The sequence below is a fragment of the Kineococcus rhizosphaerae genome (genome assembly GCF_003002055.1).
GTDB classification, from domain to species: Bacteria; Actinomycetota; Actinomycetes; order Actinomycetales; family Kineococcaceae; genus Kineococcus; species Kineococcus rhizosphaerae.
On sequence record NZ_PVZF01000002.1, the window covers coordinates 517,056 to 574,726 of the forward strand.

A 57,671-nucleotide genomic window follows, 5' to 3' on the forward strand; every position below is an offset into this window, starting at 1 on the left:
CGGTGAGCACCCCCGCGGGGACGCCCGCGCGCTCGGCGAGCTCGGCCAGCCGCAGCGCCGAGGCGGGGGTGGCGTCGGCGGGTTTCAGCAGCAGGCTGTTGCCCGCCGCCAGGGCCGGCCCGACCTTCCACGCCGTCATCGCCAGGGGGTAGTTCCAGGGCAGGACGGCCGCACCGACGCCGACGGGTTCCAGCAGGGTCAGCGACAACGCGTGCGAGGTCCCGCCCGCGGGTCCGCCCGTGACGGCCGAGGTCAGCTTGTCCGCCGCGTCGGCGAACCAGCGCAACGACTCCACCGCCGCCGGCAGGTCGTTGCCGCGCACTTCGGTGATCGCCCGGCCCGACTGCCGCGAGTCCAGCGCGGCGAGCTCGTCGGCGGCGTCCTCGACGAGGTCGGCGAGCCGGCGCAGGACGGCGGCGCGCTCGCGCACGGGCCGGTGCGACCAGGTGCCCGCGGTGAACGCCGCGCGTGCCCGGGCCACCGCGGCGTCCACCGCGGCGCCGTCGTGGATCGGGCTGCGCCCCACCACCTCGCCCGTCGCCGGGTCGAGCAGGGGCAGGGTGCCGGCGCTCACGGGGCCAGCTCCAGGCGCCCGTCGACGCGCACGACGTGGCCCCGTTCGAGCAGGTCGTCGAGGTACTCCCGCTGCCCGCGCTCACCCTTGCCCTGGAAGAACACCATGAGGGCGGGCAGCAGGTTCGGGAACACCGTGGCCGCCCGCACGAGACGGGCCTCGCGGGGTTTGGGGTAGGCCTCGAGGCGGGGCCGGTCGAGCAGGCTGAACACGGCGTCGACGACGTCGGCCGGGGTCTGCGGCGGGGTCTGGAACTGCAGGGCGTTGCCGCCGTCGATGGCCTCCTGCCGCAGCATGCGGGTGTCGGTGGCCGAGGGCAGGACCGAGGACACCGCGATGCCGGGGGCCAGGTCGAGCGCGATCGACATCATCGCCCCGCGCAGTCCGAACTTCGAGGCGCAGTAGACGGGGGTCTCGGCCTGCGGCATGAGGGCCGCGAGCGAGACCGTCGTGATGATCCGCGGGTCCGGTGCCCGCCGCAGCAGCGGGATCACGGCCCGCGTCACGAACAGCGGGGAGGTGAGGTTCACCGTCAGCTCCTCCTCGATCGAGGCCATGGACCGGGTGGCGAACCGTTCGGCGCTCGTCATCGCCGCGTTGTTCACCAGGACGTCCACGACCTCGTAGGTGCTGCCGACGTCGTCGGCGACCTCGCTGACCTGCGCGGGGTCGGTGAGGTCGGCGACGAACGCGTGGTGCCGGGCCCCGGCGCGCACGGGCAGCCCCGCCACCACGGCGCGGGCGCGTGGGGCGTCGCGGTCGACGACGGCGATGCTGGCCCCGGCCCGCGCGAGCCGGTCGGCGAGGGCGCTGCCGATGCCGCCGGCGCCCCCGGTGACGACGACGACCTTGCCCGCGGGGTCGAACCCGCGCCCGTGCATCAGGTCCCGCAGGGCCCGGACGAACTGCCCCCTCACGAGCCGGCTCCGGTGAGGGCGTGCGCGGTGGGGACCGCGCGCCGGGTGCCCGTCTGCAGGCGCCAGCCGAACCGGCGGCCGACCTCGGCGCGGTACGCCGTCAGCGCGTCGGCGTCCACGTACCCGCGGTGGCGGGGGGAGGCGTCGAACCGGATGCCGCCGGACAGGTCGGGGCGGTCGGTGCGCAGGAACCGCACGAACTGCGCGTACCGCTCCGGGTTCGACCGCCTGTCCTGCAGGTGGCTGGCGATCATCTGCGCGAACGCGTCGAAGTGCTTGAACGCCCCCGAGTTCGTCTCGGTGAACCCGATGCCGAACAGGCCCTCGTGCTCGCGGGAGAACGCGGTCAGGTAGAGGTCGGGGTGCTGCTCGTCGCCGAAGTAGCGCTGCGCGTAGGGGACGCGGTGGCGGTACCCGGTCGCGGCGATGATCGTGTCGACCTCCGCCGTCCGCCCGTCGGTGAACGTGACCGTGCGGCCGTCGACGGCCGCGATGCCCGGCCGGGGGTCGATGTCCCCGTGCTGCAGGGCGAGGAACAGGTTGCTGTTGAGGACGGGGTGGGTCTCGAACAGCCTGTGGTCGGGGTCCTGCAGACCCCAGCGGCTCGGCTTGCCGTGCAGCAGGGTCAGGGCGCGGCTGAACAGGAACTGCTGCACCCGTACCGGCAGGTGGGGTCCACCCGAGGCGAACACGTCCGAGGGACGGCCCAGGACGTGCTTGGGGATGAACCAGTACCCGCGGCGCATGCTGAGCACGACCCGCTCGGCGGTGCGGGCCGCGTCGACGGCGATGTCGCAGGCGCTGTTGCCGCCCCCGATGACGAGGACGCGCCGGCCGCGCAGGTCGTCGGCGTTGCGGTAGGTGCTGCTGTGCACGAACGTCCCCGTGAATTCCCCGGGCAGGTCCGGCACCGCCGGGAACCACTGCGCACCGGTGCAGCACACGACGGCGCCGTAGCGGCGGCGCCGGCCGCCCGCCGTGGTCACGAGCCAGCGGCCGTCGGGTTCCTGCGTCACGTCGGTGACGGTGACCCCGGTCTCGACGCGGTCGGTGAGGTCGTGGGCGTCGGCGAAGTCGCGCAGGAACGACAGCACCTGGCGGTGGTTCGGGTAGTCGGGGAACTCCTCGGGCATGGGGAAACCCTCGAACCCGGACAGGGTCTTGCTGGAGATGAAGTGGGCCGCCTCGTACATCGGCGAACCGGGCGCGTCGATGTCCCAGATGCCGCCGATGCCGTGGCGTTCGACGTGGTCGTACGGCAGGTCGCGGGCGCGCAGGGCGCGGGCGGCGGCCAGGCCGGCGGGTCCGGCCCCGATGACGAGCGTGGCCTGCCCGCGGTCCTCGGCCGGTTCCTCGGCGGGGCGTTCGTCGCGCGGTCCGCCGGGCGGGGTGGGGGGTGCGGCGTTCACAGGCACGGTGACCTCCAGGGGTGGTCGGGGACGGTTCCCGAGGAGGTTCACGATGAGTCCGCCCGTGCTTCTGGTCAAGCGTCTTGGACGAATGACCAGAAGATGTCCCCGGGGTCACCACCGTGTGCGACGATCGCGCCATGGCCCCGCCCCGACCCCGACGGACCCCCGGCGCGAAGCGGGACGAGCTCATCGCCGCCGCCGCCCGCGTCATGAGCCGCGAGGGCGTGGCCGCCACGACGACCCGGCGCATCGCCGAGGAGGCCGACGTGCCCCTCGGGACCGTCCACTACTGGTTCGCCACCAAGGACGAGCTCGTCCGGGAGGTCGCCGCCGCGCACCTCGAGCAGGTCCGCGGCGCCGGCCGCGACGTCGAGGTCGACGTCGCGGCCGCGGTCGACGGCGGTGGTAGCGGCGGGCCGGCCGCCGAGGAGGCGCTCACCCGGCTGCGCGCCGCCCTGGCCGCCGAGGAGTCCCTGGACACCGGCCGGCGGCTGTCCCTCTACGAGCTCACGACGTGGTCCCTGCGGACCGAGGGGCAGGCCGGCACGGCGCGCGAGCAGTACCGCGCGATGCGCGCCGCCGCGCGGTCGCTGTGCGAACCGTGGTTGCGGGCGCACCGGCCGCAGGCCCCCGGCGACGCCGTCCTGGACGAGGCGCAGCTCGACGCCCTGTCCGCGCTCGTCGTCGCGTTCTTCGACGGGCTCGCCCTCAGCGAGCTCGCCGACCCCGACGGGACGCCCAGCGAGACGGTGCTCGAGCTCTTCAGCGCCATGGTCGGGGCCTGGGTGGCGGCGTTGCCGCAGCCGTGAGCCCGCCCCGGCACCGCAGGGCCCGGGGCTCGGGTGCCGTGGCCGGTGCCCTAGTCGGCCCCGCCCACGAGGTCGGTGACGATCCGGGCCGACAACCCCACGAGCGGCAGCCCGCCGCCGGGGTGCGAGCTGCCGCCGACGAGGAACAACCCCGGGACCGGCGAGCGGTTGGCCGGCCGCAGGAAGGCCGAGCGGGCCCCGTTGCTGGCCGTGCCGTAGATCGCACCGCCGTCGCTGCCCGTCAGGTGCTCCAGGTCGGCCGGGGTGCGCACCTCGCTCCAGCGCACCCGGTCCCGCACGTCCAGCCCTCGGCGGGCCATGGTCTCCAGAACGGTCGCGGCGTACCGCTCGACGAGCCCGGCGTCGCGCCAGTCCGTGCCGCCCGCCGGGTCGTGCACGGGCGCGTTGACCAGCACGAACCACGCCTCGGAGTGCTCGTCGGGGCGCAGCGCCGGGTCGTCGGGCGCGCTGACGTACACGGTCGGGTCCGCGACGGGCCGCCCCGCGGCGAGGTCGGCGAACTCGGCGTCGTAGTCGGGGGGGAACAGCACCGTGTGGTGCCGCAGGCCGGGGGTCCGCCCGTCCAGGGCCAGCAGCAGGACGAACCCCGAGGAGGACCGCAGCCGCCGCTTGGGCTGCAGCCGCGGGCGGGGCAGCAGGTCCCGGTACAGCCGGGCCGCGTCGACGGCCGAGACGACCACGTCGGCCGCGACCTCGGTGCCGTCCTGCAGGCGGAGCCCGCTCGCCCGGCCCCCGGCCTCCAGGACCCGGGCCACCGGGGTGCCGGTGCGGATCCGCGCGCCGTTCTCGACGGCGCGGTCGGCGACGGCCTGCGCCAGCCGGTGCAGGCCCCCCCGCACGTACCAGGCGCCGAAGGCCTGCTCCACGAACGGGACGGTGGCCAGGGCGGCGGGCGCCTTGGCCGGGTCCGAGCCGGAGTACGTGGCGTAGCGGTCCAGCAGCGTCCGCAGCCGCGGGTCCTGCAGGTACGTCCGGCCCAGCCCGCGCAGCGACGCCCACGGGGCGACCGTGCGCACGTCGGAGGTGCTGCGCGCCAGCCGCACGAGGGTGCGTGGCCCCTCGAGCGCCGACTCCAGGAACGGTTCGCGGGCCACGTCCCAGATCCGCGCCGCCCGGCGCTGGAACGCCGTCCACTGCGCACCCGTGCCCGCGCCGAGGGCGTCGTCGAGCGCCGCGGCCACCGCCGGCAGACCCCCGCCGGGCAGGTCGAGCTCGGTGCCGTCGCCGAACCGGTAGTGGGCGACCGGGTCCAGGGGGACGACGTCGAGGACCTCCTCGATCGGGGCCCCCGTCTTGAGGAACAGGTCCCGCTGCACCGCGGGCAGCGTCAGCAGCGACGGGCCGGTGTCGAAGGAGAACCCGTCCCGGCTGAACCAGCCCAGCTTGCCCCCCACCTCGGGGCCCTGCTCGAACACCTCGACGCGGTGACCGCGGGCCGCCAGTCGCGCCGCGACCGACAACCCCCCGAAACCCGCCCCGACGACGACGACCCGGCTCAGAGCGTCCGTCCCTTCCACCGCAGTTCGCCCCTGCCCTTGCGGCGCCAGGAGTCGGCGAGCAGCCCGAGCAGGACGGCGATCGAGGCCGGGTGCGCGAACGCGTCCGGCACCGACCGGCCGCCCGTGCGCTCCGCCGCCGCGTACCGCCCGACGACCCCGGCGAGGTACCCGAGCGCGCCCACGGGCGAGCCGCCCAGCGCCGCGACCGGCGGCACCAGGTAGGTCAGGGCCAGACCGGCCCCCACCGCGACCGCGGCCGGCCGCGACCCGAAGGCCGACCACAGCGACTTCGCGTACCCGGCGCGGACCTCGTCCCACCCCTCGTACATGCGGCACGTCGCCAGCGCCGTGCCGTCCGCGACACCGCCGCGACCGCCGACGGCCTTCACCGCGCGCAGCAGGGCGAGGTCGTCGAGCACCTCGCCCCTGATCGCGGCGTGCCCCCCGGCCCGCCGGTACGTCGCGGCGTCGACGACGAGGAACTGCCCGTTCGCCGCCGCCAGCGACGGCCGCGAGGACACCTCCGCGCGGCGCAGCGGCAGCGTCGTCAGCCACGACCACTGCAGCAGCGGCTGGACCAGCCGCTCGCCCCACGTCAGCGCCAGCTGCCGCGGGTAGGGGCAGACGAGGTCGAACCCGGTGCCGCGCAGCAGGTCCACCGCCGCGGACACCGCGTGCGGCGCGAGCACGACGTCGGCGTCGACGAAGACGAGGACCTCACCCGTGGCGTGCTCGGCCAGCACGTGGCACGCGTGCGTCTTGCCCAGCCAGCCCGCCGGCGGGCCGTCGCTGCGGACCAGCCGGACGCGCTCGTCGGCCGCCGCGACGGCCTCGACCACGTCCGCCGTCCGGTCGCCGGAGGCGTCGTCGACGACGACGACCTCGTAGTCGGGCAGCTCGACCTGGTCCAGCAGCGAGGTCAGGCACTCCTGGACGGTGTCCTCCTCGTCCCGGACCGGCACCAGCACGCTGACCCGGCCCGCGACCGGCGGGGGGTCCAGCCGCGGCACCCGCAGCGCCCGCGCGTTCAGCAGCGAGTGCGCCGTCAACGCGACCGCACCCGCCGACCCCGCCCACGTCAGGGCGCGCCACGGCCTCACCGGCCACGCGCCAGCGACCGCAGGTACGGGAAGACGGTCAGCCCCATCGCGACCCCGCCGTAGGCGGCGACCACCGGGCGCCGGAAGAAGACGGCGTTGCCGAGGGCCGACCCCAGCCACGTCCAGCCCAGCAGCGCGGCGGGAACGGTCTGGGGCTCGTCGCGGTCCGGGGGCAGCGCGGCGTGCAGCCCGGCGCAGATCACCCCCGCCGTCAGCAGCCAGCCCGCGTAGTTGCTCAGCGGGATCCCCGGCACCCCGGGCAGGTGCGGGCGGGGGTGCTCGAAGGACCAGTGCCCCGCGGCCGTCATCTGCGGGTCGAGGAACAGGTCCCACGCGGCGAGCGTCCAGGCCGCCGTCGCGACCGTCGCCACCCCCCGCGTCCGGCGCGGCAGGCCCGCGGCCAGGTGCCGGCCCAGCCGGACGCTGGGGTGCGCCAGCATCGTCCACGCCAGCGGGACCACCACCGGCACGTCCAGGACCTGCGGCCCCAGCGTCCCGGCGTACCGGTACCGGCCGAAGGGACGTCCCGTGCGGGTGCCGACCGCCTCGGCGACCAGCCCCAGGCCCCCGGCGACCGTCAGCGTCGTCAGCGCCGACCGGGTGCCGCCGCGCCGGGCCGCGTCGACGACCGAGGCGGCCGAGAACGCGAGGACCGAGCCGATGGTCGTGCGCCGCAGACGTTCCCCCCGCAGCAGCGGGTGGGCGACCTGGGACAGCACCGCGCCCCCGGCGAGGGCACCGGCGACGGTCGTGAGCAGGGGGGGACGCACGTCGAGCACTCTAGGGACGAGGTGCGACACGAGCCCGGCGGGGCTCAGCGGCCGGGCGCGGACCCCGGGCCGGACAGCCCGGTGACCGGCTCGGGACGGACGGTGGGGACCCGCCCGTGTCACGGGGTCCGGCCGTCCAGGGTGCCCCGCACGTCCACGACGCCGAACCGGGCGAACAGCTCCTCGGCGTACCAGCCCTCCCGGGGCGTGCGGACCATCACGTCGCGGTGCGCGGCCCCCCGGTGCGCGAACTCCCGCAGCGCCTCCGTCGACTCCCACAGCGAGAAGGTCCCCTGGTAGCCCAGCGGCGCCTCCCCGATCCCGAACGCGGTCCGCAGGCCGGGGACGGTGCGCAGCTCCTCGGCCACCGGCGGCACGGAGCGCCAGAACGACGCGGCCTTCGCCGGGCGCAGCCGGGCGCGGGTGATGGAGGCCACCGGACCGCCGCCGTCGGGTCCGGAGCCGAAGGGCTCGGCCCCCGACCATCGGCCGCGGCTGCTGCGCGGGGCGAGGCGGAACTGCACGCGCTCGCGGGCGATCCCCGCCCACGCCCGCGCGGTCCTCGAGGTCTCGAACGCGTCGGCGTCGGCGGTCGCGTCCCACGCCACGAGCGCCGCCCAGCGCAGGGGGTCGGCGTCGCGGACGGTGAAGGTGCGCCCGTTCCCCGTCCCCAGGAGCTTGGCGAACCGCACCCCGGGCAGGGCTCGCAGGGCGGGCCGGTCGGCGGCCATCCGCCACACCGCACGGGGGACGTCGCGCGGGGACACCGTCCAGACGTCGAGGGTCACGAGGTCCGGGCCGGGCACCCGGTGAGGCTACCCGGGGAGGGCGGGGTCGACCCGTCCACGCACCTGGTCACGCACCTGCTCGCGCACCACGCGGGCGCAGTCGGCGGGCCGGTCCCAGGCCGGGACGTGCCCGCAGTCCGCCCACTCGATCCAGCGCGTCTGCGCGGGGGCGGCCGAGCGCCTGCAGAAGTCCGGCGGCAGCACCCGGTCCCGACCCCCGGCGACGACCGTGACCGGTACCCGCACGTCCCCGGCGCGGGTGAAGGCTCCCGCCGCGATGCCCGCGTCCGCGGCGACGTACCCGGGTGCTGCGGCGATGGCGCTCAGCGCGTCCCGCACCAGGTCGGCCGGCAGCGCCCGGGGGGCCGTGCTCGTCGCGGCCAGCGCGAGCGTCACCCCGAGGCGCGTCGTCACGACCCGGCCGGGCAGCCGGCCGGCGAGCCGGGCGAACTGCTGCCCGGTCGGCAGCAGCGGCGGTCTCCTGCGCGGGGTGGTCCACAGACCGGCCGGGGTGAACGCCGTGACGCCGGCGACGGCCCCGTCCCGTTCCCCGGCGGCCGCTTCCAGCGCGATCCAGCCGCCCAGGGAGTGCCCCACGAGGTGCACCGGCTCGCCCTGGGCCGCCGCGAGGCGCTGCAGCCGCCCACCGAGAGCGGCGGGGGTCATGCCCGACGCCGGGACGGGCGGGGCGTGCCCGTGCCCGGGCAGGTCCAGCACGAGGAGGCGGTGGTCGGCGGCCAGGTGCGGCACCACCAGCGACCACGCCGACGCGGCGCCCCCCAGGCCGTGCACGAGGACGAGGAGCGGGTGCGCCGGGTCGGTCGATCCCGCGCGGTGGACGGCGAACCCCTCGAGCAGCTCGGTCATCCGAGCTCGACGGGGTGCCCCCCCGTGAGACGCAGCAGCTCGTCGTAGCGCGTGCGGAACACCGCGTGCGGGTGGCCGGCCGGCACCCAGATGTCCTGGTGCGGGGCCAGGGCCACGTCGACGTACGTCGGCAGCGGTTCGGACAGCGACAGGGGAGAGGCCGAGCCGAGGACGGATCCCGTGCGGCGCAGCACGTCCGCCGCCTCGTCGCGGAACAGCTCCGGTTCGCACAGCACCGCGGCCAGCGACGGGAGGAACAGCGGGTGGGCCGCCGAGGAGATGACGAACAGGTGCCGGTCCTCGCGGGTGCGCAGGACGGCGGTGGCCGCGATCGCGGCCACCGCGACCTGCAGGTGCCGCGCGAGCCCGCCGACGTCCCGCACGGTGGCCGGGACCTGCACGACCGTGCCCACCGCGTCGAGGTCGACGAGGGCTTCCGCGGTGCACTCGACCGGCGGCAGCTGGAGCACGGAGGTGGAGTGACCTCCAGGGGCGGCCGTGGAGGAGCCACCGCCTTCGACGGGTTCCTGGCGCAGCGTCCACCTCATGCACCATCAGCGTAGAACCGTTCTCGTCTCCCGTCGCGCCGAACGGCCCGGTGCGGTGCGCCCACCCCGCCCCCGTGGTGGGGTGGTGCTGGGCCGCAGCGCATCAGCGGGTCGGCGCCACCAGGACGTTGTCGCCGGACAGGACGTGCACGCCCACCGCCGGGGACGTGGTCGTCGCCGTCCCCTCGATGGGCCGGTACGGCAGCCCCGCGATCGTGTACTCCCCGGTCCACGTCGTCGTCAGCGTGATCGCGTGGTCGCCGGGGGTCGTGTACGTGTGCGTCAGCGTCTGGTGCGGGTACGCCCGCCCCGGGTCCGCCGTGGGCCCCACCGTCGACCCGTCCCCGAGCGTCCACGTCCAGCTCGTCGGCGTGGCCCGGATCGTGACCGGGAACCCGAGGACCGTCGTGCCGCGCGTGACCGTCTCGTTCGTCGTGGTGAGGATGAGCGGGACGTTCAGGAGCGCCTCGCCGGTGCCCGGCTGGAGGTTCACCGGGCTCGGCGGGAGGCCGACGCGCTGGAGGTCGGAGGCGGTGACGGTGACGGTGGGGAGGGTGATGGCTCCACTGCTCGCGCCATCAGTGCTGCAGGCGCTGCCTTGCGCGGACCAAGGTGTATTACCGGTCCTTGTCCATGTGGTCATAAAAGTCTGGCCGGGCGGGCAGACGCTGTCCGAGGCCCGACAGTTGAACTCTCCAATCGAGATGTTTGGGTTGCTGGCGCCGCAAGCCGTCGTCTTCATTGATTGAACTGGCGGGGTGGACGACTCTTTTGGTGATGTAGGTTTTCGGGGAGGTATTCGTGTAGGAGTATGAGACCTTGCTCCGACCTCCACGTGGGCACCGTTGGCTCGACCCCAAGAGTCACCTTCTGCATGTGCCGGCGAGCAATAGAGGAGGAAAAGAATAGTCAATGCAAATTTTGCGGTGAGGGCACGGATTTTCAATTTGCTTCCCAGATGACCCAATGGTTGTCAATCCACTTCAACCACAGGAAAAACTCGGCCTCGTCCAGACCGGGCACCTCCTCGAGGACTCGATCGTCTTGGTCGACTACGTTATGCGGGGTGCGGCTGACGAGGACATCCATCTGAAGTTCTCCAAGATCAGGCTCCCAGGATCGAAATGAAACACCGTGGAATTTAGTTTCTAACCCCACATTGATATAGCCGTGTTTTAAGAATCCCGCCACTTCGCTAATGTCATACGCGCAGCCAGCACACCCCTCGTCTGAAATTGATTGAAGCAAGCTTGTATCGCCTGAGTTGCGTGAATAGTTCAAAACTTGAACATAATAACTTGCAAAAGCGCCGCCGCCTTGCTCTGAGAATTCCATGGCGAGTTCTGACGGTTTCGGCACTGCGAGCTCCCGCGTCGCCATCGAGGCGGGTGTCGTGCTGGCACTGGGGGTGCTGGCCGCTACTGGTGCGCTGGTTGCCGGCGCGCTCGTCGCTGCAACCGCCGGAATCTCCGGGTCGGCGTTCGAACACCCGGCGAGCAGGGCCGCTGCGGCGAGGGTCGCGGCGAGGGGGCGGAGACGGATCACCGGGGCACGCTCCCATGCCCCGACCCGCCTCTGGCGCCGCTTTCCCGTTGCTGTGGACAGGTTCTCGGCCGTTCGGGTGACGGGGCGAGACCTCTGCGCGACGCGTGACGCTGAGTCCTGCAGGGCGACTCTGCGTCCTGTGGACAACCTGCTCCGGCGTTGACGTGCCCTGAGGGCGGTGGTGTAGCTTCGAGATGCGTTCGAACCGGTGTTCGAACGCGATGTGGCCGCTCGAGACGCGGTCCGGGGGGAGGGGAAGCTCCGCGGGCCGCGTCTCGAGCGTGTCCTCGCGGGCCGCTTCCCCCGGCTCGCCCGCGCCGCGCGGTCCGCCGCGGCGCCGGCTCGAGTGGGGAAGGTGAACGACGGTGAGGCTGTTCTCCGACGAGGTGCACGTCCGGTCCGCGCGGACGGGAGGCGACGATCCCGTGCAGTTCGTCTGGCGCGGAAGGCTCTACGTGGTCCACGAAGTGCTCTCGCGCTGGCGCGAACGCAGCGCCTGGTGGGAGCACGCGGCCGTGGCGGCGGTCCACGGCGAGGCCACCGAGGCCGGTGATCCAGGCGGCCGTGCCCGCCCGGTCCTCGAGATCGGCGACCTCGAGCGCGAGGTCTTCCGCGTCGAGGCCAGTGTGGGCCACTCCGGCGGGGCCGGAGTGTACGACCTCGCCCGCCCCGTGAGGCCGGGAACGGCGGCCGTGTCGGAGGTCGGTGGTACTTCTTCGTCCGAAGCGTCGGAGGACTGGCAGCTGCTGCGCGTCAGCGACTGAGGGCCCGTCGACGGCAGACCCGACCGCACGACCGGAGGAGAACGCGATGCCCACCTTCGACGCTCCCACAGGCGTCCCGCGTCCGCTGACGACGGCCGCCCTCGACCTGCTCGCCCGGTGCGAGGACGAACTGCTCACCGCCTTGCGCAGCGACGACGTGGCCGAACGCTACGTCCACGCCCACCTCGCAGCCCTGCGGGCCGGCGCGGCGCTCGTCGCGGTGCACGGCCGTCCCGCCCAGGGCCGGCGCAGCGGGGGGCCGCGCAGCGTCTGGGAGATGCTGCCCGCCATCGACCCCGCGCTGCAGGGGTGGGCCGACCGTTTCGCGGCGACCGCCTCGGTGCGCTCGGCCGTCGAGGCCGGTCGGGTCGGCGCGGTCGACGAGGCGGCGGCCGAGGACCTGCTCGCGGACGCCGAGCGGTTCCACCGGCTCGTGGAGTCGATGCTCGGGCTCAGTGCCGTGCCGCTCGCCGGCTGAGGACCACCGCACCACCCAGAGACCACCAGAAACACCCGGTCTTCCCCACGGGCACGTTCCGAAGGACGTCCCATGACCACCCGCACCACCCCCGTGGCCCCGTTCCCGCACCTGCACGTCGCCTCCGGGTACTCCCTCCGCCACGGGACCTCCACCCCCGCCGCGCTCGTCGCCCGCGCCGTCGACCTCGGCCTGTCGACGCTCGCCCTCACCGACCGCGACGGCCTGTACGGGGCGGTGAAGTTCGTCCGCGCGTGCGAGGCAGCGGGTCTGGCTCCCGTCCTCGGTGTCGACCTGGCCACCACCCCGACCGGCCTGGCCAGCGGTCTCCCGGCGTGGTCCGACCCCTCGGTGGCGGTGCGCCGCACCGCCTCCCGGAGTCCGGTCCGGGGCGGAGCCGTCGTCGACCCGAGGTTCCCCCGCGTCACCGTCCTCGCCCTGGGGACCGACGACGCCGGCACCGGGAACGGCTGGGCCGCGTTGTGCCGGCTGGTCAGCGCCACGCACCTGGGAGGGGAACGCGGGAACCCCGTCAGCAGCCTCGAACTCGTCACCACCCACGCGCACCGGCCCGACGGCCGCACCGCGCTGGCCGTCCTCCTGGGGCCGGGCTCCGAACTCGGGCGGGCGGTGCTGGCCCGCCGCGACGACCTGGCCGGTGCCGTCCTGCGTCGCTGGCGCGCGCTGTCCCCTCCGGGGTCCCTGCACGTGGAGATCGTCTGCCACCACGGCGCCCCGGGGACGGCGGGCAGCGTCGAGCACGCCGCGCGGATGCTCGCCTTCGCCCGGGCCGCGGGGGTTCCCGCGGTGCTGACCGCGGCCGTCCGCTCGGCCGGGCCCGAGGGGGCGCTGACGGCCGACCTCCTCGACGCCGTCCGCCGGCTGGTGCCCCTGGCCACCCGGCACACCGACCGGGTCAGCGGCCAGGGGCACCTGCTGCCGTCGGCCGACATGGCCCGCACCGCCGCCGACGTCGCCCACGCCGTCGGCGACCCGGCGGTGGCGGCCGAACTCCTGGCCGCCACCCACCTCCTCGCCGACCGTGCGGTCCAGGACCCGGGGACCGACCTCGGCATCGGCGCGCACCACCTGCCCGACCCCGCGGCGCTCGGGCTCGCAGAGGCCGTGGACCAGGACGCCGTCCTGAGACGCCGGTGCGAGGCCGGCGTCTCCCGGCGCTACCCGGGGGCCGACCGCGAGCAGGAGGACCGGGTCCGGCAGCGCCTCGACGACGAGCTCGCCATCGTCCGCGACGTCGGTTTCGCGAGCTACTTCCTCACCGTCGCCGACGTCTGCGAGCTGACGAGGGCGATGGACGTGCGCATCGCCGCCCGCGGTTCGGGCGCGGGCAGCCTCGTGAACCACCTCCTGGGGATCTCCGACGTCGACCCGATCGAGCACCGCCTGCTCATGGAGCGGTTCCTCAACCCCCGTCGCGGGCAGCTGCCCGACATCGACCTCGACGTCGAGTCCGCCCGCCGCGAGGAGGTCTACGCGGCGGTCCTCGGCCGGTTCGGCGCCGAGCGCGTCACGTGCGTCTCGATGATGGACAGCTTCCGGGTCCGCCACGCCGTCCGCGACGTCGGCGCGGCCCTCGGCCTGCCGCCGGTCGAGGTCGACGCCATCGCCACCGCGTTCCCGCACCTGCGGGCCCGCGACGCCCGCACGGCGATCGCCGAACTGCCCGAACTGCGGCGCAGCGGGCTGGGCCAGGAACGCCTAGAGGTGTTCTTCGACCTCGTCGAACGCCTCGACGGCCTGCCCCGGCACGTCGCCCTGCACCCCTGCGGGATCGTCCTGTCCAACCCGCGGCTCCTGGACCGGACCCCGGTGGAGGCCAGCTGGAAGGGCTTCCCGATGAGCCAGTTCGACAAGGACGACGTCGAGGACCTGGGGCTGCTCAAGCTCGACGTCCTCGGGATCCGGATGCAGTCGGCCATGGCGTACGCCGTGCAGGAGATCGCCCGCGTCGAGGAGGTGCGGGTGGACCTCGACGACCGCGGCCAGGTCCCGCTCGACGACCCGGCGACCTACAAGCTCATCCGGTCCACCCGCACCCTCGGCTGCTTCCAGATCGAGTCCCCGGGCCAGCGCGAACTCGTCGGCAAGTTCGGGCCCCGGACCTTCGACGACATCATCGTCGACATCTCGTTGTTCCGCCCCGGCCCCGTGAAGTCGGACATGGTGACCCCGTTCCTGCAGGTCCGGCAGGGCTGGACCGAACCCGAGCACCTCGACGACCGGCTCGAGCACGTCCTCGGACCGACCGGGGGCGTCGTCGTCTTCCACGAGCAGGTCATCGAGATCATCCGGGCCACCACGGGCCACGACCTCGCCGTGTCCGACGAGTACCGCCGCCACCTCGGGACCCGCGCCGGGCAGGCCGAGATGGAGCCGGAGTTCCGCCGGGGGGCCCTGGAGCACGGCTACCCGGAGGCGGTCGTCGACCGGATCTGGGAGGTCCTCACGGCGTTCGCGTCGTTCGGCTTCTGCAAGGCGCACGCCGCGGCGTTCGCCCTGCCCACCTACCAGTCGGCGTGGCTCAAGGCCCACCACCCGGCCGCGTTCCTCGCCGGCGTCCTCACCCACGACCCCGGCATGTACCCCAAGCGGCTGATCCTCGACGACGCCCGCAACCTCGGTATCGCCGTCCTCGGGCTCGACGTCAACGCCTCCGGCGCCACCTACCGCGTGGAGCGGGTCGACCCGCCCGAGCACCCGCCCGAGCACCTGCCCGGAGGCGGCCTCGACCCCTGGCTCGGCGGACACGGCGTCCGCAACCCCGAGGGTCTGGGAGCGGGGATCGCCGACGGCACGGGTTTCGGGATCCGGTTGTCCCTGACCGACGTGAAGGGGATCTCGGCCGCCGAGGTGGCCCGGATCATCGCCGGCCGGCCGTACCGGTCCCTGGCCGACCTCTGGCACCGCGCGCGGCCCTCGCGCCCGGTCGCCGAACGGCTCGTGCTGGCCGGGGCGCTGGACTCCCTGCACGGCGTGCGCCCGGTCGGCAGGGCCGGCGACGCCGCGCCGCGGCGCGGGAGGGCCACCCACCGGGACCTGCTGCTGCAGGTCGCCGAGCTCGAACGCTGGAACCGTTCGACGTCCGCCCCGGTGGCGTCCCGCACGCTCTCCCGGGACCCGCTGCGGACCCTCGACGTCCGGGTCGCCGCGGCGGCCCAGTCGCGGGCGTCCCGTCCCGTCGACGTGCCCGACCGCGCGGTGCAGCTCGCCCTCGACCTCGGGGACGCTCCCGAAGGGGTCGCGGTCAGCGGGCTGCCCGAGATGACCGGCTCCGAACGGGTCCGCGCCGAGCTCGACGTCCTCGGGCTCGACGCCAGCGCGCACGTCGTCGACGCCTACGCCCCGCTGCTGCGGGCGTTGCGGGTCACCCCGTCCCGGGACCTGCGCTCGCAGCGCAACGCGGCCGAACTCCTCGTCGCGGGGGTGAAGGTCGCCACCCAGACCCCGCCCGTCAGGTCGGGACGACGGGTCGTGTTCCTCACCCTCGACGACACCACCGGCCCGGTCGACGCGACGTTCTTCGAGGACGCCCAGGGTCCGTACGCGGCGACGGTCTTCCACTCCTGGCTACTCGTGATCCGCGGGGTGCTGCGCCGCACCGGCCCACGCGGGGTGTCGCTGCGGGCGACGGGGGCCTGGGAGCTGCCCGTCCTCTGGGACGCCTGGACCGGCGACGGGATCGACGCCGTCCGCGAGCTCCTCGCCGCGGCGCCGAACCCCGAGTACTCCCGCGCCGCGACCGCAGGAGCCGCCGCCAGCCGCTCGAGCCGGCCGGTGGTGGCGACCCCGCCCACCCACCCCGAGGACCACGGGTCCACCGCGGGCGGCCCGGGCACGCGCCGGGTCCTGGTGCACGCCAGCGGGTTCGAGCAGTCGCCCTACGCCGACCTCAGACCCGCCGGGGAGGACACCCGCAACTCCCGCTCCATCGGGCGCACCGCGGGACCGGGGGACCCGCCCGGCCGCAAGCTGTGGCACTCCAGCTCCGGCAGCGCGGGCCGGTGACCACCACGGCGATCGAAACGGTGGCCGGAACGGTGGCCGGAACGGTGATCGGGACGGCGGACGAGCGCGCGCGAACGGTGTGTCTAGGGTGGGCACACCCGGTACCGGCCGGGCGAGCACCCGCACGAGGCTGGAGGAACGAGTGGCGAAGGAACGGGGCCGCCCCCGCACCTCGACGGTCCTGTGGGACGGGGTCCAGCGTCTGCTCGCCGACGCGGCCGCCGACAGCGGCGCCTCCGAGCTCACCGTCGTCGACCTCGGCGGGGGGACCGGCGGTCTCGCCGTCCGGGTCGCCGCGCTCGGGCACCGCGTCGTCGTCGTCGACCCGTCCCCGGACGCGCTCGCCGCGCTGGAACGCCGCACGGTCGAGGCCGGACTGTCCGGACGGGTCCGTTCCGTCCAGGGCGACGCGGCCGAACTGTCGGGTCTGCTCGCTGCCGGCAGCGTCGACGTCCTGCTGTGCCACGGCGTCCTGGAGGTCGTCGACGACCCGGCTGCGGCCCTGCGCGCCGCGCACGACGTCCTGCGCCCCGGCGGCCGGCTCAGCCTGCTCGTCGCCCAGTGGCCGGCGAGCGTGCTGTCCCGCGTCCTGGCCGGCCACCTCGGGCAGGCCCTGCACGTGCTGTCCGGCGACGAGCACCGGTGGAGCCCGAACGACCCGTTGCGCCGCCGCTACGACCGGGCGCGTGCGACGGCCCTGGCCGAGCAGGCCGGGTTCACCGTCACCGCGGTGGAGGGGGCCCGCACCTTCAGCGACGTCGTGCCGTCGGCCAGCGCCGAGTCCGACGACGACCTCGCGCTGCTGCACGAGCTGGAGCTCCTCGCCGCCGCCTCGCCCGAGCTGCAGGTCCTGGCCGGTCAGCTGCACCTGCACGCCACCCGCTGACCGCGAGGTCGACCCCGAGGTCGACCAGGGCGCGACGGACCTGGGGAGCACCCGGTGAGCCGTCGTCAGCTGCACCGCCCTGAGGCGCCCGGCGGCTGGGGCCTGGACGACGACGACACCGGGTGCACGGTGCTGCACGTGGACATGGACGCGTTCTACGCCTCCGTCGAACTGCTGCGCCGGCCCGACCTGGTCGGCACGCCCGTCGTCGTCGGCGGCGGTGACCGCGGGGTCGTCCTGTCGGCGACCTACGAGGCCCGCCGGTTCGGCGTGCACGCGGCCATGCCCATGGCCCGCGCGCGCCGGTTGTGCCCGACCGCGACGGTCCTCGTCCCGCACCACGAGGACTACGCGCGGATCTCGGCCGGGGTCATGGAGGTGTTCCGCTCGGTCACCCCCGTCGTGGAGCCGCTCAGCCTCGACGAGGCGTTCCTCGACGTCTCCGGGACGGTGCGCCGGCTCGGCAGTCCCGCCCGGATCGGGCAGCTGCTGCGCGACCGGGTCGCCGACGAGCAGGGGATCACGTGCTCGGTCGGGGTGGCCTCGACGAAGTTCGTGGCCAAGCTCGCCTCCGGCGGGGCCAAACCCGACGGGCTGCTCGTGGTCCCGCACGCCCAGACGGTCTCCTTCCTGCACGCCCTGCCCGTCGGGGCCCTGTGGGGCGTGGGGGACAAGACCGAGGAGGCGCTCGGCCGGCTCGGGCTGCGCACGGTCGCCGACATCGCCCACACCCCGCTCACCACCCTGGTCCGCGGGCTGGGGGAGGCGACCGGCCGCCACCTGCACGCCCTGGCCTGGGGCCGCGACGAACGCCGTGTGGTGGCCACCGTCCCCGAACGCAGCATCGGGTCGGAGGAGACGTTCGCCCGCGACGTCGACGACCCCCGCCACGTCCACCGCGAACTGCTCCGCCTCGCCGAACGGACCGCGTCCCGGGCCCGGGCCCAGGGGGTGGCCGGGCGCACGGTCGTCCTGAAGGTCCGCTTCGCCGACTTCACGACGATCACCCGGTCCAGGACGCTGCGCGAACGCACCGACGTCACCCGGGAGATCCACGCCACGGCCCGGGACCTGTTCGACGGCCTCGGCCTCCAGCGCGCCCGGCTGCGGCTGGTCGGGGTCCGGCTGGAGGGACTGGCCGACTCCGCGACCTCCCCGCGCCAGCTCGTCCTGGGCGAACGGGCCCACGGCTGGCGCGAGGCGGACGGTGCGGTCGACCGGGCCGGGGCCCGCTTCGGCGCGGGCAGTGTGAGACCCGCCACCCTCCTGCGCCGGGGCTGAGCGGCCAGGACCCGGGGTGCAGGTTCCTGACCTGCGGCGGAACCGGACGCAGGGCTGCGTCGTTCCTCCACGAGGAGGACGAGACACGCTATCCGCGCCACAGCACGACCGTCCGTAGGAGACGATGTGGTACGTCGAGTTTCGCCCCCCGCCGCGGGGACATATCCTTGGTCGACAACGTGCGCACGCCAGGAGGTACAGGTGCCGCTCTCGGAACATGAGCAGCGTCTGCTCGAGCAGATGGAACGTGCGCTGTCCGCGGACGATCCCAAGTTCGCCAACGCCATGAAGGGCTCCCGTCACGGACGCGCCGCCAGACGGCGCCTCGTCATCGGCATCGCTGCCGTCGTGGTGGGTCTCGTGCTCCTCATCATCGGGGTCAGCACGAGTCAGGTCTGGCTGGGAGCAGGCGGTTTCATCGTCATGCTCGCCGGCACGATCTGGGCCTTCTCACCGGCTCGGGGAGCATCAGGTGCAGCCGCCGGTCAGCCACCCGCGGGTGCTCCGCGCCCGCCGCGACCCGGGAAGTCGCGACGCAGCGGATCATTCATGGAGCGTCTCGAGCAGCGGTGGGACCGTCGGCGCGGTCAATGGTGAACACTTCCTCACCGTCTCCCGGACGGTGAGATCGAACGGGCGTCGTGGGCATCCACGGCGCCCGTTCCCACGTCCGGGCCCGGTACGGCCCGGGCAGGCGGAGGGCCCGACCGCACGTCGCGGTCGGGCCCTTGACGCGCTCGGGGCGGGGGTCAGTCCGCGTCCCACCAGTCCAGGAACCGGCGCACCCCCGCCATCGGGAACCACCGTGCCCGCCACTGCAACCACCGGGGCCGGCTCGCGGCCACGGCCTCGACGACGACGTCCACCTGCGCCCGCACCAGCCGGCCCGACTGGGCGGAGGCCACCAGCACCGTCCCCGGGACCGCGCCCGCGGACGGCGACGAGCCCGCGCCGAACCGGGCGCTCTCGACCGCCGCCCGCATCCGCTGCAGCTCCACCGCGGCGGGCGAGCCCGCCTCGGTGAACTCCGACAACGCCGCCGCCCGCTGCCGGGGCGTGGTCGAGGCCGGCCAGCTCAACCCCAGGTCGTGCACCCGCTCCGCCAGCTCCTGCCACGCTGCCTCCGCCGACGACGACACGTCACCCACCCGCGCCCAGCGCCGGCGCGACGCCCACGACGCCGTCACCCAGGGGGTCAGCACCGCGACGACCAGGACCAGCGCCCCGAGGATCCACCCCCACGGCAGCGCCAGGAAGCGGTCCCAGCCGGTGGGCCGGGCCTGCGCCGCGGCCGCCGAGGTGGTCGAGGTCGCCGTGCTCGCGGTCGCGGACGGCGCCGTGGCCGCGGTGCTGGGAGCCGGAGCGCCGGCCGAGGAGGACGGCACCGGGGTCAAGGGCACCAGCGGCGTCGTCCAGGCCGGCGACTGACCCGTGCGGGTCGCCGGGGTCGGCTCGAACCGCACCCAGCCCACCCCGTCGAAGTACAGCTCGGGCCACGCGTGCGCGTCCTGGGCACTGATCCGCCAGCTCTTGTCCGTGACCTCCTCCCCGGGCAGGAACCCGATGGCCACCCGCGCCGGGATGCCCAGGGAGCGGGCCATGACGGCCATCGCCGAGGCGAACTGCACGCAGAAGCCGGTCTTCTCGTTGAGGAAGCTCGCGACCGCGTCCGAGCCCCCGTCGTTGGGGGCGGTGGTGGAGTACGTGAACCCGCCGGTCGAGCGGAAGTACCGCTGCAGCGCGGCGGCCTGCTCGTAGTGGTCCGTCGAGCCGTCCGTCACCTGCCTCGCCGTGTCCCGCACCACCTGCGGCAGCGAGTCGGGCAACGCGGTGTACCGCTTCTGGATGTCCTCCGGCGCCTGCTGCGGGGCACCCCGCAGCTCCTGCTCGGTCGGGTCCACCTCCAGGTGCGTCACCGTGTACGTCCGGCCGCGGGTCGTCTCCCCGTCCCCGACGACGTTGAGGCTGTCCTTCTCGTACAGCCAGTCCCCGGCGATGTCGACGCTCACCGCCGGGTACGGCAGCGGCAGGTACGTCTGGTCCAGACCCCGGATCGAGATCCTCGTCGTGCGCACCGCGGCGGCCTGCCGCACCGCGTCCGACAGCCCCGGCGCCGGCGACAACCCGTCCTGGACGCGCTGGCTGCGCGGGATGTCGGCGCCCGTGCTCGGTGCCCACGTCTGCCCGTCGAACACGTCGGCCGTCACGATGCGCAGCGGCGCCGGATCCGGCTCGTCGGTCTGGTAGGTGACGATCGTGGCGTCCGACCGCGCGCCCAGGGACGCCTTGAGGTTCAGGATCGGGTTGATCACCGCGATGGTGTCGCCGGGCCCGGTGTTGATCGTCAGGGGCCGCTCGTCCAGGCCGGGGACCGCCGCGGGCACCGCGATCGCCGCGACCAGCCCGACGGCGGCCGTGGCGCTCGCGGTCACCCCCGCCACCGACCGGCGCCCGCCCCCGGCCGCGCGGGGCCGGGACGAGCGCCGGTCTCCGGCCAGCAGCACGAGGAACGGCACGACCACCACGGCGAAGGCGATCGCGCTCGACCCGCCCGGCGCCAGGGCCAGCGGGACGGCGACCATCCCCAGCAGCGGCAGCCCGGCCAGGGCCGGGCGCCGCAGGGTGACGGCGAACAGGTCGACCGCGAAGGCGACCAGGCCGGCTCCGGCGACCAGGAGCAGCCGCAGCCCCCGCAGGTCGACGGCGGGCACGCTGTAGCGCTGGACGACCTGCACCCCGTCGGTGGTGAGCTGCACCAGCCGCGAGAACGTGGCGGGGGTCGGCACGATCCCGGCGACGGCCGTTCCGCCGTTGAACAGCAGGACCAGCACCCCCAGGACGGCGAGGGCCTGCACCGCGACGGCCAGACCGCGGCGGCGGAACACCCCGCGGACCACCAGGCCCGCGCCGGCCACCGCGCACACCATCCCGAGCGCACCGACGACCCACCCGGAGGAGACGACGAGGGGACGCAGGGTCAGCACCGCCGCGCCGCTCGCGGCGGCGGCCCACAGGGCGGTCCGGGCACTGCGCGTCACGGGGTGACCTCCTCGGAGGACGGGACGGAGGCGACGCCTCGCGATCCGGAGCGGGTGAGGTGGGCCCAGACGTCTGGGACGAGGTCCCCGGGACCGGCCACCGAGGTGCGCCACCCGGCGCGGGCCAGGACGAGCCGGGCGCGTTCGAGCCCCGCGTCCGACGACTCGTCGGGGGTGCCCCAGGCCGAGGCCCGCAGCAGGATCGCCAGGGCCGGCACGCCGAGGGGGCGGGCGGACAGCAGAGGAGCGACGTCGTCCTCGTCGACCTGCCCGAGGACGGCGACGAGGAGGGTCGACTCGCCGCGACCCAGCGAGGTCACCGACCGCGCGAGGCCGTCGGGCTGCCCCGGCTGCAGCCGGGCGAGCGAGCGCATGAGCCCGCGCACGGCGGACGTCTCGTCGAGCTCGCGCGGCGGGTCGTACGCTCCGTCGTGCAGGAGCCGGACGCGGTGGCGCCGGCGCTGCAGGTGGGCGGCGACGGAGGCGGCGGCGCTGATGCCCCACTCCAGGGAGCTGCCCGGCCCGCGCCCGGCGTGGGCCCCGGCCCGGGTGTCGAGCAGGACGACGACGTCGGGCCGGCCGGGGTGCTCGTCGGAGCGCACCATCACCGCGCCGCGCCGGGCGGTGGAGCGCCAGTGCACCCGGCGCAGGTCGTCCCCGACGCGGTACTCGCGGATCGAGACGTCGTCGGGGGCGGCTGCGGCCGAGGCGCTGGCCGAGGAACCGCGGGAGCCGCCCAGCTCGCCCAGGGTGAGGTCGGCCAGCGGGTGGACCCGGGGGAGGACGTCGAGCGTCACACCGTCCCCGAGGACACGTGCGGAACGCACGAGCCCGAAGACGTCGAGGGCGATCACCGTGGCGGGACCGAGGCGGTAGGAGCCCCGCGTCTCCGACCTCACCCTGTACTCCAGGTCGAGGGTCTCGCCCTCGCGCAGGCGGGGCAGGGTCAACCGCGCCGTGCCGCCGAGGGCCAACGGAGCGGAGTCCTCCACGACGAGCCGCACACCCGCGCGGGCCCGCCCGACGACGGCCAGCCGCACCGTGCTCGGGACGCCCGCCTCGACCAGTTCGTCCTTGGACCTCGACACGAGGTCGAGGGTCTGGACGCTGCGCGTCGTCGACCAGGCGGCGACCGCGACCAGGACGAGCAGCAGGACGCCGAGGCGCAGGATGTCGCGCTGGCCCAGGAACGGCGCCCCCACGGCCGCCACCACGCCCACCACGGCGAAGACCCACCCGCGCGGGGTGGGCCGCCAGCGCACCGGCCGGCTCACCGCGGCGTGGGCAGGGCCGTCGTGCGCAGCACGTCGGTGACGACGTCCGCCCCGTCGCGGCCGGCCAGCAGGGCGTCGGCGGTCAGCAGCAGCCGGTGCGCCACGACCGGGACGGCCAGGGCCTGCACGTCGTCGGGCAGCACGTGGTCACGGCCCTCCAGCGCCGCCCGCGAGCGTGCCGCGCGCAGCAGGTGCAGGGCGGCGCGCGGGGAGGCGCCCAGGCGCAGGTCGGGGTGCGCGCGGGTCCGGCGCACGAGGTCCACGACGTACTGCTTGAGCGGTTCGGCGGCGTGGACACCCCGTACGGCCCGCGACAGCAACCGGACCTCGCTCACGTCGACGACGGGCTTGACCTCCTCCAGCGGGTCGGTGGCGCCGTGCTCGCTGAGCATCGTGAGCTCGGCCGAGGCGGAGGGGTACCCCATGGAGATGCGGGCCATGAACCGGTCGCGCTGGGCCTCGGGCAGGGGGTAGGTGCCGTCCATCTCGACGGGGTTCTGCGTGGCGAAGACGATGAACGGCCGGTCCAGGCGCCAGGTGGTCCCGTCGACGGTGACCTGTCCCTCCTCCATGCACTCCAGCAGCGCCGACTGCGTCTTGGGGGAGGCGCGGTTGATCTCGTCGCCGATGACGACGTTGGCGAAGACCGCTCCCGGCCGGAACTCGAAGGCGGCCCGCTCCTGGTTCCAGATGCTCGACCCCGTGACGTCGCTGGGCAGCAGGTCGGGGGTGAACTGGATGCGGCGCACGGTGCCCTCGATCGCCCGGGCCAGCGACTTGGCGAGCATGGTCTTGCCGACGCCCGGCACGTCCTCGACGAGCAGGTGCCCCTCGGCGAAGAGCACCGTCAGGGCGAGGCGGACGGTGTCGTCCTTGCCCTGGATGACGCCGTCGACGGCGGCGGCGAGCTCGTCGGCGGCTCCTCGCAGGCGTTCGAGCGCGGCGGGCAGTTCCTGCGGGTCCAGGGCCACCGGCTCGGCGGGGTGGCTGCCTGGGAGTGCGCTCGTCGTGGTCACGTGCCCTCGTCTCCGTTCGGTGGACGTCGCGGTTCGAACGTCCGTCCGGGGCGTGCGGTGCCCCGCCGCGGGCCGCGAGCAACCCTGCGACCGGGCACCGGTGCCGGACGCCCCCACTGTGCCCCACGGAGCACCCCCTCCGCCCGTTCACCCACCCCCTCGGAGCCGCCCCCGTCCCCTCCACCGCCCCCACTTCCCCCCACCGCGGCGCCCCCCTCGACCCGGGACCGGGGCCGGGGACCCCCCGGCAGGCCCCCGGGGCGGCCTGGACCGCGTGTGCGGACGGTGACCGGCCGACGGCCCGCGCGAGGGCTCCACAGTGCTCCACCGCCTCTGACCTGCATCGACGCTGCGATCACCTCGTCACTCTGGGTCGAACGGCGTTGACGGTGGAGGAAAGTGGAGTACCGTGGAGGAGTCTGGTCCACAGGGGGTCGGGCGACAGCTAGGACAAGAGGCAGCAGAACAGGTTTCGAAGCCGTCCGGTGGGGGTGTGCGGTGTTCCTGGGCACCCACACACCTCGACTGGACGACAAGGGGCGGCTGATCCTCCCGGCGCGGTTCCGGGACCAGTTGCTCGACGGTCTCGTGATCACCCGGGGGCAGGACCGCTGCCTCTACGTCTTCCCCATGCAGGAGTTCCAGCAGATGCACGAGGAGCTGCGGCGAGCGCCGCTCACCAACAAGGAGGCGCGCGACTACCAGCGCGTCTTCCTGTCCGGTGCCTCGAGCGAGGTGCCGGACAAGCAGGGCCGGGTCACCGTGCCGCCGTTGCTGCGGCAGTACGCCGGTCTCGACCGCGACGTCGCCGTCATCGGTGCCGGCAGCCGGGTCGAGGTCTGGGACCTGCCCACCTGGGAGACCTACCTCGAGGGCGCCGAGTCCTCGTTCGCCGACCGCAGCGAGGAGGTCCTGCCGGGGGTCCTCTGATCCTCACCCCTCGAGTCGAGGTCAGAACTCGAGGACCCGTCGGACGCGGCCTCCACCCGCCCGGCCCCGACGGTCCTGACGCCACTTCCCCGGCGCCAGGGCCGGCGGGTCGTGCGGATGGGGACCACGCCCGACGGGCGCAGCAGGACCAGAGGTGTCGACGGCAGGACAGCGGGGCGGAGGTGGACGACGTGGACGGCGGACGTCCGCTCACGACGTGGGCGGAGGACCGGGCGCAAGAGGCTGCGGACCGGCACGTCTCCGTCATGCTCGAACGCTGCACCGAGGTCCTCTCGCCGGCCCTGCGCCACCCCGGTGCCGTCAGCGTCGACCTCACGCTCGGCATGGGCGGTCACGCCGCAGAACTCCTGCGGCGCCACCCCGGCCTGCGGCTGGTCGGGATGGACCGCGACCCCCGCGCCCTCGAGCTCGCCGCGCACCGGCTGCACGAGTTCGCCGACCGCGTCACCCTCGTCCACAGCGTCTCCGACGGTTTCGCCGACGCCCTCGACGACCTCGGCCTGCAGGCCGTCGACGCGGTGTTCCTCGACCTCGGCGTGTCCTCCCTGCAGCTCGACGACGACGACCGGGGTTTCTCCTACGCCCGGGACACCGCGCTCGACATGCGCATGGACCCCACCACGGGCCGGACGGCCGCCGAACTCCTGAACACGTTGTCCCACAGCGAGTTGACGCGCATCCTGCGGGTGTACGGCGAGGAGAGGTTCGCCCCCCGCATCGCGTCGGCGATCGTGCGCGAACGCGACGGCGAACCCTTCACGAACTCCGCCCGGCTCGTGGACCTGGTGCGCGCCAACGTTCCTGCCGCCACCCGGCGCACGGGGGGCAACCCCGCCAAGCGGACGTTCCAGGCGTTGCGCATCGCGGTCAACGACGAACTCGGGGTCGTCGAGCGAACCCTGCCGGCCGCGTTCGAGAGGCTGGCCCCCGACGGCCGCCTCGCGGTCCTGACGTTCCACTCCCTTGAGGACCGGATCACCAAAACCGTTCTGCGGCAACTGTCCACGAGTTCCGCCCCGCCCGACCTGCCGTTCGTCCCCGCCGGTTCCGGACCCCGCGCCGAACTCCTCACCCGGGGCGGGGAGCAGGCCGACGAGGTCGAGCTGGCGCAGAATCCACGGTCGGCGTCGGCGCGCCTGCGTGCGGTGCGTCGCCTGCCGGACGAGGATCGTCCACGTCCCAGCGGCCGACCCGCCGCGGCCCGCCCCCGCACCCGCCACGAAACCCGCCCCCTCGAGCCGAGCGAGTTCGGCACGACCGACCGAAGGACGCCGTGATGAGCCAGCCCCTGATCGCGGCCCGGAACGCTCCGGTCCGCCAGCTCAAGACGTCCGCCGAGGCGCGTCCCGAACTCCAGGTCGTCACCCCGCCCGCGGTCCGCCGCCTGCGGTTGCCGCTGCCCGTCGCGTGCGTCGTGCTGCTGACGCTGGGCCTGCTCGGCCTGCTGATGACGAACATCGCCATCGCGGGCGACGCCTACCGGATCACCGACCTGCAGGTGCAGTCGCAGCGGCTCGCCAACCAGCAGCAGGCCGCGGCCGAGTCCCTGGCCCAGCAGTCCTCGCCCGAGCAGCTGGCGCAGCGCGCCGCGCAGCTGGGCATGGTCGCCGCCCCCGACGCCGTGCACCTGACCGGGTCCGGGGTGGTGGGGGAGGCCACCCCCGCGCCGAAGCCGTCGGCGTCCCCGGCCGCGAGCCAGGCGCAGACCCCGGCCCGCTGAGCCCGCCCGCCCGTCCGTCCCGGCCCGAGAGGTCCCTCGTGTCCCGTCGCCGTCCCCGCCCCGAGGCCACCGACCCCGGCCGGCACCCCCGGCCCGACATGCGGATGCGGGTCTACACCGTCGGCGTCCTCGGCGGCCTGGGGATCCTGGGGGGCCGGCTCGTGCAGCTGCAGGGGGCCGACGCCAACGCGCTGGCCGGCCGGGCGCTGAAGCAGCGCACCTCGCAGACCACGCTGTACGCCAAGCGCGGGGACATCGTCGACGACGAGGGCGTCGTGCTGGCCACCTCCGTCGAGCGCCGCGACGTCATCGCCGACCCCAAGGCCGTCGCCGGGTTCAACCTGCGGGCCAACGGCGAGCCGTACAAGGCCGGCCGGGGCACGGGGCCGGCCGGGGCGGCGGCCCTGCTCGCCCCCATCCTCGGCATCGACGAGCAGACGCTGACGGCCAAGCTCACGGGGGACAACCACTACGCCAAGGTCGCCGTGGGCATCACCCCCGAGCTGTGGCAGCAGGTCTCCGACGTCGGCGTCGCCGGGATCACCTCGGTGCGCCAGACCCAGCGCATCTACCCCACGGGGGCCGCGTCCTCCACGCTGGTCGGCATCCTCGGCACCGCGGAGACCGACGACGACGGCAACGTCGTCGACAAACCCCTGTCGGGCCTGGAGTACGCCGACCAGCACCTGCTGCAGGGCCGCAACGGCCTGATGCGCTACGAACGCAGCCTCGGCGGCCAGGAGATCCCCCTGGGCAACCGGGAGACGACCGAACCGGTCGACGGCACCTCGCTGCACCTGACGATCGACTCCGACCTGCAGTGGAAGGCGCAGACGGCGATCGCGGCCAAGGTCGTCGAGACCGGGGCGCGCTCGGGCACCGTCGTCATCATGGACAAGGAGCAGCGGCTCCTGGCCCTGGCCAGCGCCCCGAGCATCGACCCGGCGAACCTCACGGGCATGACCAACGCCCAGTTGCAGAACACGGCCCTCACGGAGGCCTTCGAACCGGGCTCGACCGCGAAGGTCGTGACGCTGGCCGCCGCGCTCGAGGAGGGGGTCGACACCGCGGACAGCCGCTTCACCGTGCCCGGCGAGCTCAAGCGCTTCGACAAGACGTTCCACGACTCCCACCCCCACGGCGACGAGAAGCTGACCCTGGCGGGCGTGCTGGCCCAGTCGAGCAACATCGGCACGATCCTGGCGGGCGAGAAGCTGGACCCCGACCTGAAGAAGGTCTCCCAGATCCTGCACGGCTACCAGCAGAAGTTCGGGTTCGGTTCCCGGACCACGCTGGAGTTCCCCGGCGAGACCGCCGGGATCGTGGGGGACCCGGCGAAGTACTCGGGGACCCAGCGCTACACGGTCATGTTCGGCCAGGGCATCTCCGTGAACGCCGTGCAGGCCGCGTCGGTGTTCGCCACCATCGCCAACGACGGGGTCCGAACCGAACCCACGCTCATCTCCGGGACGTCGGACCCGAACGGGAACTACCGGGCCGAACCCGCCGGGGAGTCCACCCGGGTCGTCAGCGCGGCGACGGCGAAGACGTTGCGGGACATGATGCAGGCCGTCGTCTCCGAGGAGGGGACCGCGGCGGCCGCCGCGATCCCGGGGTACCTCGTGGCCGGCAAGACCGGTACCGCCGAACGTTACGACTCCGACCTCGGGCGCTACTCGGGGTACACCGCGTCCTTCATCGGGATGGCCCCGGCGGACGACCCCGAACTCGTGGTCGCGGTCATCCTGCAGGACCCGAAGACGAACTACTACGGGGGTTCGGCGGCGGGGCCGGTGTTCAAGGAGGTCATGTCGTACGCCCTGGTGCAGCGCGGCGTGGCCCCGTCCACGCGACCACCGGCCGACCTGCCGCTGACGTGGGGCGGTGACCAGGACGCCGAGCAGGAGATCGCCACGGGCGCGGTGGGCGACACCGCCGGCCAGTGACCAGACCGTGAGACGACCCCCGACGACCACCGGTTCCCCGACACGCACCGCGCGTGGTGCGGAGCGCCCCGCCCGGGCGGGTAGCCTCCCACCGTGCCGATGACCGACGGCGAACACCTCACCCTCGCGGACCTCGCGCAGGTCCTCGGCACCCGTTTCCCCGGTGCGGCCCCCGCGGGGCCGGCGACCACCGTCCGCGGGGTCACCCTGGACTCCCGCCGGGTCGGGCCCGGGGACCTCTACGCCGCGCTGCCCGGGGCCAACGTGCACGGGGCCCGCTTCAGCGACCAGGCCGCCCGCGCGGGGGCCGTGGCGATCCTCACCGACCCCGCCGGCCGCGAGACCGCGGACGCCACGGGTCTGCCCGTGCTCGTCGTCCCGGACCCGCGCGCCGTCCTCGGCGACCTCGCCGCCCGCGTCTTCGGCCGTCCCGGGGACGCGCTGACGACCTTCGGGGTCACGGGCACCAACGGCAAGACCACGACGGCCTACCTCGTGGAGTCCCTGCTGCGCTGGGCCGGCTGGACGACGGGCCTGCTCGGCACCGTCGAGACCCGCATCGCCGGCGAGCGCGTCAGCAGCGTCCGCACCACCCCCGAGGCACCCGACCTGCACGCCCTGCTCGCCCGGATGGTCACCGCCGGGGTCCGCGGCTGCGCCCTCGAGGTCTCCTCGCACGCCCTGGCCCTGCACCGCGTCGACGGTCTCGTCCTCGACGTCGCCGCGTTCACGAACCTGTCCCAGGACCACCTGGACTTCCACGGCTCGATGCAGGAGTACTTCGAGGCCAAGGCGCGGCTGTTCACCCCGGCCCACTCCCGCCGCGGTGTCGTCTGGACCGGCGACGAGCGCGACGGGTGGGGGGCGCGGCTCGTCGAGCGCGCGAGCGTGCCCGTCGAGACCGTCGGCCCCGCGGGGGACTGGCGCGTCGGCGACGTCACGACCGAGCGCGCCCGCAGCACGTTCCGGCTCACCGGCCCCGACGGCGTCGAGCTGCGCCTGACCTGCCCGCTGCCGGGGGACTTCAACGTCGCCAACGCCGCGCTGGCCGCCGTCAGCGCGCTGCGCCTGGGGCTGGACCCCGAGACCGTGGAGCGGGGGACGGCCGCGGCCGAGGGCGTCCCGGGCCGCATGCAGCCCGTCGTCCACGACGGCGCCCCCCTCGTCGTGGTCGACTACGCGCACACCCCCGACGCCCTGGAGCGGGTGCTGACGACGCTGCGCGGCATCACCCCGGGCCGCCTCGTCGCCGTCGTCGGCGCCGGCGGGGACCGCGACCGCGGCAAGCGCCCGCTCATGGGGGCCGCCGTCGCGGCGGGCGCCGACGTCGCCGTCGTCACCGACGACAACCCGCGCTCGGAGGACCCCGCGGCGATCCGCGCCGCCGTCCTCGACGGGACGCGCGGGGGCACCGCCGAGGTGCTGGAGGTCGCCGACCGCCGGGCGGCGGTCGAGGCGGCGCTGGAACGGTGCACGAGCGCGCAGGACACCGTCCTGCTGGCCGGCAAGGGGCACGAGACGGGGCAGGAGACCGCCGGGGTGGTGGTTCCCTTCGACGACCGCGAGGTCGCCGCCGCCGCCCTCGGACGATGGGTCGCGGCGCACGCCGCGCGAGGAGGTACGCAGTGATCGCCCTGACGGCGGCGGAGGTGGCGGACCTGGCCGGTGGCCGGGTCCACGCCGGGCCCGCCACGGCCCGCGTGGAGGGCCCGGTCGTCATCGACTCCCGGGCCGCCTCCCCGGGTTCGCTGTTCGTCGCCCTGGCGGGCGAGCGCGTCGACGGTGCGGACTACGCCGCCGTCGCCGTGGGCGCCGGTGCGAGCGCCGTGCTGGCCGAGCGCGCGGTCGAGCTGCCCGACGGCGCCGCGCTCGTCCTCGTCGACGACGTCGTCGCCGCTCTCGGCCGGCTGGCCGCGGGCGTGCTGGACCGCTTGCGCAGGACCGGGTCCGGGCCCCTCGTCGTGGGGGTCACCGGCTCGCAGGGCAAGACGACGACCAAGGACCTGCTGGCCCAGGTGCTGCCCGGCCCGGTCGTCGCCCCGCAGGGCAGCTTCAACAACGAGATCGGCGCGCCCCTCACGGTCCTGCGCGCCGACGCCGCCACGCGCAGCCTCGTCGTGGAGATGGGGGCGCGCGGGATCGGCCACATCGCCGCGCTGTGCCGCACCGCCCGCCCCGACGTCGGCGTCGAGCTCGTCGTCGGCGCGGCCCACGCGGGGGAGTTCGGTTCCCTGGAGGCGACCGCGCAGGCCAAGGGCGAACTCGTCGAGGCCCTGCCCGCCGACGGCCTGGCCGTCCTGAACGCCGACGACGAGCGGGTCGCCGCCATGGCCTCGCGCACCCGCGCCCGCGTCCTGACCTTCGGGCGCAGCGCCCACGCCGACGTGCGCGCGGCCGACGTCGTCCTCGACGAGCAGGCCCGCGCCGGTTTCCGCCTGGAGTTCGCCGGGGCCGGCGCCGAGGTCCGGCTGCGGCTGCACGGCGAGCACCAGGTGACCAACGCCCTGGCCGCCGCCGCCGTCGCCCTCGGGACCGGCAGCCCCCTGACCGACGTGGCGCGGGCGCTGTCCGCCGCGCAGGTCGCCAGCCCCGGACGCATGCAGGTCGTCGAGCGCGCCGACGGCGTCACGGTCGTCCACGACGCCTACAACGCCAACCCCGACTCGATGCGCGCCGCGCTCAAGGCCCTCGTCGGGATGGCCTCCTCCGGCGGCCGGGAACGGCGCACCTGGGCCGTGCTGGGGGAGATGCTCGAGCTCGGGCCCGCCTCTCGCGACGAGCACGACGTCCTGGGCCGCACCGTCGTCCGCCTCGACGTCGACCAGCTCCTCGTCGTCGGCCGGGGCGCCCGGCCGATCTACACCGGGGCCGTCATGGAGGGTTCGTGGGGCGAGGAGGCCGCGTTCGCCGACGACGTCGACGCCGCCCTGGAGTTCCTGACCCCCCGGCTGCGCCCCGGGGACGTGGTCCTGGTGAAGTCGTCCAACGGCGCGGGCCTGGGACGGCTCGCCGAAACCCTGATCAGTGCGGAGGCGTCACAGACGTGAGGACCGTCCTCATCGCGGGAGCGTTCTCGCTCGTCGTCTCGCTCTTCGGGACACCGCTGTACATCCGCTGGCTCGTGCACCGCAAGTACGGGCAGTTCGTCCGCGACGACGGGCCCACGACGCACCACACCAAGCGCGGCACGCCCACCATGGGCGGGGTCGTCATCATCCTCGCGTCGTTGCTCGCCTACGGCGCCGCGCACCTGTTCACCGGCTGGACGCCGTCCGCCTCGGGCCTGCTGGCGCTCGGCCTCATGACGGGGCTGGGGGTCGTCGGCTTCCTCGACGACTTCCTGAAGATCTCCAAGCAGCGCAGCCTCGGGCTGACCGCGCGGGCCAAGCTCATCGGCCAGGGCCTGGTCGGGATCGCCTTCGCCGTGCTGGCCCTGCAGTTCCCCTCCCAGGCCCGCGGGCACGCCACGCCCGCCTCGACGCACATCTCGATCCTGCGCGACACCCAGCTCGACCTCGCCTGGTTCGGCGCCCTCGGCGGCACCATCGCCTTCGTCGTGTGGGTGCTCGTCATCACCTCCGCGGTGAGCAACGGCGTCAACCTCACCGACGGCCTCGACGGCCTGGCCACCGGCGCGACGACCCTGGTCCTGGCCGCCTACGTCCTCATCTGCACCTTCCAGTCCAACCAGAGCTGCTGGACGCTGAAGGAGGTCGAGGCCCGCTGCTACGAGGTCCGCGACCCCCGCGACCTCGCCGTCGTGGCGGCGGCCGTCATGGGCGCCTGCTTCGGGTTCCTGTGGTGGAACGCCAGCCCGGCGAAGATCTTCATGGGCGACACCGGGTCCCTGGCCCTCGGCGGCGCGCTCGCGGGCCTGGCCATCCTGTCCCGCACCCAGATCCTGCTCGTCCTGCTCGGCGGCCTGTTCGTCATCATCACGCTGTCCGTGATCCTGCAGGTCGGCAGCTTCAAGCTCACGGGCAGGCGGATCTTCCGGATGGCACCCCTGCAGCACCACTTCGAGCTCGCCGGCTGGGGCGAGGTCACCATCGTCATCCGGTTCTGGATCATCGCCGGGTTGTTCGTCTCCCTCGGCCTCGGGGTGTTCTACGCGCAGTGGGTGACCAGCCAGTGAGCGAGGAGCGGCGCGTCGACGCCTGGACGCAGGGAACACGCCGACGGAGTCGCTGCGTGGTCCCGGAGGAAGGCGTCGACACGGGCGCCGCGACCGAGCGAACGGAGGTGATCAGCCAGTGACGATCTTCGACTCCTGGCTCGGCAACCCGAACCCCCGCGCCGACGACACCGACCGCGTCCGCGAGCTGCGCCACCTCACCTCCCGCTGGAGCGGGTTGCGCACCCTCGTCACGGGCATCGGCCTGTCCGGCTTCGCCGCGGCCGACGCCCTGCTCGAGGTCGGCGCCGAGGTCGTCGTCGTCGACTCCGCGACGGGGGAGTCCCAGCGCGAGAAGGCCCAGCTGCTCGAGGTCCTCGGCGCGAGCGTCCACCTCGGCCCCGAGCACGTCACCGAGCCCCCCGCCCCCTGGGACGCCTTCGACCTCGTCGTCACCTCCCCCGGCTGGCACCCCGACGCCCCGCTGCTCGTGTCCGCGGCCCTGGCCGGGGTCCCCGTGTGGGGCGACGTCGAACTGGCCTGGCGGATGCGTCCGCAGACCGGGGCCGCGCCCTGGCTGACGCTGACCGGGACGAACGGCAAGACGACCGTCGTGGAGATGCTCGCCTCGATGCTGCGCGCCGCCGGGTTGCGCGCCACCAGCGCGGGCAACGTCGGCACCCCGCTCGTGGAGGCGCTGCGCCACCCGCACGCCTACGAGGTCCTCGCCGTGGAACTGTCCAGCTACCAGCTGCACTGGCTGTCCACGGACCTGGAGAACTCCCTGCGCCCGCGCGCGGCCGCGGTGCTGAACATCGCCCCCGACCACCTCGACTGGCACGGCTCACCCGAGGCGTACGCGCTGGCCAAGGGCAGGATCTACCGCAACACCGAGATCGCCTGCGTCTACAACGCCGCCGACCCCGTCACCGAGGACCTCGTCCGCGAGGCCGACGTGGTCGAGGGCGCCCGCGCCGTCGGGTTCACCCGCGCCGCACCGGGTCTGTCGATGCTCGGCCTGGTCGAGGACGTCCTGTGCGACCGGGCGTTCGTGGAGAACCGGCGCTCGCACGCCGCGGAGCTGTGCTCGCTGAAGGACCTGCGGCCCGAGGGGTCCACCGACCCCGTCCCCCCGCACACGGTCGAGAACGTCCTGGCCGCCGCGGCGCTGGCCCGTGCGCACGGCGTCCCGCCCGTCGCGGTCCGCAACGGCGTCGTGGGGTTCACCCCGGCCCCGCACCGCGTGGCGACGGTCGCCGACCCCGCGAGCACCGGGGGCGTGCGCTACGTCGACGACTCCAAGGCGACGAACGCCCACGCCGCGAACGCCTCGCTGGCCACGTTCGAGCACGTCGTGTGGATCGCCGGCGGCGACGCCAAGGGCGCCTCCTTCGACGACCTCGTGAGCACCCACGCCGGGCGGCTGCGCGCGGCCGTGCTCATCGGCCGCGACCGCGACCTCGTCGCGGACGCGCTGCGGCGACACGCACCCGAGGTCCCCGTGGTCGTGGTGGACCTCCCGCAGGATGGCACCGTGAGCGACCTCATGGACTCCGTCGTGGCGCGCGCCGCCGACCTCGCGCAGCCCGGGGACACCGTGCTGCTCGCGCCGGCCTGCGCGTCGTGGGACCAGTTCCGCTCGTACGGTCACCGCGGCGACGAGTTCGCCGCGGCCGTGACCCGACGGTTCGGCCGGGGGTCCTGAGGTGGCGGTCGAGAGCACGCGGGCCCGCCCCGTCAACTGGCGCCGCCCGGCGTGGCTGGACGCCGTGGGGGAGTGGTTCCGGGACCGCACGAAGCTCCTGGACTCCCCGCTGGCGACGCACCACGTCCTGCTCGGCGCGACGTCGGTGCTGGTGGTCATCGGGCTCGTCATGGTGCTGTCCAGCTCCAGCGTCGAGGCGCTGACCGAGTACGGCTCGCCCTACGCCATCTTCAAGAAGCAGGCGCTGTTCGCGGTGTTCGGCGCGCTCGTCCTGGCCGTGGCCAGCCGGGTCCCGGCCCGGACCTGGCAGCGGCTGGCCGTCCCGGCGCTGTTCGCCTCCGCCGCCTTCCAGCTGCTCGTCTTCGTCCCGCACGTGGGCAAGGTCGTCAACGGCAACCGGAACTGGATCGTCGTCGGCCCGTTGTCCGCCCAGCCGTCCGAGGCGGCGAAGATCACCCTCGTGCTGGCCCTGGCGCTGGCGCTCACCCGTCGCCGCGAGGTGCTGCACGAGCCCGCGAAGCTCCTCGGGGCGCTCCTCGCCCCGGTCGGTCTGACGATCGGCGTGGTGCTGCTCACCAAGGACCTCGGCACCGCGCTCATCATGATGGCCGTCGTCGTCGTGATGCTCTGGGTCGCGGGGATCCCGGGCCGGTGGTTCCTGCTGGCCGGGGGTGGCGCGGCGTTCGTCGCCTTCCTGGCCGTCGTCACCAGCGACAACCGCATGGGCCGCGTCGAGGACTGGCTGTCCGGGACGAGCGACAGCGCCACCGCCATCCAGGGTCTGCAGTGGCAGCCGGTCCAGGGCAAGTACGCCCTGGCCTCCGGCGGGTGGTGGGGCCTGGGCCTCGGCGCCAGCCGGGAGAAGTGGTCGTGGTTGCCCGAGGCCCACAACGACTTCATCTTCGCGATCATCGGCGAGGAGCTCGGGCTGCCCGGGACGCTGACGATCCTCGTGCTGTTCGCCGTGGTGGCTCTGATGGTCATGCGCCTCGTGAAGCGCTCGGAGGACCTGTACACCAAGCTCGCGGTCTCCGGGATCGGTGCGTGGATCCTGGTCCAGGCGGTCGTGAACGTGGGCGTCGTCCTCAGCCTGTTCCCCGTCATCGGCGTGCCCCTCCCGCTCATCTCCGCGGGGGGTTCGGCCCTGGTGCTGACGCTGCTGGGGATCGGGATCCTGCTGTCCTTCGCGCGCGCCGAACCCGGTGCGCCCGAGGCGATCCGTGCGCGCGAGTCCGTCGTCGCGAGGTCCCTGGCGGTCCTGCCGCAGCGCCGCACCGCCCAGGGGAGCGCCCGGGGGGCCGCCCGCACCCGAACGACGAAGGGCCACCGGTGAACGTCCTGCTCGCCGGCGGTGGGTCCACGGGGCACGTCGCCCCGCTGCTGGCCACCGCCGACCGCCTGCGCCTGCGCGACCCGCGGGCCGGGATCCTCGTGCTCGGCACCGCCGAGGGACTGGAGTCCCGGCTCGTCCCGCAGCGCGGCTACGACCTCGCGGTCGTCCCGCGGGTCCCGCTGCCCCGCAAGCCGTCGGGTGACCTGCTGCGGCTGCCGGGCCGGCTGCGCGCCGCCGTCGCCGGCGCCGCGCGGGCCATCCGGGACGTGCGGGCTGACGTCGTCGTCGGGTACGGCGGGTACGTCGCCGTCCCGGCCTACCTCGCCGCACGCCGCGCCGGGGTGCCGATCGTGGTGCACGAGCAGAACGCGCTGCCCGGCATCGCGAACCGGCTCGGAGCGCGCTGGGCCGCCAGCACGGCCGTCACGTTCCCCGGGACGCCGCTGCCGCGCGCCGTGCACACGGGCATGCCGCTGCGCTCGGAGGTGGTCGCCCTCGCGGCCGCCGCCGACCGGGACGCGCTGCGCCGCACCGCCCGCGCCGAGCTGGGCCTCGACCCCGACACGCCGACCCTGCTCGTGACGGGCGGGTCCCTGGGGGCCCAGCGCGTCAACGACGTCCTCGGCGCCTGCGCGGGCGACCTGCTGGCCGCGGGGTTCCAGGTCCTGCACGCCTGCGGGCGGGGCAAGTCCGTGCCGCTGGCCGCCGACGTCGACACCTCCCGCTACGTCGTGCGCGAGTACCTCGACGGCATGGACACCGCCTACGCCGCCGCCGACCTCGTCGTCGGTCGCAGCGGGGCCGGCACGGTGAGCGAGCTGACGGCCGTCGGCCTGCCCGGCGTCTACGTGCCGCTGCCCATCGGCAACGGCGAGCAGCGCCGCAACGCCGAGTCGGTCGTCGCCGCCGGCGGGGGAGTCCTCGTGGCCGACGCCGACCTCGACGTCGCCTTCGTCCGCTCCCGCGTCCTGCCGCTGCTGTCCGACCCCGCCGCCCTGGCGCGGGCGGCCACCGCCGCCGCCGGTTTCGGGGTCCACGACGGCGACGAGCGCCTCGCCGACCTCGTCGAGGCGGCGGCCCGGTGAGCGCCCTGGCCGACCTCGGACGCGTGCACCTCCTGGGGCTCGGGGGCGTCGGGGTGTCCGGCGTCGCCCGGCTGCTCGCCGCGCGCGGCGTCCCCGTCTCGGGGACCGACGCCGTCGACTCCCCGACGCTGCAGCGGCTCGCCGACCTCGGCATCCGCACGTTCGTCGGTCACGACGCCGCCAACCTCGCCGGCCTCGGCGCGGGGGACACCCTCGTCGTGAGCTCGGCGGTGCGGGCCACCAACCCCGAGCTCGTCGCCGCCCGCGAGCGCGGCCTGCGCGTGCTGCACCGCTCGCAGGCGCTCGCCGCCCTCATGGACGGCCGGCCGGGCGTCGCGGTCGCGGGCACCCACGGCAAGACGACGACGACCTCCATGCTCGCCGTCGCGCTCGTGGCCGCGGGCCTCGACCCGTCGTACGCGATCGGCGGGGAGCTGACCGGCGGGAGCGACGGCGGCGCGCGGGACGGGTCCGGCCCCTTCGTCGCCGAGGCCGACGAGTCCGACGGCTCCTTCCGCGAGTACGCCCCCGTCGTCGACGTGGTGACCAACGTCGAACCCGACCACCTCGACCACTACGGCACGGCCGAGAACTACGCCGCCGCCTTCGAGGAGTTCCTGGGCCGGCTGCGGCCCGGAGGACTGCTGGTGGCCTGCGCCGACGACCCCGGGTCGGCCGCGCTGGCGGCCTCGGCGCGTGCGCGGGGGGTCCGCGTCCGCACGTACGGGACGTCCGCGGCGGCCGACGTCCGGCTGGGCGAGGTCCGGCTCGGCGTGAACCCCAGCGCCGTCCTCACCGACGGCGACGTCTCCCGCGAGCTGCGCCTGGCCGTCCCCGGGGAGCACAACCTGCGCAACGCCGCGGCGGCCTACTGCGCCGCCGTGGAGCTGGGGGCCGACCCGGTCGCGGTGCTCGAGGGCCTGGCCCGCTTCGGCGGGGCCCGCCGCCGCTTCGAGCTCAAGGGCGAGGCCGCGGGCGTCCGGGTCGTCGACGACTACTCCCACCACCCCACGGAGGTCGAGGCGCTGCTGCGCGCCGCCCGTCCCGTCGCGGGGGAGGGCCGGGTCGTCGTGGTCTTCCAGCCGCACCTGGTGAGCCGCACGAGGACCTTCGCGGTGGAGTTCGGCCGGGCCCTGGGGCTGGCCGACGAGGTCGTCGTCCTCGACGTCTACGTGGCCCGCGAGGACCCCGACCCCGCCGTCACCGGGGCCCTGGTGGCCGACGCGGTCCCGTTGCCGCCCGGGCACGTCCGGTTCCTGCCCGAGTTCGACGCGGCCGCCGGGGTGTTGGCCGGGATCGTGCGGCCCGGTGACCTGCTGCTGACCGTGGGGGCCGGGGACGTCACGACCGTCGGCCCGCGGGTCCTCGACCTGCTGGCCGGGCGCTGATGGCCCGCCCGACGCGGCCCCGGCAGCCCCCGGCACCGGTGACCCCGCCCGAGCCGAAGGTCACCGGCACGCCGCAGCGGCGCCGGGCCGTGCGCGCGGCCGGCGACCCCCTGCCCCGGCCGCAACGTCCCCAGGGCCCCCACCGCGCGCCGCGGGCCCGGCCCGCCACGACCCCGCGCCCGGCGGGACGTCCGCCGGTCGCCGACCTCGCCGGTGCCCGCCGCGCCCGGCGCTGGCGCCCGGGGCGACGCGCCGCGGCGGTGCTGGCCGCTCTCGCCGTGCTCGTCGCGGCGACCGGGTGGCTGCTGCTCGCCTCGCCCTGGCTGCGGGTCACCACGATCCGCACGAGCGGGCTGGAGCGCACGGACAGCGCTGCGGTGCAACGGGTCGTGGACCGCGAGGAGGGCGTCCCGTTGGCGCGGGTCGGCACCCGCTCGCTCGCGTCGCAGCTCGAGGCCCTGCCCCTGGTCGAGAGCGTCGACGTGAGCCGGTCCTGGCCCTCGACGCTCGTGGTGAGCGTGCACGAGCGGCAGGCCGTGGCGGCCGTCCCCTCCACGGCCGGGGGTGTCGACCTGGTCGACGGCCACGGCAACGTCCTCGTGCACGAGGACCGGGCCCCGTCGGGGGTCCCCACGCTGGACGTCGACGTGGCCAGCGCCGGTGCCGCCGCGCTGCAGGCCGCGATCGCCGTGAACGCCACGTTGTCGACGCAGGTGCGTGCCGAGGTGTCGTCCATCTCGGCGACGGGTCCCGACGCCGTGACGCTGCACCTGGCCGAGGGTCCGACCGTCGTGTGGGGCGACGACAGCCGCCCGGAGCGCAAGGCCGAGGTGCTCGTGCGGATGCTCGCGGACGCGCAGGTGGCGTCGGCGAAGTCCCTCGACGTCTCGGCGCCGGACGCCCCCGCCGTCACGCCCTGACCGGCGACGTCCGACCCGTCCTTCTCTCGACTCTTCGTGCTGTTCTGATCACTCAGAGCGATTCGTGGCTCAGATCACCCGTCCGCGCAGGGTGTTGGCGCGACACGCCGGGGCGTCGGTTGCAGTCGACCCGTTCCGGTCCCTACGGTCACCTCCCAGATGGAAGTGACATAACGTTGACCCTCTACCTGAGGGTCAGGGTTTGGTCCCACAGCACGGACAGATCAGGCGAAAGAGGCGAGAGGCAACCACCGTGGCAGCTCCGCAGAACTACCTAGCGGTCATCAAGGTCGTCGGCGTCGGCGGCGGTGGTGTGAACGCGGTCAACCGGATGATCGAGGTCGGCCTCAAGGGCGTCGAGTTCATCGCCGTCAACACCGACGCGCAGGCGCTCCTGATGTCGGACGCCGACGTCAAGCTCGACGTCGGCCGCGAACTCACCCGCGGCCTCGGCGCCGGCGCGGACCCCGAGGTCGGCCGCAAGGCCGCCGAGGACCACGCCGAGGAGATCGAGGAGGTGCTCAAGGGCGCCGACATGGTCTTCGTCACCGCCGGCGAGGGTGGCGGCACCGGGACCGGCGGCGCGCCCGTCGTGGCCCGCATCGCCCGCGGGCTCGGCGCCCTGACCATCGGCGTCGTGACCCGTCCCTTCGTCTTCGAGGGCCGCCGCCGCGCGAACTCCGCCGAGAGCGGCATCGCCGAGCTGCGCGACGAGGTCGACACCCTCATCGTCATCCCCAACGACCGACTGCTGTCGATCTCCGACCGGCAGGTCAGCATCCTCGACGCCTTCAAGTCGGCCGACCAGGTCCTGCTGTCCGGCGTCCAGGGCATCACCGACCTCATCACCACCCCGGGTCTGATCAACCTCGACTTCGCGGACGTGAAGTCGGTCATGCAGGGCGCCGGTTCGGCCCTCATGGGCATCGGCTCGGCCCGCGGCGACGACCGGGCCATCCACGCCGCCGAGTCCGCGGTCAACTCCCCGCTGCTCGAGGCCAGCATCGACGGCGCCCACGGCGTCCTGCTGTCCATCCAGGGCGGGTCCGACCTGGGTCTGTACGAGATCAACGAGGCCGCGCGGCTGGTCCAGGAGGCCGCCCACCCCGAGGCGAACATCATCTTCGGGACGGTCATCGACGACGCCCTCGGCGACGAGGTGCGCGTCACCGTCATCGCCGCCGGCTTCGACGCCGGCACCCCGAAGGCGCGCCGCGACGAGCGGGCCCTGGGCCAGGTCTCCGGCCGCCCCGTCCCCGCCAGCGCCGTGCCCCCGCGCACGACGCGCCCGGCGGCCCCGGAGCAGCCCGCGGCCCAGGCGCCGGCCCCGCAGCCGCAGTACACCCCGCAGCCGCAGTACGCGCCGCAGCCGCAGACCCAGCAGCCCGCCCCGGCCTACCAGCCGGCGCCGCAGCCGCAGTACGCCCAGCAGCAGTACGCCCCCCAGTCGGGGCAGCACGGCGCGCAGCCCAACGGCTCCGAGCAGCAGTACGCCCAGCAGCCGCCGCAGGTGGTCCCGACGCCGGACCCGGTCCAGGTGCCGCGCATCATCGAACTGCCCCAGGACGGCGCGGCCGTGCGCCGGCCGGGCCGTCCGCGCCCGGAGGAGGACGACCTCGACGTCCCCGACTTCCTCAAGTGAGGAACGCGGTCGAGACCAGGTGAGCACCTCCCGGTGAGCACGAGCACCGTCCCGCTGCTGGACGCCGGCCTGCCGGCCGGCGTCCGCGGCGGGTTCACCACCCGCGCCGGGGCCCCCGGCTCCGGCCCGTACGCGGGCCTCAACCTCGGCGACCACGTCGGCGACGACCCCTCCCGCGTGCAGGCCCACCGCGAGGCGTTGCGGCGCAGCGTCGGGGCCGACGCCCTCGTCGTCCCGCGCCAGGTCCACGGGGCCGACGTCGTCGAGGTCGTCAGCCCGCCCGCCCTCGTCCCCACCGCCGACGCCCTGTTCACCCGGGTGCCCGGCATCGCCGTCGCCGTCGTCGTCGCCGACTGCGTCCCCGTCCTGCTCGCCGACGTGCGGGCCGGGGTCGTCGGCGTCGCCCACGCCGGCCGTCCCGGTCTCGTCGCCGGCGTCGTGCCCGCGCTCGTGCGGGCCCTGCGGGCCGTCGGCGCCACCGACCTGGTCGCGGCCGTCGGGCCGTCCATCTGCGGCGCCTGCTACGAGGTGCCGCAGCAGATGGCCGAGGACGTCGCCACCGTCGTCCCGGCGGCGCGGGCCCGCACGCGGCGGGGCACCCCGGCGGTGGACGTCGCCGCCGGCGTCCTGGCCCAGCTCGCCGCCCTGCAGGTCCCGGCCCGCGACGCCACCCGGTGCACCGCCGAGCACGACGACCTCTTCTCCTACCGCCGCGACGGCTCCACGGGGCGCTCCGGCGGGGTCGTGGTGCTGGCGTGAACCGCCGGGAGGAGCTCGCCGCCGCCCTGGAGCGCACCCGCGCACGCATCGCCGCCGCCGCCCGCGAGGCCGGGCGCGACCCCGCCGGCACCACCCTCGTCGTCGTGACGAAGTTCTTCCCCGCCTCCGACGTCGCCGAGCTCGCCGGCCTCGGGGTGCGCGACGTGGGGGAGAGCCGGGACCAGGAGGCCTCGGCGAAGGCCGCCGAGCTCGCCGGGCGGGCTGACCTGCACTGGCACTTCATCGGCCAGGTGCAGACGAACAAGGCCCGTTCGCTGGCGCGGTACGCCGACACGGTGCACTCGGTGGACCGGGTCCGCCTCGTCCAGGCGCTGCAGGCGGGCGCGGAGCAGGCGGGCCGGGACCTGGACGTCTTCGTCCAGGTCGACCTCGCGCAGCGTGTGGGGCTCGACGCCGACGCCGGCCGCGGTGGCGCGACGGGTGAGGAGGTGTTCCGGGTCGCCGACGCCGTCGCGGCCTCGGCGGACCTGCGGCTGCGGGGCCTGATGGCCGTCGCCCCGCTCGGCGCCGAACCCCGTCGGGCGTTCGACGAGCTCGCCGCCCTGGCCGAGCGGCTGCGCCGCGACCACCCCCGCGCCGTCGAGCTGTCGGCCGGGATGAGCGGGGACCTGGAGGCCGCGGTCGCGGCCGGGACGACACACCTGCGTGTCGGCAGCGCCATCCTGGGCTCGCGCCCGCTCGCGCGGTAACGTCCGACTCGCTCGTCCTGCACGGGACGGGACCCGACGACAGCACGACCCCGAGGAGCCTGCGATGGCCGGCGCGCTGCGCAATGCGATGGTCTACCTCGGCCTCGCGGAGGACGACCGCTACGCCGAGGACGCCGAGGTCGAACAGACCCGTCCGCGGTCGGAGACCGCCCGCGAGGTGCGGCACGAGGCGCGGGAGCCGATCCGTCCCGAACCGCGCCTGGAGGTGCGGCACGACCCCCGTCCCGAGCCGGCGCCCGAGCGCCGCACCGCCCCCGCCGCGACCACGGCCCAGGTGACCCCGATCAGGAAGCAGGTGGCCCACGTGGTCTCCCAGACCTCCACTTCGTCGTCCTCCTCGGCGGCCGAGCTGCACCGGATCACCACGATCCACCCGCGCACCTACAACGAGGCGAAGATCATCGGTGAGTCCTTCCGCGAGGGCGTGCCGGTCATCATGAACCTCACGGACATGGACGACTCCGACGCCAAGCGGCTCGTCGACTTCTCCGCCGGTCTGGTCTTCGGCCTGCACGGGTCCATCGAGCGCGTCACCAACAAGGTCTTCCTGCTCTCGCCCCAGAACGTCGAGGTGGCGACGCAGGAGGAGGAGCGTCCGGTCGAGCGGACCTTCTTCAACCAGTCCTGAGCACTCAGCGTCATCAGGCAGGATGAAGTCGTGGCCGTGGTCTTCAAGCTCCTCGAAATCGTCGTCCTGCTCTTCTTCATCTGCCTGATCGGGCGTCTCGTCCTCGACTGGGTCCAGGCCCTGTCCCGCGAGTGGCGGCCGCGCGGCGTCGTGCTGGTGGTCGCCGAAGCCGTCTACACGGTGACGGACCCGCCGTTGAAGCTGCTGCGCAAGATCCTGCCCCCGCTGCGCCTGGGGGCGGTCCAGCTCGACCTCGCCTTCCTGGTCCTGGCGATCCTGTGCTCGATCCTCATGCCGACCTTCGACTCCCTGTCCCGCCAGGCCGCCCTGTCCGCCTGAGCCCGCGGCGGTGACGGCGGCGGCGGTGGCGCGGACGATCACGTCCGATACCGTTCGTAGAGGTTTCACGCCGTCCGCGAGGGCGGTCCATCGCCGCAGGGTCCGTCAGCAGAGGTGTTGAAGATGCCGCTCACTCCCGAAGACGTCGTCGAGAAGCGTTTCAACCCCACGCGGGTGCGTGAGGGGTACGCCCAGGACGAGGTCGACGACTTCCTCGACGAGGTCGTCGCCGAGCTGCGTCGCCTCAACGGCGAGAACGCCGAACTGCGCGGGCAGCTGAACCAGTGCCAGGCCCGGGTGGCCGAGCTCACGCGGGCCGGTGCCCAGGCGGTACCCGCCGAGGCCCCCTCCCTGGAGAAGGAACCGGAGCCCGAACCCGAGGTCGTCGTCGAGACGCCCGTCGAGCCGCAGCCCGAACCCGTCCTGGCCGCCGCGCCCGCCGAGGCCGCCGTGCCCCCGGTCGCCGGTGAGGACGGGGCTGCACGCGCCGCCGGGGTCATCGCCCTGGCCCAGCGCCTGCACGACGAGTACGTGCGCGAGGGGGAGTCGCAGCGCGACGCCCTCGTGCGGGCCGCCCAGGAGCAGGCCGAGCGGGTCGTGGCCGAGGCCGAGGCGCAGCGCGATCGCACCCTCGGCGACCTCGAGGGCCGCAAGAACCAGCTCGAGGGCGTCATCCACGAGCTCCACGGCCGGGAGACGGCCTACCGCGACCAGCTCGAGCACTTCATCGCGACCCAGCTCGAGGACCTGCGGCACCTGGCCCGCGTCGTCCCGGACGACGCCGTCACGCGCTGACCCCGGCCCGTTCCGGCCCGGCCGCCGTCCCCGAGGGGGCGGCGGCCGTCGTGCGTCCCGGGTGCGGTGCACCGCAGAGCTGCCGCGGGGTCGTCCCCCCACCCGGTCGGACGAATTTCGACAACTTTCTGTTTCCGGTTGCTCACACAGGGTGATAGTCCCTAGTGTCTCCCGCACGCGGCACCACGGCCGCACGACGAGCGGGGGGACCACGATGCACGGAGTGTCTGCGGGAACGGCGACGACGGCGACCGCGGCGGCCACGGGACGCGCCGCCCGCGCCGCGGCGGTGCGGGAGCTGCCGGTCAAGGACTCCGAGGACGCCTGGACCCCGGAGGAGCTGACGGAGGTCCGCGGCGAGCTCATGGCCGAGGTGGACCGCCTGACCCGCGAGCTCGACGACGCCACCAGCTCGTTCTCCGCCCTCGTGCGCTCCAGCGGCGAGGGGGCCGGCGACGACCAGGTCGACCACGGCGCGACGACCGCCGGGCGCGAGCACGAGATGACGATCGTCAACAACGCCCGCGACCTGCTCGAGCAGACCCAGCGCGCCCTCGTGCGGATGTCCTCGGGCGTCTACGGCGTCTGCGAGTCCTGCAGCGGGGCGGTCGGCAAGGCCCGCCTGCAGGCCTTCCCGCGCGTGACGCTGTGCATGCCCTGCAAGGCCCGCGCCGAACGACGCTGACCCGGCACGCCCACCCCCGCCCCGGGCCGGCAGCCCGGGGCAGGGGTGGTCTCGTGGGAGACTGGCCCACGCCATGAGCGAAGCCGAGAACCCCCCGAGACGAGCACCCCGCTGGGCCTGGACGGCGATCGTCTGGGGCGTGGTCTACGCCCTGGACCAGATCACCAAGGCCCTGGCCGTCGCGCACCTGGAACCCGGTGCCGTGCAGCCGTTCGTCGGTGAGCTGCTGCAGTTCCACCTCATCCGCAACCCCGGGGCGGCGTTCAGCTTCGCGACGGGCGCCACGTGGATCTTCACGATCCTCGCCGCGGCCGTGGTCGTCGTGGTGGTCCGGATGGCCCGCAAGCTCCGCAGCCTCCCGTGGGCCCTGGCGTTCGGCTTCCTGCTCGCCGGGGCCACGGGCAACCTCACCGACCGGCTCGTGCGGGAACCGGGCTTCGCCCGCGGCCACGTCGTGGACTTCCTGCAGCTGCCGCACTGGCCGATCTTCAACGTCGCCGACGCCGGCATCTGCGTCGCGGCCGTCTTCATCGCCGTGCTGGCTCTGCGCGGGGTTGGTCTCGACGGCCGGCGCGAGAGCAGGCAGCAGCAGGAGAGCGGGGCCGAGGGTGCCTGAGGTCCGCAGCCTGCCCGTCCCCGACGGCCTGGAGGGCGAGCGCGTCGACGCCGCCCTGTCCCGGCTCCTGGGGCTGTCCCGCACGAGGATCGCCGAGCTCACCGCCGACGGTCGCGTCGTCGTCGACGGCGCCCCCGTCGGCAAGTCCGACCGGTTGCGGGCCGGCGCCTGGCTCGAGGTCGAGGTCCCCGACCCGCCCGCCGCGCCGCAGGTCGTCGCCGAGACGGTCGAGGGGCTGACGATCGTCCACGACGACGACGACCTCGTGGTCGTCGACAAGCCCGTGGGGGTCGCTGCGCACCCGAGCCCGGGCTGGACGGGCCCGACCGTCGTGGGCGGCCTGGCGGGGGCGGGGTACCGGATCTCGACGTCCGGCTCGGCCGAGCGCCAGGGGGTCGTGCACCGGCTCGACGTCGGCACCTCGGGGCTGATGGTCGTCGCCAAGAGCGAGCACGCCTACACGCAGCTCAAGCGCGCCTTCAAGGAGCGCACGGTCGACAAGGTCTACCACGCGCTCGTCCAGGGCCACCCGGACCCGTTGCGCGGCACCATCGACGCCCCCATCGGCCGGCACCCCGGCAGCGCGTGGAAGTTCGCCGTGACGGCCGAGGGCAAGCCCAGCGTCACCCACTACGAGGTGCTCGAGGCGTTCCGCGCGGCGGCGCTGTGCGAGATCCACCTCGAGACGGGCCGGACCCACCAGATCCGCGTCCACTTCTCGGCGCTGAAGCACCCGTGCGTCGGCGACCTGACGTACGGCGCCGACCCCACGCTCGCCGCGCGCCTCGGCGTGTCCCGGCAGTGGCTGCACGCCGTGCGGCTGGGGTTCGAGCACCCGGGCACGGGGCGGGCCGTGGAGTTCACGAGCTCCTACCCGGCCGACCTGGCGACGGCGCTGGAGCGTCTGGGGGACTGACCCCCGCGGGGCGTGTGTCGGGCACCCCGGTGTCCGACCCGGCGCCTACCATCGACACGCGACACCGACCCACCTCTGGAGGCGCTCGACCCATGGCTTCTGCGGACTCCTTCGTCCACCTGCACGTCCACACCGAGTACTCGATGCTCGACGGTGCGGCCAAGGTGGACGACCTCTTCCGCACCGCCGCGGAGCTGGGCATGCCGGCCGTCGCCACGACCGACCACGGGTTCGTCTTCGGCGCCTACGACTTCTGGAAGACCGCCAAGAAGCACGGCGTGAAGCCGATCATCGGGGTGGAGGCCTACCTGACGCCGGGCACGGCCCGGCAGGACAAGACGCGCGTGAAGTGGGGCGACCCGAACGGCCGCTCGGGCGACGACGTCTCCGGTGCGGGCTCGTACACCCACATGACGATGCTGGCCCGCAACACCGCCGGCATGCACAACCTGTTCAAGATGAGCAGCCTGGCCAGCCTGGAGGGCTTCCTCTACAAGCCCCGCATGGACCGCGAGCTGCTCTCGCAGTACGCCGACGGCCTCATCGCCACGACGGGCTGCCCCTCGGGGGAGGTCCAGACGCGCCTGCGGCTGGGCCAGTACGACGAGGCCCGCCGGGCCGCGGCCGACTACCGCGACATCTTCGGTGCGGAGAACTTCTACGTCGAGCTCATGGACCACGGCCTCGACATCGAGCGCCGCGTCCAGGACGACCTGCTCAAGCTCGCCAAGGACCTCGACCTGCCGCTGGTCGCGACCAACGACCTGCACTACACGCACGCCGAGGACGCCCGCTCCCACGAGGCGCTGCTGTGCGTGCAGTCGGGCTCGACGCTGGCCGACCCCAAGCGCTTCAAGTTCGACTCCACCGACTTCTACCTCAAGAGCCCGGCCGAGATGCGCCACCTGTGGCGCGACCACCCCGAGGCCTGCGACAACACGCTGCTCATCGCCGAGCGGTGCGAGGTCGAGTTCACCGAGTCCACGGGGGCGTACATGCCCCGGTTCCCCTGCCCCCCCGGGGAGAACGAGGAGAGCTGGTTCGTCAAGGAGGTCTGGGCCGGGCTGAACTACCGCTACGACGGCGCGATCCCCGACGACGTCCGCAAGCAGGCCGACTACGAGATCGAGGTCATCACCTCCAAGGGGTACGCCGGGTACTTCCTCGTCGTCGCCGACTTCATCAACTGGTCCAAGGAGAACGGCATCCGCGTCGGCCCGGGCCGCGGGTCGGGCGCCGGGTCCATGGCGGCCTACGCCATGAAGATCACCGACCTGGACCCGTTGCGGCACGGGCTGTTCTTCGAGCGGTTCCTCAACCCCGAGCGCATGTCCATGCCCGACTTCGACGTCGACTTCGACGAACGTCGCCGCGGCGAGGTCATCCAGTACGTCGTGGACAAGTACGGCACCGACCGCGTCGCGCAGATCGTCACGTACGGCACGATCAAGGCCAAGCAGGCCGTGAAGGACTCCTCGCGCGTCCTGGGGTTCCCGTTCTCCATGGGCGACCGGATCACCAAGACGATGCCGCCGGCCGTCATGGGCAAGGACATCCCGCTGTCGGGGATCTTCGACCCGAACCACAAGCGGTACTCCGAGGCGGGGGAGTTCCGCGAGCTGTACAAGTCCGACCCCGAGGTCGTGAAGGTCGTCGACACCGCGCGCGGCCTGGAGGGCCTGAAGCGGCAGTGGGGCGTGCACGCCGCCGGCGTCATCATGTCGTCGGACCCGCTGATCGACCTCATCCCGATCATGAAGCGTGAGGCCGACGGCGCGATCATCACGCAGTTCGACTACCCGACGTGCGAGACGCTCGGGCTGGTCAAGATGGACTTCCTCGGCCTGCGCAACCTGACGATCCTCGACGACGCGCTGAAGAACGTCGTCGCCAACGGCAAGGACCCGGTCGACCTCGAGAAGCTCGACCTCGAGGACAAGGCGACGTTCGAGCTGCTCGGTCGCGGCGACACCCTCGGGGTGTTCCAGTTCGACGGCGGCCCGATGCGCTCGCTGCTGCGCCTCATGCGCCCGGACAACTTCGAAGACATCTCCGCCGTCGGCGCCCTGTACCGGCCCGGCCCGATGGGTGCGGGCTCGCACACGGCGTACGCGCGCCGCAAGAACGGCCAGGAGCCCATCACCCCGATCCACCCCGAGCTGGAGGAACCGCTCAAGGACATCCTGGGCACGACCTACGGGTTGATCGTGTACCAGGAGCAGGTCATGTCGATCGCGCAGAAGGTCGCCGGGTACACCCTGGGCTCGGCCGACCTGCTGCGCCGCGCGATGGGCAAGAAGAAGCGCGAGGTCCTCGACGCCGAGTTCGTCGGGTTCGAGAAGGGCATGCTGGACAACGGGTTCAGCAAGGAGTGCGTCAAGGCCCTGTGGGACATCCTCGTCCCGTTCTCCGACTACGCCTTCAACAAGGCCCACTCCGCCGCCTACGGGCTCGTGTCCTACTGGACGGGGTACCTCAAGGCGAACTACCCGGCCGAGTACATGGCCGCGGTCCTCACCTCGGTGCGCGACGACAAGGACAAGTCGGCGCTGTACCTCAACGAGTGCCGCCGCATGGGCATCCAGGTGCTGCCGCCGGACGTCAACGAGTCGAGCGCGAACTTCACGGCCGTCGGCACCGACATCCGCTTCGGCCTGACCGCCATCCGCAACGTCGGCGCCAACGTGGTCGACGCGATCGTGCAGGCCCGCGAGGAGAAGGGCCGGTACGAGTCCTTCCAGGACTTCCTCACCAAGGTCCCCGCCGTCGTGTGCAACAAGCGGACCATCGAGTCGCTCATCAAGGCGGGTTCCTTCGACTCCCTCGGGCACCGCCGCCGCGCGCTCGTGGCCAAGCACGAGGACGCCGTCGACGCCGTCGTGGACGTCAAGCGCAACGAGGCCATCGGGCAGTTCGACCTGTTCGCCGGTCTCGGCGGCGACGACGGCGACGGCCCCGGCGGGTTCGAGGTCGTCATCCCCGACGTCCCCGAGTGGGAGAAGGCCGAACTGCTCGCCCACGAGCGGCAGATGCTCGGGCTGTACGTCTCCGACCACCCCCTGTTCGGGCTGGAGCGGCTGCTGCAGAACGCCTCCGACGTCCCGATCGCGACCCTGCTGGAGGACGAGTCCCGTCCCGACGGGTCGCAGATCACCATCGCGGGGATGATCACGGGCCTGCAGCGCAAGCAGACCAAGCAGGGCAACTACTGGGCCATCGTCACGGTCGAGGACCTCGCCGGGGCCATCGAGTGCCTGTTCTTCCCCCAGGCCTACGCCGACGTCGCCCAGCTGCTCGCCGAGGACCTCGTCGTGGTCGTCAAGGGCCGGCTGAACCGCCGCGATGAGGTGCCGACGATCTACGCCTCCGGCCTGACCGTGCCGGACATCGCCTCCTCCGCCGACGGCGTCCCCGTCACCGTGACGCTGCCCACGGCCCGCTGCACCACGCAGGTCGTCGAGCAGCTCAAGACGGTGCTGGAGACCCACCGCGGGTCCACCGAGGTGCGGCTGCGGCTGACGAAGAACGGCGGCGGCAACGGGACCCTCATGCGCCTGGACGACTCGCTGCGCGTCAACCCGAGCCCGGCGCTGTTCGGGGACCTCAAGCAGCTGCTCGGGGCTTCGTGCCTGGCGTGACCTCACCACCCGGGGTGCACCGGCGCACCCCGCTGGTCCTGCTCTTCGGGCAGGGCGTCCTCGGTCTCGTCGTCGGCGTCGTCTGGTGGTCGCTCACCCGGCACCCGGCCACGTGGATGGTGGGTGAGCCCGTCGTCACCTCGACGTCGGTGTACCCGATCGCCCGCGACGGGGTCTTCACCGTCCTGACGGGCCTCGTCGGGTTCGCGGCGGCGCTCGTCGTCGTCACCCGCGGCGGGGAACCGCACCGGCCGCTGCTGCTGTTCGCCTCCGCGCTGGGCGGCGCGTTCGCCGGTGCGCTCATCGCGGCGGGGCTGGGGACCTCGTTGCCGCCCAGCGGCGACGCGGCCGTCGCGCACGTGACGCTGCGCGCGTGGGTCGCAGTGCTGGTCCAGCCGTTCGTGGTGTCCGTCGTCGTCGCGGTCGTCACCCTGGTGCAGGCGCTGCTGGAGTGGACCAGGACCCCCTGAGCGCCGCCGTCGTGCTCAGCGGCCCAGGTCGACCAGCCGCGCGCCGGTCACAGCCACCAGGTCGGCCGGGGACAGTTCCACCTGCAACCCCCGTCGCCCCGCGCTGACCAGCACCGTCGCGAACCCCTGCGCCGAGGCGTCGACGAACGTCGGCAGGGCCGTCTTCTGCCCCAGCGGGCTGATCCCGCCCACGACGTACCCGCTGCTGCGCTGCGCCCGCGCGGGATCGGCCATCGCGGCCTTCTTCCCGCCGGCCGCCGCGGCCAGCGCCTTGAGGTCGAGCATCCGGGCCACGGGGACCACGGCGCACACGAGCCGGCCGTCGACGTCGGCCAGCAGGGTCTTGAACACCCGGTGCTCGTCCACGTCCAGCCCGCCCGCGCGCAACGCCCGCACGGCCTCGTCGCCGAACCCCGGTCCGTCGCCGGGGTGCGCCGCGTGGTCGTAGGGGTGGGCGGTGTGCGCGACCCCGCGCGCGGCGAGCAGCTTCAGGGCGGCGGTCCCGGCCTCGGTGCGGCGGGCCATCAGTTGGCGTTCACGGGCCACTCGGGCAGTTCGGTGGCCGGCACCGCCCCGAACGCCGTGATGAGGGCGATCTCGCGGCGCAGCACCTCCAGCTCGGCCTGCAGCCGGGTCACGGTGTCGGGCGCCTCCAGCAGCCGCTGCCGCGTGTCGAGGTCCAGGACCATCGCGGCCGCCACCAGGTAGGACAGCACCCGCGGGTCGTCGGGGGCCTCGGCGCCCCCGATGTCGAGGGTGTCGCGGTACTCGTCGAAGGAGCGCGCCACCGCGTCGGTCAGGACGGTCAGCCGGCCGTCGCTGTCGTCGTCCTCCTCGTCGTCCTCGCCGAACGGCTCGACGAGCGCGGTCAGGTACGGCGTGCCGGCCTCGGTGTCGATGCCGACGACCCGGAACCGGCTCGCACCCACCGTGACCAGCTCGTAGCGGCCGTCGTCGGTCTCGGTGACCTCGCGCACCAGCGCCACGCACCCCACGGTGTGCAGGGCCTGGACGTTGTCCTCGCCGACCTCGTGCCCGGCCTTGATGGCCACGACCCCGAACCCGCGCACCCCGTCGGCGTCCTCCCCGTCCGCCGCCCCGTCGCCCACCAGGTCCTGCACCAGCAGCCGGTAGCGGGGCTCGAAGACGTTCAGGGGCAGCACGAGCCCGGGGAACAGGACGCTGCCCAGCGGGAACAGCGGAAGACGTCGCGGCACGCGAGCCACCCTATGTCGGCCAGCTCCTAGACTGGGCCCCCGTGAGCACCCCACTCCTGCGCCGCATCGACCTGCGGGGGCAGACCCTGGACGCGATGGCCCTGCGCTCGGTCGTCCCGCGCGCCGACGTCGACGTCGCCGCCGCCCTCGCCAGCGTCGCCCCGATCTGCGAGGACGTCCGCGCCCGCGGCGTCCCCGCCCTCCTGGAGCTCACCGAGAGGTTCGACGGGGTCCACGTCACCGACGTCCGCGTCCCGGCGCAGGCCCTCACCGACGCCCTCGCCGGGCTCGACCCGCAGGTGCGCGCCGGCCTGGAGGAGTCGATCCGGCGGGCCCGGCTCGTGCACGACGACCAGCGCCGCACCGCCTCCACCACCGAGGTCGTCCCCGGCGGCACCGTCGCCGAACGCTGGGTCCCCGTCGGCCGCGTCGGCCTCTACGTCCCCGGCGGCCGGGCCGTGTACCCCTCCAGCGTCGTCATGAACGTCGTCCCGGCCCAGGCCGCGGGCGTCGCCTCCATCGCCGTGACCAGCCCGGCGCAGAAGGAGTTCGGCGGTTCGGTCCACCCGACGATCCTGGCCGCCTGCGCGCTGCTGGGCGTCGAGGAGGTCTACGCCGTCGGCGGCGCCCAGGCGGTCGCGATGTTCGCCTACGGCGCCCGCGACGCCGACGGGACGGTCGTCGTGCGGCCCGTCGACGTCGTCACCGGCCCCGGCAACATCTACGTGGCCTCCGCCAAGCGGTACGTGCAGGGCGTCGTCGGCATCGACTCCGAGGCCGGTCCCACCGAGATCGCCGTCCTGGCCGACGCGAGCGCCGACCCCGTCCACGTCGCGGCGGACCTCGTCAGCCAGGCCGAGCACGATCCGATGGCCGCGGCCGTCCTGGTCACCGACTCGCCCGGGCTCGCCGACGCCGTCGACGCCGCGCTCGTGCAGCGCGTCGCGGCCACCAAGCACGCGGGCCGGGTCGAGGAGGCGCTGCGCGGGCGGCAGTCCGCGACCGTCCTCGTCGACGACGTCGAGGCCGGTCTGGCCGTCGTCGACGCCTACGCCGCCGAGCACCTGGAGATCCAGACCGTGGACGCGCGGGCCGTGGCCGCGCGCGTGCGCAACGCGGGCGCGGTGTTCGTCGGCGCGCACTCGCCGGTGTCGCTGGGCGACTACTGCGCCGGGTCCAACCACGTGCTGCCGACCGGCGGGACGGCCGCGCACTCGGGGGGCCTGAGCGTGCAGACGTTCCTGCGCGGCATCCACGTCGTCGACTACGACGAGCGGGCGTTGCGGGAGGTCGCGCCGCACGTGGTGGCGCTGGCGCAGTCCGAGGACCTGCCCGCCCACGGCGAAGCGGTGACGGCGAGGTTCGCCCGGTGAGCGGCGAGACCCCCGGCGAGGTCCCCGGCGGCGTCCCCGACGACTTCGACTTCGACGCCGAGTTCCAGAAGGCCTTCGGCCCGAAGAAGCCCGTGCGGTCGGTCATCGTGGCGGGCGTGACGCAGTCCCGGGTGCTCGTCGACGTCCTCGCCCAGGTCGACGTCCACGCCTACTGCGTCCCGGTCAAGGGCGTCGGGTCGGTCCTGGTGACCGAGGACCCGGCGACGGGCGAGGCGGACGTGGCGACGCTGTCCGGGGCGGTCCCGCAGGCCGAGTTCGTGCTGTTCACGGTCGGGGAGGAGTCGATCGAGGGGCAGGCGTGGCTCGGTGGGCGTCGCGGTGAGGACCCCAAGCCGGGTCTGCTGCTGTCGATCTGGCCGGACCCGGTGCAGGACCTCGTCCTCGGCAAGACCGACCCGGCCGAGCACGCCGTGACGGGTCAGCAGACCCGCAAGCCGGCGTTCTGGAAGCGCGTCCTGGGCCGGGACGACTCCTCCGAGTGACCCCGCTGTGCGCACCGGTGACGCGTCGGTACGAAGGGTTCGTACCGATGCCTCAACGGTCCACCCCGGGAGGCCGCCTCACACGTCGAAGCGCGACGCCGCCCGGATCTTGTTCGTGACGTCGAGCGCGGCGACCTTGTACGCCTCGCTCAGCGTCGGGTAGTTGAAGACCGTGTCGACGAGGTGGTCGACGGTCCCGCCGCACGTCATGACGGCCTGCCCGACGTGGACGAGCTCGGTGGCCGAGGTCCCCACGACGTGGACGCCGAGCAGCTTGCGGTCCTCGGTGGACACGAGCAGCTTCAGCTTGCCGTGCGAGTCGCCGACGATGGCGCCGCGGGCGAGCTCGCGGTAGCGGGCGACGCCGACCTCGTAGGGGATGGCCGCGCGGGTCAGCTCGTCCTCGGTGTGGCCGCAGTAGCTGATCTCGGGGATGGAGTAGATCCCGATGGGCTGCAGCTCGATGAGGGAGTTCACCTGCTCGCCGAACGCGTGGTAGGCGGCGAGGCGTCCCTGCTCCATCGACGTCGAGGCCAGCGCGGGGAAGCCGATGACGTCCCCGACGGCGTAGATGTGCTCGACCTCGGTGCGGAACTGCTTGTCGACGACGAGGCGGCCGCGCTTGTCGGCCTCGAGCCCGGCGGCGGCCAGGTCGAGGGAGTCGGTGGCACCCTGGCGGCCGGCGGAGTACAGCACGGTGTCGGCGGGGATGCGCTTGCCGGAGGCGAGGGTGGTGACGGTGCCCTGCTCGTCGGCCTGGACCTTGACGACGGACTCGCCGAGGCGGAAGGCCACGCGCAGGTCGCGCAGCTCGAACTTCAGCGCCTCGACGATCTCGGAGTCGCAGAAGTCGAGGAAGGCCGGGCGCGACTCCACGACGGTGACCTTGGTCCCGAGCGCGGCGAACATCGAGGCGTACTCGATGCCGATGACCCCCGCGCCGACGACGACGAGGGTCTGGGGGATCTCGGTGAGCTGCAGGACGCCGTCGGAGTCGACGACGCGGTCGCTGCCGAAGTCGACGTCGGCGGGGCGGGCCGGGCGGGTGCCGACGGCGATGACGAACTTGTCGGCGGTGAGGTGGCGGGCGGGCAGGCCCGGAGCCTCGACGACGACGCTGTTCGGGCCGGTGAAGCGGGCCATCCCGTCGTACAGGTCGACGCGGTTGCGCGACAGCTGGTCGCGCACGACCTCGGCCTCGCGGCGCACCACGTGGGTGGTGCGGGCCGACAGGTCGGCCATGGTGATCTCTTCCTTGACCCGGAAGTTCGCGCCGTAGACGTCGCGCACGCTCATGCCCGTCAGGTGCACCACGGCCTCGCGCAGCGTCTTGGACGGGATCGTCCCCGTGTTGACGCACACCCCGCCCATCATCGAGCCGCCGTCGACGAGGGCGGCCTGCTTGCCCAGCTTGGCGGCGGCGATGGCCGCCTTCTGGCCGCCGGGGCCGGAACCGAGGACCAGGAGGTCGTAGTGGTCGCGCATACCCACCACTATCGGCAGCCGGACGCCTCAGCTCCACCCCGGAAACGAGAACGCAACACGACGGCGGGCGAACGTGCTCAGAACAGCTGGCGCAGGTTGGCCTTCGCCAGGTCGAACAGCTCGTCCCCGCGGCCCGACAGGACGGTCCGGATCGCGTAGAGCGTGAAGCCCTTGGCCTGCTCGGCGCTGACGCTGGGCGGCATGGACAGCTCCTGCCGCTCGGTGACGACGTCGACCAGGGCCGGCCCGTCGTGGGCGAAGGCGCGTTCCAGGGCCCCCTGCAGGTCCCCGGCCTCCTCGACGCGCTCGGCGTGCAGGCCGATCGCGCGGGCCACGGCGGCGAGGTCGGGGTTCTCCAGCCCCGTCCCGTAGGTGACGAACCCGGCGGCCTTCATCTCCAGCTCGACGAAGTTCAGCGAGGAGTTGTCGAACACGACGACCTTCACGGGAAGCCGGTTCTGCACGAGCGTGATGAGCTCGCCGAGCATCATCGTCAGGCCGCCGTCGCCGGACAGGGCCACGACCTGCCGGCCGGGGTGGGCGGCGGCGACGCCGATGCCGTGCGGGACGGCGTTGGCCATGGTGCCGTGGTTGAAGGAGCCGATGAGGCGGCGCCGGCCGTTCATCGTGAGGTAGCGCGCGGCCCACACGACGGGGGAGCCGACGTCGGGGATGAACACGGCGTCGTCGGCGGCGAGCTCGTCGACCAGGCGCGCGACGTACTGGGGGTGGATCGGTCCGCGGCCGGGCGTGGCGAGCTCGTCGAGGGCGTCGCGGGTCTTCGCGTAGTGCTTGCGGGCCTCGTTCAGGTGCGACCGGTCGGGCTTGCGGACCAGCTTGGGCAGGAGGTGGACGGCGGTGTCGCGGACGGTCCCCACCAGGCCGAGGTCCAGCGGGACCCGTTTGCCGAGCTGCTCACCGCGCACGTCGACCTGGATCACCCTGGCGTGCTGCGGGAAGAACTGCTGGTACGGGAAGTCGGTGCCGAGCATGAGCAGCGTGTCGCACTCGACCATCGCCTTGTACCCCGAGGCGTACCCGAGCAGGCCGGTCATGCCGACGTCGTAGGGGTTGTCGTGCTCGACGAACTCCTTGCCGCGGAACGAGTGCACGACCGGCGCGGCGAGGACGTCGGCGAGTTCGAGGAGTTCGGCGTGCGCGCCCTCGGCGCCCGCTCCGGCCAGGATCGTCACCTTCGTCGCGGAGTTCAGCAGCGCCGCGGCCTCGTCGAGCTCGGCGTCCGAGGGGTGGACGACGGGGTGGGTGCGCCGGAGCGTCGCGACGCGGTCGGTGGCGGCCCTGGCGAGCAGCACCTCCCCGGGCACGACGACGACGGCGACGCCGCGCTTCTCGATCGCGGTGCGCATCGCGATCTCGAGGATGCGGGGGAGCTGCTCGGGGGTGGCGGCGAGTTCGGCGTAGACGCTGCACTCGCGGAACAGCTCGGTCGGGTGGGTCTCCTGGAAGTAGCCGGTGCCGATCTCCTTCGTGGGGATGTGCGCGGCGATGGCCAGCACGGGCACGCGGCTGCGCTGGGCGTCGTAGAGCCCGTTGACCAGGTGCAGGTTCCCCGGCCCGCAGCTGCCGGCGCAGACCGCCAGTTCGCCGGTGGTGTGCGCCTCGGCGGCGGCGGCGAACGCGGCCGCCTCCTCGTGCCGGACGTGGACCCAGTCCAGGGTGCCGTCGCGGCGCAGGGCGTCGGTGAGACCGTTGAGGGAGTCCCCGGGCAGTCCGTGGACCCGCCGGACGCCGTTCTGCTTCAGGGTGGCGACGAGGTGCTGCGCGGCAGTGGCCATGCCGTTACCGTACGACTTGTTCAGCAACGCCACCAGAGGGGGTCGCGTGGCCAGACCGCGCAGCGAGCAGTCCCGCCGGGCCGCGCTCGGGGCCGCCGTCGACCTCGTGGCCGAGGGCGGGCTGGCCGCCGCCACCTTCTCCGCCGTCGCCGCCCGGGCCGGGGTCTCGCGCGTCACCCTCTACAAGTGGTGGGACTCCCCGGCCGCCCTCGTCCTCGACGGCCTGCTGGCGGGGACGGCGTCCTCCGTCGAGCACGACCCGGCGCTGGCCGTGCGGGACGCGCTGGCCCACCAGCTGCACGGGCTCGTCGCCCTGCTCACCGACGACGGGCGGACGGGGGCCGCGCTGCGGGCGGTGACCGCCCAGGTCGCCGCCGAACCCGGGCTGCGCGCCGACCTCGTCGAGCACTGGCTCGGACCCCGCCGCGCCGTGGCCGCCGACCTCCTGCGCCGAGGGCAGCGCAGCGGCGAGGTGCGCGCGGGGGTGGACGTGGAGGCGGCCGTGGACGTCCTGTTCGCCCCGCTCTACCACCGGCTGCTCTTCGGCCACGGCCCCGTCGACGACGCGCTCGTCGAGCACGTCCTGGACCTCTTCGGCGGGTTCGCCTGAGTCGAGGCCCTGTGCTGCAAACGTTCCCAGAAAGGTGCGCGTCGGACCTTCCGCCGCTGCCCCGCGTGTCCTAGCGTTTCACCTGCAACAGACCCGAAGAAGCGTCCGGAGGAACCCCCCTCGTGCCTGCCATGAACGTGGCCGTGCTCGGGTGCTGGCACGTCCACGCCAAGGACTACGCCCGCTCCGCCACGGCCCACCCCGACACCACCCTGGTCGCCGCCTGGGACCACGACCCCGACCTCGGCCGCCCCCTGGCGCAGGAGTTCGGGATCGAGTACACCGACGACCTCGACGCCCTGCTCGCCCGCCAGGACGTGCACGCCGTCACCGTCACGACCGAGACCACCGCGCACACCGAGGTCATCGCCAAGGCGCTCGCGGCCGGCAAGCACGTGTTCACCGAGAAGCTGCTCGCGCCCACGGTCGCCGAGTGCGAGCGCCTGGTCGCCCAGGCCGCCGACGCCGGCCTCGCGCTGGTCGTCTCCCTGCCGCGGCTCTACCAGGGGTACACGCTCGCGGTCCGCGAGGTCGTCGAGTCCGGCAGCCTGGGCCCGCTGACCTACGCCCGCGTCCGGCTGTCGCACGACGGCGCCGTCCACGGTCGCGACCACGGGTCCGGCGGCTGGCTGCCCGACCGGTTCTTCGACCCCGTCCCCAGCGTCGGCGGGGCCCTGACCGACCTCGGCTGCC

At 74.1% G+C, this 57,671-nt stretch carries 53 protein-coding genes (2 of these 53 cut by a window edge); 35 read left to right on the top strand and 18 right to left on the bottom strand.

Annotated features, from left to right (window positions below; translation table 11 throughout):
• The 3 genes in view from CLV37_RS06635 to CLV37_RS06645 are tightly spaced (at most 32 nt apart) and all read right to left on the bottom strand, a layout consistent with a single transcriptional unit that may run on beyond the window.
• Positions 1-574: the 5' portion of an aldehyde dehydrogenase family protein gene (locus CLV37_RS06635; protein WP_106208327.1), read on the bottom strand. 869 nt of this gene lie to the left of the window's left edge; only the first 574 of its 1,443 coding nucleotides appear in the window; the start codon lies at positions 572-574; its stop codon lies beyond the left edge, outside the window.
• Entirely contained in the window at positions 571-1,455 is an 885-nt protein-coding gene (locus CLV37_RS06640) for an SDR family NAD(P)-dependent oxidoreductase (RefSeq protein ID WP_106208632.1), read from the bottom strand. The genes CLV37_RS06635 and CLV37_RS06640 overlap by 4 nt, the downstream gene beginning before the upstream one ends.
• Before the next feature lie 32 nt (positions 1,456-1,487).
• The gene (locus tag CLV37_RS06645) at positions 1,488-2,807 is read right to left on the bottom strand and encodes a flavin-containing monooxygenase (protein ID WP_342762244.1); all 1,320 of its coding nucleotides are present in this window, start codon (positions 2,805-2,807) and stop codon (positions 1,488-1,490) included.
• 233 nt (positions 2,808-3,040) lie between these two features.
• Here CLV37_RS06645 and CLV37_RS06650 point away from each other — a divergent pair, with 233 nt between their 5' ends.
• Positions 3,041-3,712 (top strand): TetR/AcrR family transcriptional regulator, encoded by a 672-nt coding sequence (locus CLV37_RS06650; RefSeq protein ID WP_106208332.1) that lies wholly within the window; start codon positions 3,041-3,043, stop codon positions 3,710-3,712.
• Between the two features lie 50 nt (positions 3,713-3,762).
• On the opposite strand, the gene CLV37_RS06655 is transcribed toward CLV37_RS06650, so the two are convergent.
• The 7 genes from CLV37_RS06655 to CLV37_RS06680 form a co-directional block, all read right to left on the bottom strand.
• Entirely contained in the window at positions 3,763-5,232 is a 1,470-nt protein-coding gene (locus tag CLV37_RS06655; RefSeq protein ID WP_106208634.1) for a phytoene desaturase family protein, read from the bottom strand.
• Entirely contained in the window at positions 5,229-6,281 is a 1,053-nt protein-coding gene (locus tag CLV37_RS06660; RefSeq protein ID WP_245885284.1) for a glycosyltransferase family 2 protein, read from the bottom strand. The genes CLV37_RS06655 and CLV37_RS06660 overlap by 4 nt, the downstream gene beginning before the upstream one ends.
• 47 nt (positions 6,282-6,328) lie before the next feature.
• A complete protein-coding gene (locus tag CLV37_RS06665; RefSeq protein WP_170127085.1) occupies positions 6,329-7,102 on the bottom strand; it encodes a carotenoid biosynthesis protein in 774 nt (257 codons plus the stop codon).
• Between the two features lie 119 nt (positions 7,103-7,221).
• Positions 7,222-7,908: a monooxygenase gene (locus CLV37_RS06670; protein WP_106208338.1), complete on the bottom strand. Its 687-nt coding sequence runs from the start codon at positions 7,906-7,908 to the stop codon at positions 7,222-7,224.
• A gap of 9 nt (positions 7,909-7,917) precedes the next feature.
• Positions 7,918-8,757: an alpha/beta fold hydrolase gene (locus tag CLV37_RS26975; protein ID WP_146149320.1), complete on the bottom strand. Its 840-nt coding sequence runs from the start codon at positions 8,755-8,757 to the stop codon at positions 7,918-7,920.
• Complete coding sequence (locus CLV37_RS26980) at positions 8,754-9,305, bottom strand: aminoacyl-tRNA deacylase (protein WP_146149321.1); 552 nt, start codon at positions 9,303-9,305, stop codon at positions 8,754-8,756. The genes CLV37_RS26975 and CLV37_RS26980 overlap by 4 nt, the downstream gene beginning before the upstream one ends.
• A 103-nt stretch (positions 9,306-9,408) precedes the next feature.
• A complete protein-coding gene (locus CLV37_RS06680) occupies positions 9,409-9,798 on the bottom strand; it encodes a PKD domain-containing protein (RefSeq protein WP_106208340.1) in 390 nt (129 codons plus the stop codon).
• A 40-nt stretch (positions 9,799-9,838) separates the two neighbouring features.
• Here CLV37_RS06680 and CLV37_RS27445 point away from each other — a divergent pair, with 40 nt between their 5' ends.
• On the top strand, positions 9,839-10,054 hold the full coding sequence (locus tag CLV37_RS27445) for a hypothetical protein (RefSeq protein WP_170127086.1): 216 nt from the start codon (positions 9,839-9,841) through the stop codon (positions 10,052-10,054).
• A 193-nt stretch (positions 10,055-10,247) separates the two neighbouring features.
• Here the strand turns inward: CLV37_RS27445 and CLV37_RS26985 are convergent, their stop codons facing one another.
• On the bottom strand, positions 10,248-10,850 hold the full coding sequence (locus CLV37_RS26985) for a DUF6318 family protein (protein WP_146149323.1): 603 nt from the start codon (positions 10,848-10,850) through the stop codon (positions 10,248-10,250).
• Positions 10,851-11,215: 365 nt separating this feature from the next.
• On the opposite strand from CLV37_RS26985, the gene CLV37_RS06690 reads away from it, so the two are divergent.
• The 6 genes from CLV37_RS06690 to CLV37_RS06715 all read left to right on the top strand — a co-directional run bounded on the left by CLV37_RS06690 (position 11,216) and on the right by CLV37_RS06715 (position 18,882).
• Positions 11,216-11,614 carry a DUF6504 family protein gene (locus CLV37_RS06690; protein ID WP_106208345.1) on the top strand — a complete coding sequence of 133 codons (399 nt, stop codon included), beginning with the start codon at positions 11,216-11,218 and terminating at the stop codon, positions 11,612-11,614.
• A gap of 46 nt (positions 11,615-11,660) precedes the next feature.
• A complete protein-coding gene (locus CLV37_RS06695) occupies positions 11,661-12,092 on the top strand; it encodes an SAV_6107 family HEPN domain-containing protein (protein ID WP_106208347.1) in 432 nt (143 codons plus the stop codon).
• A 72-nt stretch (positions 12,093-12,164) separates the two neighbouring features.
• Complete coding sequence (locus tag CLV37_RS06700; RefSeq protein WP_106208349.1) at positions 12,165-16,118, top strand: DNA polymerase III subunit alpha; 3,954 nt, start codon at positions 12,165-12,167, stop codon at positions 16,116-16,118.
• A gap of 142 nt (positions 16,119-16,260) precedes the next feature.
• Positions 16,261-17,004: a methyltransferase domain-containing protein gene (locus CLV37_RS06705; protein ID WP_211298442.1), complete on the top strand. Its 744-nt coding sequence runs from the start codon at positions 16,261-16,263 to the stop codon at positions 17,002-17,004.
• 54 nt (positions 17,005-17,058) lie between these two features.
• Positions 17,059-18,285, top strand: coding sequence for a DNA polymerase IV (dinB, locus tag CLV37_RS06710; protein WP_106208351.1), 1,227 nt, complete (start codon positions 17,059-17,061; stop codon positions 18,283-18,285).
• Positions 18,286-18,486: 201 nt separating this feature from the next.
• Entirely contained in the window at positions 18,487-18,882 is a 396-nt protein-coding gene (locus CLV37_RS06715; RefSeq protein WP_106208353.1) for a DUF3040 domain-containing protein, read from the top strand.
• 152 nt (positions 18,883-19,034) lie between these two features.
• On the opposite strand, the gene CLV37_RS06720 is transcribed toward CLV37_RS06715, so the two are convergent.
• From CLV37_RS06720 to CLV37_RS06730, 3 genes are read right to left on the bottom strand one after another with little or no spacing between them, the layout of a single operon-like run.
• Positions 19,035-21,323, bottom strand: a complete 2,289-nt coding sequence (locus tag CLV37_RS06720; RefSeq protein WP_245885285.1) for a transglutaminase TgpA family protein — start codon at positions 21,321-21,323, stop codon at positions 19,035-19,037.
• Positions 21,320-22,597, bottom strand: coding sequence for a DUF58 domain-containing protein (locus CLV37_RS06725; protein ID WP_106208355.1), 1,278 nt, complete (start codon positions 22,595-22,597; stop codon positions 21,320-21,322). Before CLV37_RS06725 ends, CLV37_RS06720 begins: the two co-directional genes overlap by 4 nt.
• Complete coding sequence (locus CLV37_RS06730; protein ID WP_425433611.1) at positions 22,594-23,562, bottom strand: AAA family ATPase; 969 nt, start codon at positions 23,560-23,562, stop codon at positions 22,594-22,596. Before CLV37_RS06730 ends, CLV37_RS06725 begins: the two co-directional genes overlap by 4 nt.
• A gap of 549 nt (positions 23,563-24,111) precedes the next feature.
• On the opposite strand from CLV37_RS06730, the gene mraZ reads away from it, so the two are divergent.
• From mraZ to CLV37_RS06850, 23 genes are all read left to right on the top strand, one after another.
• Positions 24,112-24,543 (top strand): division/cell wall cluster transcriptional repressor MraZ, encoded by a 432-nt coding sequence (gene mraZ / locus CLV37_RS06740; protein ID WP_106208362.1) that lies wholly within the window; start codon positions 24,112-24,114, stop codon positions 24,541-24,543.
• Positions 24,544-24,734: 191 nt separating this feature from the next.
• Positions 24,735-25,841 (top strand): 16S rRNA (cytosine(1402)-N(4))-methyltransferase RsmH, encoded by a 1,107-nt coding sequence (gene rsmH / locus CLV37_RS06745; protein ID WP_245885286.1) that lies wholly within the window; start codon positions 24,735-24,737, stop codon positions 25,839-25,841.
• Positions 25,841-26,284, top strand: a complete 444-nt coding sequence (ftsL, locus tag CLV37_RS06750) for a cell division protein FtsL (protein WP_106208364.1) — start codon at positions 25,841-25,843, stop codon at positions 26,282-26,284. Before rsmH ends, ftsL begins: the two co-directional genes overlap by 1 nt.
• 38 nt (positions 26,285-26,322) lie before the next feature.
• Positions 26,323-28,230 (top strand): peptidoglycan D,D-transpeptidase FtsI family protein, encoded by a 1,908-nt coding sequence (locus tag CLV37_RS06755; RefSeq protein ID WP_106208366.1) that lies wholly within the window; start codon positions 26,323-26,325, stop codon positions 28,228-28,230.
• 99 nt (positions 28,231-28,329) lie between these two features.
• A complete protein-coding gene (locus tag CLV37_RS06760) occupies positions 28,330-29,859 on the top strand; it encodes a UDP-N-acetylmuramoyl-L-alanyl-D-glutamate--2,6-diaminopimelate ligase (protein ID WP_106208644.1) in 1,530 nt (509 codons plus the stop codon).
• Positions 29,856-31,277 carry a UDP-N-acetylmuramoyl-tripeptide--D-alanyl-D-alanine ligase gene (locus tag CLV37_RS06765; RefSeq protein ID WP_106208368.1) on the top strand — a complete coding sequence of 474 codons (1,422 nt, stop codon included), beginning with the start codon at positions 29,856-29,858 and terminating at the stop codon, positions 31,275-31,277. Before CLV37_RS06760 ends, CLV37_RS06765 begins: the two co-directional genes overlap by 4 nt.
• Positions 31,274-32,365 (top strand): phospho-N-acetylmuramoyl-pentapeptide-transferase, encoded by a 1,092-nt coding sequence (mraY, locus tag CLV37_RS06770; RefSeq protein ID WP_106208370.1) that lies wholly within the window; start codon positions 31,274-31,276, stop codon positions 32,363-32,365. The genes CLV37_RS06765 and mraY overlap by 4 nt, the downstream gene beginning before the upstream one ends.
• A gap of 118 nt (positions 32,366-32,483) precedes the next feature.
• Complete coding sequence (gene murD, locus CLV37_RS06775; protein WP_245885287.1) at positions 32,484-34,049, top strand: UDP-N-acetylmuramoyl-L-alanine--D-glutamate ligase; 1,566 nt, start codon at positions 32,484-32,486, stop codon at positions 34,047-34,049.
• A gap of 1 nt (position 34,050) precedes the next feature.
• A complete protein-coding gene (gene ftsW / locus CLV37_RS06780) occupies positions 34,051-35,382 on the top strand; it encodes a putative lipid II flippase FtsW (RefSeq protein WP_106208372.1) in 1,332 nt (443 codons plus the stop codon).
• Positions 35,379-36,467 (top strand): undecaprenyldiphospho-muramoylpentapeptide beta-N-acetylglucosaminyltransferase, encoded by a 1,089-nt coding sequence (murG, locus tag CLV37_RS06785; RefSeq protein WP_106208374.1) that lies wholly within the window; start codon positions 35,379-35,381, stop codon positions 36,465-36,467. The genes ftsW and murG overlap by 4 nt, the downstream gene beginning before the upstream one ends.
• A complete protein-coding gene (gene murC / locus CLV37_RS06790) occupies positions 36,464-37,855 on the top strand; it encodes a UDP-N-acetylmuramate--L-alanine ligase (RefSeq protein WP_106208376.1) in 1,392 nt (463 codons plus the stop codon). The genes murG and murC overlap by 4 nt, the downstream gene beginning before the upstream one ends.
• 38 nt (positions 37,856-37,893) lie before the next feature.
• Positions 37,894-38,775, top strand: a complete 882-nt coding sequence (locus CLV37_RS06795; protein ID WP_170127087.1) for a cell division protein FtsQ/DivIB — start codon at positions 37,894-37,896, stop codon at positions 38,773-38,775.
• A 253-nt stretch (positions 38,776-39,028) separates the two neighbouring features.
• The gene (gene ftsZ, locus CLV37_RS06800; protein WP_106208380.1) at positions 39,029-40,417 is read left to right on the top strand and encodes a cell division protein FtsZ; all 1,389 of its coding nucleotides are present in this window, start codon (positions 39,029-39,031) and stop codon (positions 40,415-40,417) included.
• A gap of 33 nt (positions 40,418-40,450) precedes the next feature.
• Positions 40,451-41,176 carry a peptidoglycan editing factor PgeF gene (gene pgeF / locus CLV37_RS06805; protein ID WP_106208382.1) on the top strand — a complete coding sequence of 242 codons (726 nt, stop codon included), beginning with the start codon at positions 40,451-40,453 and terminating at the stop codon, positions 41,174-41,176.
• Positions 41,173-41,886, top strand: coding sequence for a YggS family pyridoxal phosphate-dependent enzyme (locus CLV37_RS06810; protein ID WP_106208384.1), 714 nt, complete (start codon positions 41,173-41,175; stop codon positions 41,884-41,886). The genes pgeF and CLV37_RS06810 overlap by 4 nt, the downstream gene beginning before the upstream one ends.
• A 64-nt stretch (positions 41,887-41,950) precedes the next feature.
• Positions 41,951-42,535, top strand: a complete 585-nt coding sequence (locus CLV37_RS06815) for a cell division protein SepF (protein ID WP_106208386.1) — start codon at positions 41,951-41,953, stop codon at positions 42,533-42,535.
• A gap of 30 nt (positions 42,536-42,565) precedes the next feature.
• The gene (locus tag CLV37_RS06820) at positions 42,566-42,874 is read left to right on the top strand and encodes a YggT family protein (protein ID WP_106208388.1); all 309 of its coding nucleotides are present in this window, start codon (positions 42,566-42,568) and stop codon (positions 42,872-42,874) included.
• A 123-nt stretch (positions 42,875-42,997) separates the two neighbouring features.
• The gene (locus tag CLV37_RS28805) at positions 42,998-43,669 is read left to right on the top strand and encodes a DivIVA domain-containing protein (RefSeq protein ID WP_106208390.1); all 672 of its coding nucleotides are present in this window, start codon (positions 42,998-43,000) and stop codon (positions 43,667-43,669) included.
• 214 nt (positions 43,670-43,883) lie between these two features.
• The gene (locus CLV37_RS06830; protein WP_106208392.1) at positions 43,884-44,354 is read left to right on the top strand and encodes a TraR/DksA family transcriptional regulator; all 471 of its coding nucleotides are present in this window, start codon (positions 43,884-43,886) and stop codon (positions 44,352-44,354) included.
• 73 nt (positions 44,355-44,427) lie between these two features.
• A complete protein-coding gene (lspA, locus tag CLV37_RS06835) occupies positions 44,428-44,970 on the top strand; it encodes a signal peptidase II (RefSeq protein ID WP_106208394.1) in 543 nt (180 codons plus the stop codon).
• Positions 44,963-45,886 (top strand): RluA family pseudouridine synthase, encoded by a 924-nt coding sequence (locus CLV37_RS06840; RefSeq protein WP_106208396.1) that lies wholly within the window; start codon positions 44,963-44,965, stop codon positions 45,884-45,886. The genes lspA and CLV37_RS06840 overlap by 8 nt, the downstream gene beginning before the upstream one ends.
• Positions 45,887-45,978: 92 nt before the next feature.
• Complete coding sequence (gene dnaE, locus CLV37_RS06845; protein WP_106208398.1) at positions 45,979-49,524, top strand: DNA polymerase III subunit alpha; 3,546 nt, start codon at positions 45,979-45,981, stop codon at positions 49,522-49,524.
• A complete protein-coding gene (locus CLV37_RS06850; protein ID WP_146149324.1) occupies positions 49,521-49,994 on the top strand; it encodes a hypothetical protein in 474 nt (157 codons plus the stop codon). Before dnaE ends, CLV37_RS06850 begins: the two co-directional genes overlap by 4 nt.
• A gap of 15 nt (positions 49,995-50,009) precedes the next feature.
• Here CLV37_RS06850 and ybaK read toward each other — a convergent pair whose 3' ends face one another.
• A complete protein-coding gene (gene ybaK / locus CLV37_RS06855) occupies positions 50,010-50,519 on the bottom strand; it encodes a Cys-tRNA(Pro) deacylase (protein ID WP_106208402.1) in 510 nt (169 codons plus the stop codon).
• Complete coding sequence (locus CLV37_RS06860; RefSeq protein ID WP_106208404.1) at positions 50,519-51,211, bottom strand: LON peptidase substrate-binding domain-containing protein; 693 nt, start codon at positions 51,209-51,211, stop codon at positions 50,519-50,521. Before CLV37_RS06860 ends, ybaK begins: the two co-directional genes overlap by 1 nt.
• Positions 51,212-51,306: 95 nt before the next feature.
• Between CLV37_RS06860 and hisD the strand changes: the two genes are divergently transcribed.
• Entirely contained in the window at positions 51,307-52,584 is a 1,278-nt protein-coding gene (hisD, locus tag CLV37_RS06865; RefSeq protein ID WP_106208648.1) for a histidinol dehydrogenase, read from the top strand.
• Positions 52,581-53,087 carry a hypothetical protein gene (locus CLV37_RS06870; RefSeq protein WP_106208406.1) on the top strand — a complete coding sequence of 169 codons (507 nt, stop codon included), beginning with the start codon at positions 52,581-52,583 and terminating at the stop codon, positions 53,085-53,087. Before hisD ends, CLV37_RS06870 begins: the two co-directional genes overlap by 4 nt.
• Before the next feature lie 78 nt (positions 53,088-53,165).
• On the opposite strand, the gene sthA is transcribed toward CLV37_RS06870, so the two are convergent.
• Complete coding sequence (gene sthA, locus CLV37_RS06875; protein WP_425433612.1) at positions 53,166-54,578, bottom strand: Si-specific NAD(P)(+) transhydrogenase; 1,413 nt, start codon at positions 54,576-54,578, stop codon at positions 53,166-53,168.
• A gap of 71 nt (positions 54,579-54,649) precedes the next feature.
• On the bottom strand, positions 54,650-56,368 hold the full coding sequence (poxB, locus tag CLV37_RS06880) for a ubiquinone-dependent pyruvate dehydrogenase (protein WP_106208410.1): 1,719 nt from the start codon (positions 56,366-56,368) through the stop codon (positions 54,650-54,652).
• A 46-nt stretch (positions 56,369-56,414) separates the two neighbouring features.
• Here poxB and CLV37_RS06885 point away from each other — a divergent pair, with 46 nt between their 5' ends.
• Both CLV37_RS06885 and CLV37_RS06890 read left to right on the top strand, forming a co-directional pair.
• The gene (locus CLV37_RS06885; protein WP_211298443.1) at positions 56,415-56,978 is read left to right on the top strand and encodes a TetR-like C-terminal domain-containing protein; all 564 of its coding nucleotides are present in this window, start codon (positions 56,415-56,417) and stop codon (positions 56,976-56,978) included.
• Between the two features lie 131 nt (positions 56,979-57,109).
• Positions 57,110-57,671, top strand: the 5' portion of a protein-coding gene (locus CLV37_RS06890) for a Gfo/Idh/MocA family protein (RefSeq protein ID WP_170127103.1). The gene runs 413 nt beyond the window's last position; 562 of the gene's 975 nt are visible here — the first part of the coding sequence; it begins with the start codon at positions 57,110-57,112; its stop codon lies off the right edge, out of view.

Excerpts from the sequence above, each read along its gene's own strand:
- CLV37_RS06815 (WP_106208386.1), top strand. The coding sequence starts at position 41,951 with ATGGCCGGCGCGCTGCGCAATGCGATGGTCTACCTCGGCCTCGCGGAG.
- CLV37_RS28805 (WP_106208390.1), top strand. The coding sequence starts at position 42,998 with ATGCCGCTCACTCCCGAAGACGTCGTCGAGAAGCGTTTCAACCCCACG.
- CLV37_RS06650 (WP_106208332.1), top strand. The coding sequence starts at position 3,041 with ATGGCCCCGCCCCGACCCCGACGGACCCCCGGCGCGAAGCGGGACGAG.
- dnaE (WP_106208398.1), top strand. The coding sequence starts at position 45,979 with ATGGCTTCTGCGGACTCCTTCGTCCACCTGCACGTCCACACCGAGTAC.
- ftsL (WP_106208364.1), top strand. The coding sequence starts at position 25,841 with ATGAGCCAGCCCCTGATCGCGGCCCGGAACGCTCCGGTCCGCCAGCTC.
- CLV37_RS06695 (WP_106208347.1), top strand. The coding sequence starts at position 11,661 with ATGCCCACCTTCGACGCTCCCACAGGCGTCCCGCGTCCGCTGACGACG.
- poxB (WP_106208410.1), bottom strand. The coding sequence starts at position 56,368 with ATGGCCACTGCCGCGCAGCACCTCGTCGCCACCCTGAAGCAGAACGGC.
- CLV37_RS06760 (WP_106208644.1), top strand. The coding sequence starts at position 28,330 with ATGACCGACGGCGAACACCTCACCCTCGCGGACCTCGCGCAGGTCCTC.
- CLV37_RS26975 (WP_146149320.1), bottom strand. The coding sequence starts at position 8,757 with ATGACCGAGCTGCTCGAGGGGTTCGCCGTCCACCGCGCGGGATCGACC.
- lspA (WP_106208394.1), top strand. The coding sequence starts at position 44,428 with ATGAGCGAAGCCGAGAACCCCCCGAGACGAGCACCCCGCTGGGCCTGG.
- CLV37_RS06700 (WP_106208349.1), top strand. The coding sequence starts at position 12,165 with ATGACCACCCGCACCACCCCCGTGGCCCCGTTCCCGCACCTGCACGTC.
- CLV37_RS26980 (WP_146149321.1), bottom strand. The coding sequence starts at position 9,305 with ATGAGGTGGACGCTGCGCCAGGAACCCGTCGAAGGCGGTGGCTCCTCC.
- hisD (WP_106208648.1), top strand. The coding sequence starts at position 51,307 with ATGGCCCTGCGCTCGGTCGTCCCGCGCGCCGACGTCGACGTCGCCGCC.
- CLV37_RS06830 (WP_106208392.1), top strand. The coding sequence starts at position 43,884 with ATGCACGGAGTGTCTGCGGGAACGGCGACGACGGCGACCGCGGCGGCC.
- CLV37_RS06640 (WP_106208632.1), bottom strand. The coding sequence starts at position 1,455 with ATGCACGGGCGCGGGTTCGACCCCGCGGGCAAGGTCGTCGTCGTCACC.
- ybaK (WP_106208402.1), bottom strand. The coding sequence starts at position 50,519 with ATGGCCCGCCGCACCGAGGCCGGGACCGCCGCCCTGAAGCTGCTCGCC.